The sequence below is a fragment of the Bacillus canaveralius genome (genome assembly GCF_002860125.1).
Taxonomy (GTDB): Bacteria; Bacillota; Bacilli; order Bacillales; family Cytobacillaceae; genus Bacillus_BJ; species Bacillus_BJ canaveralius.
In genome coordinates this window covers 1-56,068 of record NZ_PGVA01000034.1, presented here as the reverse complement: position 1 = coordinate 56,068, position 56,068 = coordinate 1, and the positions used below count along the sequence as shown (strand labels likewise).

The 56,068-nt window shown below is 43.9% G+C and carries 53 protein-coding genes and 3 other annotated features; of the genes, 4 read left to right on the top strand and 49 right to left on the bottom strand.

What is annotated here, in order from left to right; translation table 11 throughout:
- Positions 1 to 102: 102 nt before the first annotated feature.
- The 11 genes from trxA to zapA form a co-directional block, all read right to left on the bottom strand.
- A complete protein-coding gene (gene trxA / locus CU635_RS15015; protein ID WP_101578192.1) occupies positions 103 to 417 on the bottom strand; it encodes a thioredoxin in 315 nt (104 codons plus the stop codon).
- Between the two features lie 216 nt (positions 418 to 633).
- Positions 634 to 1,611 (bottom strand): electron transfer flavoprotein subunit alpha/FixB family protein, encoded by a 978-nt coding sequence (locus CU635_RS15010; RefSeq protein ID WP_101578191.1) that lies wholly within the window; start codon positions 1,609 to 1,611, stop codon positions 634 to 636.
- Positions 1,612 to 1,688: 77 nt separating this feature from the next.
- Positions 1,689 to 2,462 carry an electron transfer flavoprotein subunit beta/FixA family protein gene (locus CU635_RS15005; protein ID WP_101578190.1) on the bottom strand — a complete coding sequence of 258 codons (774 nt, stop codon included), beginning with the start codon at positions 2,460 to 2,462 and terminating at the stop codon, positions 1,689 to 1,691.
- Between the two features lie 39 nt (positions 2,463 to 2,501).
- A complete protein-coding gene (locus CU635_RS15000; protein WP_101578189.1) occupies positions 2,502 to 3,275 on the bottom strand; it encodes an enoyl-CoA hydratase in 774 nt (257 codons plus the stop codon).
- Positions 3,276 to 3,305: 30 nt separating this feature from the next.
- On the bottom strand, positions 3,306 to 3,896 hold the full coding sequence (locus CU635_RS14995) for a fatty acid metabolism transcriptional regulator FadR (protein WP_101578200.1): 591 nt from the start codon (positions 3,894 to 3,896) through the stop codon (positions 3,306 to 3,308).
- A gap of 274 nt (positions 3,897 to 4,170) precedes the next feature.
- Positions 4,171 to 5,874 carry an AMP-binding protein gene (locus tag CU635_RS14990; protein WP_101578188.1) on the bottom strand — a complete coding sequence of 568 codons (1,704 nt, stop codon included), beginning with the start codon at positions 5,872 to 5,874 and terminating at the stop codon, positions 4,171 to 4,173.
- A 285-nt stretch (positions 5,875 to 6,159) separates the two neighbouring features.
- Positions 6,160 to 6,564 (bottom strand): DUF350 domain-containing protein, encoded by a 405-nt coding sequence (locus CU635_RS14985; RefSeq protein WP_101578187.1) that lies wholly within the window; start codon positions 6,562 to 6,564, stop codon positions 6,160 to 6,162.
- Positions 6,565 to 6,582: 18 nt separating this feature from the next.
- Complete coding sequence (locus CU635_RS14980) at positions 6,583 to 8,940, bottom strand: endonuclease MutS2 (RefSeq protein WP_101578186.1); 2,358 nt, start codon at positions 8,938 to 8,940, stop codon at positions 6,583 to 6,585.
- 39 nt (positions 8,941 to 8,979) lie between these two features.
- On the bottom strand, positions 8,980 to 10,695 hold the full coding sequence (gene polX / locus CU635_RS14975; RefSeq protein ID WP_101578185.1) for a DNA polymerase/3'-5' exonuclease PolX: 1,716 nt from the start codon (positions 10,693 to 10,695) through the stop codon (positions 8,980 to 8,982).
- 160 nt (positions 10,696 to 10,855) lie between these two features.
- Entirely contained in the window at positions 10,856 to 11,398 is a 543-nt protein-coding gene (locus CU635_RS14970) for a CvpA family protein (RefSeq protein ID WP_101578184.1), read from the bottom strand.
- Positions 11,399 to 11,405: 7 nt separating this feature from the next.
- On the bottom strand, positions 11,406 to 11,669 hold the full coding sequence (gene zapA / locus CU635_RS14965; protein ID WP_373270895.1) for a cell division protein ZapA: 264 nt from the start codon (positions 11,667 to 11,669) through the stop codon (positions 11,406 to 11,408).
- A 168-nt stretch (positions 11,670 to 11,837) separates the two neighbouring features.
- On the opposite strand from zapA, the gene rnhC reads away from it, so the two are divergent.
- Positions 11,838 to 12,767, top strand: coding sequence for a ribonuclease HIII (gene rnhC / locus CU635_RS14960; protein ID WP_101578183.1), 930 nt, complete (start codon positions 11,838 to 11,840; stop codon positions 12,765 to 12,767).
- Between the two features lie 83 nt (positions 12,768 to 12,850).
- Here rnhC and pheT read toward each other — a convergent pair whose 3' ends face one another.
- The 3 genes from pheT to CU635_RS14945 all read right to left on the bottom strand — a co-directional run bounded on the left by pheT (position 12,851) and on the right by CU635_RS14945 (position 17,431).
- Positions 12,851 to 15,265, bottom strand: a complete 2,415-nt coding sequence (gene pheT / locus CU635_RS14955; RefSeq protein ID WP_101578182.1) for a phenylalanine--tRNA ligase subunit beta — start codon at positions 15,263 to 15,265, stop codon at positions 12,851 to 12,853.
- A gap of 14 nt (positions 15,266 to 15,279) precedes the next feature.
- On the bottom strand, positions 15,280 to 16,317 hold the full coding sequence (pheS, locus tag CU635_RS14950) for a phenylalanine--tRNA ligase subunit alpha (protein WP_101578181.1): 1,038 nt from the start codon (positions 16,315 to 16,317) through the stop codon (positions 15,280 to 15,282).
- A gap of 50 nt (positions 16,318 to 16,367) precedes the next feature.
- Positions 16,368 to 16,608: a binding site (T-box leader), on the bottom strand.
- Positions 16,609 to 16,675: 67 nt separating this feature from the next.
- Complete coding sequence (locus CU635_RS14945) at positions 16,676 to 17,431, bottom strand: TrmH family RNA methyltransferase (RefSeq protein ID WP_101578180.1); 756 nt, start codon at positions 17,429 to 17,431, stop codon at positions 16,676 to 16,678.
- 154 nt (positions 17,432 to 17,585) lie between these two features.
- On the opposite strand from CU635_RS14945, the gene sspI reads away from it, so the two are divergent.
- A complete protein-coding gene (sspI, locus tag CU635_RS14940) occupies positions 17,586 to 17,792 on the top strand; it encodes a small acid-soluble spore protein SspI (protein ID WP_101578179.1) in 207 nt (68 codons plus the stop codon).
- 163 nt (positions 17,793 to 17,955) lie between these two features.
- Here the strand turns inward: sspI and CU635_RS14935 are convergent, their stop codons facing one another.
- Together CU635_RS14935 and CU635_RS14930 are read right to left on the bottom strand one after the other, a co-directional pair.
- Positions 17,956 to 19,041 carry a M42 family metallopeptidase gene (locus CU635_RS14935; protein ID WP_101578178.1) on the bottom strand — a complete coding sequence of 362 codons (1,086 nt, stop codon included), beginning with the start codon at positions 19,039 to 19,041 and terminating at the stop codon, positions 17,956 to 17,958.
- A gap of 73 nt (positions 19,042 to 19,114) precedes the next feature.
- On the bottom strand, positions 19,115 to 19,642 hold the full coding sequence (locus tag CU635_RS14930; RefSeq protein WP_342751459.1) for a dUTP diphosphatase: 528 nt from the start codon (positions 19,640 to 19,642) through the stop codon (positions 19,115 to 19,117).
- Between the two features lie 99 nt (positions 19,643 to 19,741).
- Here CU635_RS14930 and CU635_RS14925 point away from each other — a divergent pair, with 99 nt between their 5' ends.
- Entirely contained in the window at positions 19,742 to 20,146 is a 405-nt protein-coding gene (locus CU635_RS14925; protein ID WP_101578198.1) for a sigma-w pathway protein ysdB, read from the top strand.
- A gap of 19 nt (positions 20,147 to 20,165) precedes the next feature.
- Here CU635_RS14925 and CU635_RS14920 read toward each other — a convergent pair whose 3' ends face one another.
- The 26 genes from CU635_RS14920 to CU635_RS14795 form a co-directional block, all read right to left on the bottom strand.
- Complete coding sequence (locus CU635_RS14920; RefSeq protein WP_101578176.1) at positions 20,166 to 20,756, bottom strand: TVP38/TMEM64 family protein; 591 nt, start codon at positions 20,754 to 20,756, stop codon at positions 20,166 to 20,168.
- Between the two features lie 187 nt (positions 20,757 to 20,943).
- The gene (locus tag CU635_RS14915) at positions 20,944 to 21,207 is read right to left on the bottom strand and encodes a DUF1294 domain-containing protein (protein WP_101578175.1); all 264 of its coding nucleotides are present in this window, start codon (positions 21,205 to 21,207) and stop codon (positions 20,944 to 20,946) included.
- A gap of 73 nt (positions 21,208 to 21,280) precedes the next feature.
- Entirely contained in the window at positions 21,281 to 21,640 is a 360-nt protein-coding gene (rplT, locus tag CU635_RS14910) for a 50S ribosomal protein L20 (RefSeq protein ID WP_101578174.1), read from the bottom strand.
- A gap of 25 nt (positions 21,641 to 21,665) precedes the next feature.
- Complete coding sequence (gene rpmI, locus CU635_RS14905) at positions 21,666 to 21,866, bottom strand: 50S ribosomal protein L35 (RefSeq protein ID WP_101578173.1); 201 nt, start codon at positions 21,864 to 21,866, stop codon at positions 21,666 to 21,668.
- A gap of 15 nt (positions 21,867 to 21,881) precedes the next feature.
- Positions 21,882 to 22,436: a translation initiation factor IF-3 gene (gene infC / locus CU635_RS14900; RefSeq protein WP_101578172.1), complete on the bottom strand. Its 555-nt coding sequence runs from the start codon at positions 22,434 to 22,436 to the stop codon at positions 21,882 to 21,884.
- A gap of 103 nt (positions 22,437 to 22,539) precedes the next feature.
- Positions 22,540 to 22,667: a sequence feature (ribosomal protein L20 leader region), on the bottom strand.
- Positions 22,668 to 22,904: 237 nt separating this feature from the next.
- Positions 22,905 to 24,836: a threonine--tRNA ligase gene (thrS, locus tag CU635_RS14895; RefSeq protein WP_101578171.1), complete on the bottom strand. Its 1,932-nt coding sequence runs from the start codon at positions 24,834 to 24,836 to the stop codon at positions 22,905 to 22,907.
- Between the two features lie 164 nt (positions 24,837 to 25,000).
- Positions 25,001 to 25,258: a binding site (T-box leader), on the bottom strand.
- 58 nt (positions 25,259 to 25,316) lie between these two features.
- Positions 25,317 to 26,186 (bottom strand): putative sporulation protein YtxC, encoded by an 870-nt coding sequence (ytxC, locus tag CU635_RS14890; RefSeq protein ID WP_101578170.1) that lies wholly within the window; start codon positions 26,184 to 26,186, stop codon positions 25,317 to 25,319.
- Between the two features lie 144 nt (positions 26,187 to 26,330).
- On the bottom strand, positions 26,331 to 27,269 hold the full coding sequence (gene dnaI / locus CU635_RS14885) for a primosomal protein DnaI (RefSeq protein ID WP_101578169.1): 939 nt from the start codon (positions 27,267 to 27,269) through the stop codon (positions 26,331 to 26,333).
- A 13-nt stretch (positions 27,270 to 27,282) separates the two neighbouring features.
- Complete coding sequence (locus CU635_RS14880; protein ID WP_101578197.1) at positions 27,283 to 28,689, bottom strand: replication initiation and membrane attachment family protein; 1,407 nt, start codon at positions 28,687 to 28,689, stop codon at positions 27,283 to 27,285.
- 138 nt (positions 28,690 to 28,827) lie between these two features.
- A complete protein-coding gene (gene nrdR / locus CU635_RS14875) occupies positions 28,828 to 29,289 on the bottom strand; it encodes a transcriptional regulator NrdR (RefSeq protein ID WP_101578168.1) in 462 nt (153 codons plus the stop codon).
- Between the two features lie 84 nt (positions 29,290 to 29,373).
- Positions 29,374 to 29,775, bottom strand: coding sequence for a hypothetical protein (locus CU635_RS14870; protein ID WP_101578167.1), 402 nt, complete (start codon positions 29,773 to 29,775; stop codon positions 29,374 to 29,376).
- 102 nt (positions 29,776 to 29,877) lie between these two features.
- The gene (speD, locus tag CU635_RS14865; RefSeq protein ID WP_101578166.1) at positions 29,878 to 30,258 is read right to left on the bottom strand and encodes an adenosylmethionine decarboxylase; all 381 of its coding nucleotides are present in this window, start codon (positions 30,256 to 30,258) and stop codon (positions 29,878 to 29,880) included.
- A 304-nt stretch (positions 30,259 to 30,562) separates the two neighbouring features.
- Positions 30,563 to 31,597, bottom strand: a complete 1,035-nt coding sequence (locus tag CU635_RS14860; protein WP_101578165.1) for a glyceraldehyde-3-phosphate dehydrogenase — start codon at positions 31,595 to 31,597, stop codon at positions 30,563 to 30,565.
- A 173-nt stretch (positions 31,598 to 31,770) separates the two neighbouring features.
- A complete protein-coding gene (gene coaE, locus CU635_RS14855) occupies positions 31,771 to 32,373 on the bottom strand; it encodes a dephospho-CoA kinase (RefSeq protein WP_101578164.1) in 603 nt (200 codons plus the stop codon).
- A gap of 21 nt (positions 32,374 to 32,394) precedes the next feature.
- On the bottom strand, positions 32,395 to 33,030 hold the full coding sequence (gene ytaF, locus CU635_RS14850; protein ID WP_101578163.1) for a sporulation membrane protein YtaF: 636 nt from the start codon (positions 33,028 to 33,030) through the stop codon (positions 32,395 to 32,397).
- Between the two features lie 106 nt (positions 33,031 to 33,136).
- Positions 33,137 to 33,961, bottom strand: a complete 825-nt coding sequence (gene mutM / locus CU635_RS14845; RefSeq protein ID WP_101578162.1) for a DNA-formamidopyrimidine glycosylase — start codon at positions 33,959 to 33,961, stop codon at positions 33,137 to 33,139.
- A gap of 23 nt (positions 33,962 to 33,984) precedes the next feature.
- Entirely contained in the window at positions 33,985 to 36,618 is a 2,634-nt protein-coding gene (gene polA, locus CU635_RS14840) for a DNA polymerase I (protein WP_101578161.1), read from the bottom strand.
- A gap of 190 nt (positions 36,619 to 36,808) precedes the next feature.
- On the bottom strand, positions 36,809 to 37,744 hold the full coding sequence (hflC, locus tag CU635_RS14835; protein WP_101578160.1) for a protease modulator HflC: 936 nt from the start codon (positions 37,742 to 37,744) through the stop codon (positions 36,809 to 36,811).
- Positions 37,737 to 38,714, bottom strand: a complete 978-nt coding sequence (hflK, locus tag CU635_RS14830; protein ID WP_101578196.1) for an FtsH protease activity modulator HflK — start codon at positions 38,712 to 38,714, stop codon at positions 37,737 to 37,739. Before hflK ends, hflC begins: the two co-directional genes overlap by 8 nt.
- 254 nt (positions 38,715 to 38,968) lie before the next feature.
- Positions 38,969 to 40,735, bottom strand: coding sequence for a two-component system histidine kinase PnpS (pnpS, locus tag CU635_RS14825; RefSeq protein WP_101578159.1), 1,767 nt, complete (start codon positions 40,733 to 40,735; stop codon positions 38,969 to 38,971).
- Positions 40,732 to 41,448, bottom strand: a complete 717-nt coding sequence (locus CU635_RS14820; RefSeq protein ID WP_101578158.1) for a response regulator transcription factor — start codon at positions 41,446 to 41,448, stop codon at positions 40,732 to 40,734. Before CU635_RS14820 ends, pnpS begins: the two co-directional genes overlap by 4 nt.
- A 215-nt stretch (positions 41,449 to 41,663) precedes the next feature.
- The gene (locus CU635_RS14815; protein ID WP_101578157.1) at positions 41,664 to 42,140 is read right to left on the bottom strand and encodes a MaoC/PaaZ C-terminal domain-containing protein; all 477 of its coding nucleotides are present in this window, start codon (positions 42,138 to 42,140) and stop codon (positions 41,664 to 41,666) included.
- A gap of 321 nt (positions 42,141 to 42,461) precedes the next feature.
- Complete coding sequence (gene mdh / locus CU635_RS14810) at positions 42,462 to 43,400, bottom strand: malate dehydrogenase (RefSeq protein WP_101578156.1); 939 nt, start codon at positions 43,398 to 43,400, stop codon at positions 42,462 to 42,464.
- 92 nt (positions 43,401 to 43,492) lie between these two features.
- Positions 43,493 to 44,761: an NADP-dependent isocitrate dehydrogenase gene (gene icd, locus CU635_RS14805; RefSeq protein ID WP_101578155.1), complete on the bottom strand. Its 1,269-nt coding sequence runs from the start codon at positions 44,759 to 44,761 to the stop codon at positions 43,493 to 43,495.
- Between the two features lie 195 nt (positions 44,762 to 44,956).
- Positions 44,957 to 46,078 carry a citrate synthase gene (citZ, locus tag CU635_RS14800; RefSeq protein ID WP_101578154.1) on the bottom strand — a complete coding sequence of 374 codons (1,122 nt, stop codon included), beginning with the start codon at positions 46,076 to 46,078 and terminating at the stop codon, positions 44,957 to 44,959.
- Positions 46,079 to 46,512: 434 nt separating this feature from the next.
- Positions 46,513 to 46,971 carry a DUF441 domain-containing protein gene (locus tag CU635_RS14795; protein WP_101578195.1) on the bottom strand — a complete coding sequence of 153 codons (459 nt, stop codon included), beginning with the start codon at positions 46,969 to 46,971 and terminating at the stop codon, positions 46,513 to 46,515.
- A gap of 216 nt (positions 46,972 to 47,187) precedes the next feature.
- On the opposite strand from CU635_RS14795, the gene ytvI reads away from it, so the two are divergent.
- A complete protein-coding gene (ytvI, locus tag CU635_RS14790; protein ID WP_101578153.1) occupies positions 47,188 to 48,315 on the top strand; it encodes a sporulation integral membrane protein YtvI in 1,128 nt (375 codons plus the stop codon).
- A gap of 137 nt (positions 48,316 to 48,452) precedes the next feature.
- Here the strand turns inward: ytvI and CU635_RS14785 are convergent, their stop codons facing one another.
- The 7 genes from CU635_RS14785 to ystJ form a co-directional block, all read right to left on the bottom strand.
- On the bottom strand, positions 48,453 to 48,839 hold the full coding sequence (locus tag CU635_RS14785) for an FxsA family protein (protein WP_101578152.1): 387 nt from the start codon (positions 48,837 to 48,839) through the stop codon (positions 48,453 to 48,455).
- Positions 48,840 to 48,958: 119 nt separating this feature from the next.
- Positions 48,959 to 50,719, bottom strand: a complete 1,761-nt coding sequence (gene pyk, locus CU635_RS14780) for a pyruvate kinase (RefSeq protein ID WP_101578151.1) — start codon at positions 50,717 to 50,719, stop codon at positions 48,959 to 48,961.
- Between the two features lie 33 nt (positions 50,720 to 50,752).
- Entirely contained in the window at positions 50,753 to 51,712 is a 960-nt protein-coding gene (gene pfkA, locus CU635_RS14775; protein WP_101578194.1) for a 6-phosphofructokinase, read from the bottom strand.
- Positions 51,713 to 52,078: 366 nt separating this feature from the next.
- On the bottom strand, positions 52,079 to 53,056 hold the full coding sequence (accA, locus tag CU635_RS14770; protein WP_101578150.1) for an acetyl-CoA carboxylase carboxyl transferase subunit alpha: 978 nt from the start codon (positions 53,054 to 53,056) through the stop codon (positions 52,079 to 52,081).
- On the bottom strand, positions 53,050 to 53,919 hold the full coding sequence (accD, locus tag CU635_RS14765; protein ID WP_101578149.1) for an acetyl-CoA carboxylase, carboxyltransferase subunit beta: 870 nt from the start codon (positions 53,917 to 53,919) through the stop codon (positions 53,050 to 53,052). Before accD ends, accA begins: the two co-directional genes overlap by 7 nt.
- A 192-nt stretch (positions 53,920 to 54,111) precedes the next feature.
- Positions 54,112 to 54,675 (bottom strand): FadR/GntR family transcriptional regulator, encoded by a 564-nt coding sequence (locus CU635_RS14760; protein ID WP_245917488.1) that lies wholly within the window; start codon positions 54,673 to 54,675, stop codon positions 54,112 to 54,114.
- Between the two features lie 68 nt (positions 54,676 to 54,743).
- Positions 54,744 to 55,982, bottom strand: coding sequence for an NADP-dependent malic enzyme (gene ystJ, locus CU635_RS14755; protein ID WP_101578148.1), 1,239 nt, complete (start codon positions 55,980 to 55,982; stop codon positions 54,744 to 54,746).
- Positions 55,983 to 56,068 lie beyond the last annotated feature (86 nt).

Here is a 56,068-nt window from a genome sequence, read left to right as displayed (position 1 = left end):
TCTTGACACTTACTCGGGTTGGACTTTCACCAACTAGCAATTAACGGCTTGCTGGGCACGCATTAAATGAAAAAGCAGCCCTGATATGGACTGCTTTCACTATTACAGGTGCTGATTCAGCTTTTCAGCAAGTGCTTCTTTCGGCTGAAAACCGATAACTTTGTCGACTGCTTCACCGTTTTTAAATACGATTAGAGTTGGGATACTCATTACACCAAATTTTGCTGCTGTTTCCTGATTTTCATCTACATCTAATTTCACGATTTTTACTTTATCGCCCAATTCAGAGTCAAGCTCTTCAAGAACCGGTGCAATCATTTTACAAGGTCCGCACCAAGGCGCCCAGAAATCCGCCAATACGATACCTTCGCTTGTGTCTTCAGTAAAACTTTGATCTGTTGCATGTATGATTGCCATAATGTCTTCCTCCTATTTTAGTAAGCCTTTAATGGTTTGAATTATAACATTGATAACTTTTGCTTGCGAATAATTTGCTTAGTGCTGACTCTTACTAGCGTTCCCTATCTTTAATTTGGACAAACATCTTTTATGAGCCGCTTTTAATGCGGTTTAAGATGTAATCCGGTAAAAAAACAAGACAGGTCTAATGACCTGCCCGACTTTTCCCGAAGATTAAGAATGAACTTTCAGCTTCTTGAATTCCTCTGTCAGCATTGGCACGACTTCAAACAAATCACCGACTATTCCATAATCGGCCACTTTGAAAATATTTGCTTCCGGATCTTTATTGATCGCGACAATGACCTTTGAATTGGACATTCCCGCTAAATGCTGGATTGCGCCCGATATTCCGCATGCAATGTAAAGGTCTGGAGTGACAACCTTTCCTGTTTGGCCAATCTGCAAGGAATAATCGCAATATTCCGCATCACAAGCACCGCGTGAAGCGCCGACAGCGCCTCCGAGCACTTGGGCCAGTTCCTTTAACGGTTCGAAGCCGTCTTCGCTTTTTACGCCGCGCCCGCCGGCGACCACTACTTTTGCTTCTGACAAATCAACGCCTTCACTTGCTTTGCGGACAACATCCTTAATAACTGTACGCAGATCGGTAATTTCAACAGCTAGAGCAGATACATCGCCTGCGCGTGCTTCATCCTTTGCAAGCGGGTCAATATTGTTAGGGCGGATCGTTGCAAAAATAATGCCCTCAGTAATGATTTTCTTTTCAAAAGCTTTTCCTGAATAAATCGGACGTGTGAATACGAGGTTGCCGCCTGCTGCCTCGACCGCCGTAACATCAGAGATAAGACCGGAATCAAGCTTGGCTGCAATTTTTGGAGACAAGTCTTTTCCAAGCGCAGTATGGCCAAAGATAAGTCCTTCCGGCTGTTCCGATTCAATAACAGCCATCAATGCCTGTGCATAACCATCTGACGTATATTGGCCCAATTTTTCATTTTCAACGATTACGACCCGGTCCGCACCGTACTGGATGAATTCTTCCCCTAAAGCGCTTACAGAACTGCCGACGAGAACACCAACTACCTCACCGCCTTCTGCTACTGATTTCCCTGCAGCAGCCGCCTCAAACGAAACGTTGCGCAATGATCCGTCACGGACTTCGCCTAACACTAATACTTTTCTGGCCATATATGTTTTACCCCCTGATTTTTATTTAAAAATTCCGATTTCTTGTTCTCCGGAAGTCCCAGCTTCGGATCGCCGTGTTAGACGACTTTTGCCTCAGTGTGAAGAAGGCTGACAAGCTCTTTTACCTGGTCTCCCAAGTCACCTTCAAGCACCTTTCCGGCATCTTTTTGAGGTGGAAGATAAATTTCAATTGTTTTCGTCTTCGCTTCGACGTCATCTTCGTCCAGATCAATATCATCGAGTTCAAGCTCGTCAAACGGTTTCTTTTTCGCCTTCATGATTCCCGGAAGAGAAGGATAGCGCGGTTCATTCAGTCCCTGCTGTGCCGTGACAAGCAGCGGAAGGCTTGTTTCTATTACTTCCGAATCTCCTTCGACATCACGGACAACGGTGACAGTGCCGCCATCAATGCTAAGCTTTGTAATCGTGGTTACATAGGAGATTCCCAATAGTTCGGCAACGCGTGGGCCAACCTGGCCGGAACCGCCATCGATCGCCACGTTCCCTCCCAAAATCAGGTCTGCTTCTTTATCCTTTAAGTATTCAGCTAAAATTTTTGCTGTTGTAAACTGGTCACCGTATTCAAGGTCATCCTCTGTATTGATGAGAACAGCCTTGTCTGCGCCCATTGCCAAGGCAGTGCGCAGCTGTTTTTCTGCTTCTTCATTACCTACCGAAATAACGGTTACTTCTCCGCCATGAGCATCACGAACCTGAATCGCTTCTTCTATCGCATATTCATCGTAAGGGTTGATAATATACTCTGCACCATCTTCATTGATTTTCCCGCCGGAAATCGTAATTTTCTCTTCAGTATCAAAAGTTCTTTTCATCAACACGTAAATGTTCATTGTGTCCCCTCCAAAATAAATTTATGGCAAATTGCAAGCTTACTTTCCCTTGAACTCCGGCTCGCGCTTCTCGATAAATGCCTTGATTCCTTCCTGTCCATCCTTGGACATAAAAACTTTGCCGAAAAGCTCTGCCTCCTTTTGGACGCCGCTGTAAAATTCACTTGTTTTTTCGTAATTTAAAAGCTCGATTGCTGCTTTGACGGAAACAGGGCTTTTTTTCGCAATTTTTTTAGCGATTTTATAAGCGTTTTCGAGCAACTCCCCTTCCGGATAGGCATGGTTGGCGAGTCCAAATTGGACGGCCTCAACACCGGTGATCGGGTCACTCGTCAACAGCATTTCCGCAGCCCTTGCCATACCGACATAGCGGGGCAGCCGTTGCGAGCCGGCAAAACCGGGAACCAATCCAAGCTGCAGCTCTGGGAGCCCTAGCTTTGCAGTCTCGGTGACAAGACGGAAGTGGCAGGCCATTGCAAGTTCAAGACCTCCGCCAAGAGCTGCACCATGAATCGCGGCAATAATCGGCTTTGGAAATTGCTCCATCCGCTCAAACAATTGCTGCCCATAGCCTGCCAACACGGCAAACTCTTCACCCGTTTCGATGGTTGTGAATTCCTTAATATCTGCCCCAGCCGAGAAAAAGCGTCCTTCTCCGTGAATAAGAACTACCCTGACATCATCATTGAACTCAATCTCGTCCAATACGGCCGAAAGCTCTTTCAAAACGCCTGAAGAAAGGGCATTGGCCGGCGGCCGTTCAAGCATAATCGTTGCGACTCGATCAGAGCTGGACCATTTTAAAAATTCCATTATCATTCCTCCTCGTATAAATCTTGCAGATTAATGCCCCGCGTTTCCGCAGCCATTGACGAGCAGACGGTGGACAGGGCCGGCCAATGCGGTAAGATCGTATTTTTGCTCGTTCATTACCCAGGTTGTCACCGTTTCGTCCATCGTTCCAAAAATCATTTGCCTGGCAAGCCGGACATCAAGATCGCTTGAAAACTCACCATTTTCCTTGCCCTCCAAGAGAATCTTATCTACTACTTGCAAGTAACCTTTTAACACTTCATTGATTTTTAAACGTAAATCTTTATTTGACTGCCTCAGCTCAAGCTGGGTGACAATCGCCAGATGGTGATCCTCTGACAGCATCCTGAAATGGTTTTCGACCATCACTAATAATTTCTCTGCAGCCTGTTCTTTTCCTGCAATCATTTGTTCGATTTTTTCCACAAAGTCACCCATTTTCTCTTGAAAGAGGGAAATTAAGATGTCTTCTTTGTTTTTGAAGTATAGATAAATCGTTCCGTCAGCCACGCCCGCCTGCTTGGCGATTTTAGATACCTGGGCTTGATGGTAGCCGTTTTCGGCAATGATGATGACCGCGGCATCGATGATCTGCATGTATTTCGGCTTACTTTTTTTCAAGCCGCTGCCCCCTTTCAAAAAATGCTGACTTTGTTTTTTCAAAACTGTCATATTGAAAAACCACTCTCCATAATTATCAATAAAAAAGTGCAACCTATAAAAATATGAATGAATAGTCATTCATATTTTTATAATAGTTGCACAAAAGTTTTCTGTCAAGAAAATATCTGTTTATTTCATTTGATCTTGTCTAGTTTATTATGACAGTCTGTGAACAGGCTGGCAAGCATTGCCTGTTTGAATTAAAGAGCCGTGATCATCACAGAAAAAAAAATTAAGCTTGTTTTTTCTCTTCTTCTTCAAACCGCTTTTTCTCTTCCTCTACAAGTGCTCTCCTTAAAATTTTCCCTACCGCTGTCTTTGGAAGCTCACTTCTGAATTCATACACTCTTGGAACTTTGTAAGCTGCCAAATGCTTGCGGGCAAATTCATCCAATTCTGCACTGGATAAAGAGGAACCTTCTTTTAAAACAACGTATGCTTTTACCGTTTCCCCGCGGTACGGATCAGGAATGCCTGCGGCAACGACTTCCTGGACATCAGGGTGCTCATAAAGGACTTCTTCAATTTCACGAGGATAAATATTAAAGCCTCCAGCAATAATCATGTCCTTCTTCCGGTCAACAACGTAAAAATATCCATCATCATCCATATAACCAAGATCTCCGGTCAACAGCCAGCCATCCTTCAATGTTTGTGCCGTATCTTCCGGACGGTTCCAGTAGCCCTTCATTACTTGAGGCCCTTTCACGGCAATTTCGCCGATTTCCCCTGGCGGAAGCGGTTCCCCGGTTTCCATTGAAAGAACTGTACTGTCCGTATCAGGCCACGGAACTCCAATACTGCCTTTAACCCGTGGACGGTCCCATAAGAAATTCGCATGCGTGACCGGGGAAGATTCCGTCAAGCCGTAGCCTTCGACCAGTTTTCCGCCGGTTGCTTGTTCAAAGTTTTGCTGAACCTCGACAGGTAGCGGGGCAGAGCCACTTATGCACGAATCAATTGAAGATAGATCGTATTTTTGTAAATCCGGATGGTTTAATAGGCCAATATAAACGGTTGGAGCACCTGGAAACAATGTTGGACGCTGCTTCTGGATTGTCTTTAAGGTGGTTTCCGCGTCAAACTTTGGAAGCAACACCATTTTGTAAGCCTGCATGACAGACAACAAAAGAACAGTAGTCATCCCATACACGTGGAAAAACGGTAAAATTCCGAGGACAATTTCCTCGCCACGCTTGCACTTATAAAGCCAGGCCTGGCACATTACCGCATTGGCGATAAGGTTTTTATGGGTCAACATCACCCCTTTTGGAAATCCGGTTGTTCCGCCGGTGTATTGAAGCAAAGCGAGATCTTCTTCATAATCAAATTCATGTTCTGCAATCGGCCTCAGCGGCTGTTTAAGTATTTCTGCCAGCAAATGATGGTTCCCTTCATGCTTCACGTTGACTACTATTCCGTATTGCTTTTTCTGAATAAACGGATAAACAAGATTTTTTGGAAACGGGAGATAATCTTTGATAGCGGTTACAATTATGTGCTCAAGATCAGTCTTCGGCATCACCTTCGTTACCCTCGGGAATAAGATATCAAGGGTAATAATTACTTTTGCTCCTGAATCCTTCATTTGGTATTCAAGCTCCCGCTCCATATAGAGCGGATTTGTTTGAACAACAATAGCTCCTGCCTGCAATATCCCGTAATAGACAATCACCGCCGAAGGGGTGTTTGGCAGCATAATTGCAACCCTGTCGCCCTTTTTGATGCCCAGGCTTTGCAAATATCCGGCAAACTTGCGTGCTGAGTCATAAACCTGTTGATAAGTCAGCTCTTTTCCCATGAAGTGAATGGCTGGTTTTTCGGGAAACTCCTCTGCAGCCCGTGTTAAATACTGATGGACTGGCTCATTACTGTAAGTAAGGGTCGAGGGGATTTCTTCTGGGTAATGTTTGATCCATGGTCTATTCTCTGACATACACTTCCTCCTGTTCTGAAGAATTTTTAGAACATTCAAACTGTTTCCACCTAATTATAATATAATGAAGATTCCATGACAAATAGAATAGTCCGAACGCATTTGTCACGAATTTGACTTCTGCGGCTATGGCCCAACGATTAATCGATAAAAATAAACCGGTACCTGCTCAGCAAGTCCCGGTTTCACTTATGCAAAAAACACCATATAAACAAGGCCGATCAATACGAACAGGCCGCATAATGCCAACAATACCTTTGCTAATGTTTCCAACTTCGTCTCCCCTTATATCCCCGCTCCGATTACGAATGACAAACCAACCGAAATAACGAGCGAAATAAAGCCGACGGCCCGGTTATCATTTTTTATTTCATCATCAATTTTAAATTTTGGAGTGAGAAATTCATAAATAAAGTAGCCGAGCAGCAGCAGGAAGAAGCCGAAAAGCCCCCAGCCAATCATCGTAAATAGTGTATCATGCTGCACGATTGAATGGCTGAAAACATTGGCGATCCCGAATATTTTCCCGCCTGTAGCCATTGCCACTGCCAAGTTGCCTTTCTTTATTTCTTCCCAATTATTATATTTTGTAACTAGTTCAAACATGGCCAAAAAGACAACAATACAAAGGATGACTACACTATAATTCGCTGCCGTCAATACATACTCGTTCTCCCAAAATTGGTTCATATCGATTCTCCCTGCCAACTATTTAAATTCGGCGATCGTCACACCCGACCCGCCTTCACCGGCTTCCCCGAAACGAATTTTTTTCACGGCACGATGATTTCTCAGATACTCCTGAACTCCCTGCCTCAATGCGCCGGTTCCTTTGCCGTGAATAATTGAAACTCGCGGATAGCCTGCCAGGAGGGCATCGTCGAGATACTTTTCGACCTTTGACAAAGCATCTTCATATCGTTCGCCCCGCAAATCAAGCTCAAGTCCAACATGGTAATCCCTGCCCTTGATGGTGGCAATCGGCTTCGTTTCAACAGGCTTCTCTCGGCCCACGTAGACGAGATCTTTTTCGTCAGCCTTCATTTTCAAAATGCCGATCTGAACTTGCCATTCTGTTTCAGACACGCGTTCAATGAGATGACCTTTTTGGTCAAAAGTCAGAACCTTTACTTCATCCCCAGGCTTAAAGTCATCCTTTTGCTCTTTCTGTTTTGCGGTGGTCTTGTTCATTTTTTTCTGCGGGGCAGCCGCGTCGAGACGCCTTCTAGCATCGATTAGCTCATGTTCCTTGACCTCGGCATTTTTCTCGATGCGCAGCTGCCTTAATTCACGAATAATACTTTCCGCTTCTTGCTTGGCTGTTTCGATAATATCGGCTGCCTTTTTCTCCGCTTTTTCTTGTAAGCTGTCTTTTTTGTCATAATAAGTGGCCATTTGCTTTTGCAAATCTTTTCGCAGCATTTCTGCTTCCGTTAAAAGCTGATGGGCTTCTTCAAGCTCGTTCTCAGCCTGCCTCCTGTTTGCTTCCAACGAGGCAATCATATTTTCAACCTGGTTGCTGTCTGCGCTTACATGCGAACGGGCAATGGCAATGACGTTATCACTAAGCCCGAGCCGCTTCGAAATTTCAAACGCATTACTTCGGCCGGGTATGCCAATTAACAGTTTATAGGTTGGGCTCAATGTCTCGACATCAAATTCGACACTTGCATTAACCACTCCCTCTCTATTATAACCATAAGCCTTTAATTCCGGGTAATGGGTCGTTGCGATTACCTTTGCCCCGCGTTTATAAACCTCGTCGAGAATCGAGATCGCCAGTGCTGCTCCCTCCTGTGGATCGGTTCCGGCCCCAAGTTCATCAAACAGGACAAGGCTGTTAAAATCAACCTTCGATAAAATATCAACAATGTTCACCATATGTGATGAGAAGGTACTGAGGCTTTGCTCGATCGATTGTTCATCACCGATATCTGCATAAATTGCATCAAATACTGCCAGCTCTGAACCGTCGAGCGCAGGAATTTGCAGACCTGCCTGGGCCATTAGCGTGCAAAGGCCGGCCGTTTTTAAAGTAACGGTTTTTCCGCCTGTATTGGGGCCGGTGATCACAATCGTTGAGAAATCCGTCCCAAGCGAAATATCGTTTGCGACAACCTCATCGATCGATATCAGCGGATGGCGGGCTTTTATCAAAAATAGTCGCCCTTCATTGTTCATTTTTGGCTTTGATGCTTTAATCCGGCTGCTGTACCTGGCTTTCGCGAACATAAAATCAAGTTCAGCCAGAACATCGACAATCCGGTCCAGTTCTTCTTTGCTTTCTCCAACTTGTAGCGACAAGTCGATCAAAATTCTTTCAATTTCCTGTTGCTCTTTGACACGGATGCTTTGCAGCTCATTATTTAATTGTACGATTGCCTGCGGTTCAATGAACAATGTCTGACCTGAGGAACTTTGATCATGGATAATCCCTCCGTAATGGCCCCGGTATTCCTGCTTGACAGGAATTACGAACCGGTCATTTCGAATCGTGACAATCGCATCCGACAACATTTTTTGGGCATTTGTTGAACGTATCATGCTCTCGAGGCGCTCGCGGACCCGCGCTTCTTTCGTTCTTAACTGATGCCGCAGTGACCTGAGCGCCTCACTGGCGCTGTCAAGGACTTCGCCGCTTTCATCGATGGCGATTTTTATATTTTGCTCCAAATCAGCAAGAACCGTAATTTTGCCTGTATAATCCGTTAAGATCGGGAGTTCCACTGTCTCTTCATGGATATCCTCGATAAACCTTTTCATCTGCCTGCTCGCATGAATCGTACTTGCTGCCTCGACAAGCTCATGCGGATTCAGCATTCCGCCAATAACGGCTCTTTTTGTATGGGGACGGATATCAAAAATACCCCCGAGCGGAACATTACCTTTTAATCGAAGTACTTTTACAGCTTCATCGGTTTCCTCATGAAGCTTTACTACTTCAGCAAAATCGCTCGATGGCAGCAGTTGTTTTGCCTTATCCCTGCCGAGCGAAGAAGAAGCATGCTCAAGCAGCTGCTCCTTCACTTTATCAAATTCGAGAACCTTTAATACTCTTTCCTGCATGGAGACTCTCTCCTTTCGCGCTGTAATTGGCGTCCAGTTCTAGCGGCGGTGCAGAAAGTCCAAAAATTCATCTGTGCTTAAAGCATTTAGAACAGAAGACTTTGGTGTCCAGCCTTTCCGTGCCGCCGACACGCCGATTTCCATATCTGCTAACGTATCTATTTTATGGGCGTCCGTGTTGATTACGATTTTAACACCGGCTTCGTGGGCCTTCTGAATATTCGCCGCTGCCAGATCAAGACGGTTCGGATTGGCATTTAGCTCAAGCGCGGTATTTGTTTCTTTTGCGAGCTTGATCAGCATATCCATATCGACTTCATATCCTTTCCTGCGCCCAATCACCCGGCCGGTTGGATGGGCAATAATGTCGACATGGGGATTTGACAGCGCCGTTTTGAGCCTTTCCATAATTTTCTCTTTTGGTTGCGAGAAAGCGGAATGAATCGAAGCGATGACAATATCCATTTCCGCAAGCAAATCATCATCAAAATCAAGCGACCCGTCAGGCAAAATATCCATTTCAACTCCGGCAAGAATCTCAATATCATCGTATCTATCGTTTAATTGTCTGATCAGTTCTTTTTGCTTGCGAAGCCGTTCTGGCGTTAAGCCGCTTGCGATCTTTAAATACTGGGAGTGGTCCGTGATTGCCATATATTTATAGCCTCTCTGCCTGCACGCGTCAATCATTTCTTCGATCGTGTGGGCACCGTCACTCCAGGTCGAGTGCATATGAAGATCACCGTTTATCGCATCGAGCTTGATCAGCTCCAGTTCCTCGGAATATTCCTCCACCTCACGGCCATCTTCACGGATTTCCGGAGGAAAGAACGGCAATCCAAAATGCTTGTAAAAATTATGTTCCGAATCGAAGGTGAGCACTTCACCAGTTTCAATCACTTCAACACCGTATTCACTGATTTTTTCGCCCCGCTCCTTGGCAAGCTGCCTCATTCTGACATTATGGTCTTTCGAGCCTGTAAAATGATGAAGGGTAGTCGCAAACTCTTCAGGTTTGACAAGACGAAAGTCCGCGGAAACATCGTAACTGTAATCGAACGTCACTGATACCTTTGTTTCTCCTGCTGCGATCGTTTCCTTAATATCGGGAAGCTCAAGCAGCTGCTGCTTCACTGCAAGCGGGTTTTCGGTCGCAATGATAAAATCTAAATCCCTGACCGTTTCCCGCAATCTGCGGAGGCTTCCGGCGCGGGAAAACTTTACAACCCCGGGCATCTTTGAAACCTCCGCTTCTATCGATTCGGCAATTTTAAGCATGTAAGCTACCGGAAGCCGGTCAGGACGCGTGCCGGCATTTTTGATGGCAGCGATGATCTTCTCTTCCGTCTTTTTCCCAAATCCGGGAAGCTCCTTAACTTTTCCTGCCGTACATGCTTCCAAAAGGTCGGAAACATCTTCAATCCCAAGTTCTTGATGGAGCTTGGCAATTTTCTTTCCGCCCAATCCCGGCAGTTGTAATAACGGAATTAACCCGGGCGGAACTTCCTCCTGCAGTTCTTTTAACACAGTTGAGCTTCCTGTTTCGATATATTCTTCGATAACAGCCGTTGTTCCTTTTCCAATACCGGACAGTTTTGTCAAGTCGTCATACTCTGAAAGGCTGCGGTCATCCATTTCAAGCGCAGTAGCTGCTTTTCGGAATGCGACAACTTTGAACGGATTTTCTCCTTTAAGTTCCAAATAGATAGCGATCGTTTCCAGCAAACGAATAACATCTTTCTTATTAACAGTCATAAATGGTCCCTGCCTTTTCGATTGCATTTTGTTAGCGCCATTCTTTTCAGTTGGTCAACAGTCCTTGCATGATACAACACAAACCAGGAAAAGCTTACTTAAATCTAGCTTGAGCAGCAGCCGTCGGTACGAAAAGAAAAACTTCTCCATGAAAGAGAAGTTATGCAGCCATATATTCAATCCACAATTCTTTGATCTGCTGCGATAAAAACGGAGTATGCTCAACTATGTATTGTGCCATTAGCGAATCGTTTAATGGCCTTTGAATATTTTCAACTGGAAGAAGCGCAGCTATGTATAATAGAATAAAAATGATAAGATAAACTTCTACAAACCCGAGTATTCCGCCCGCCCAGACGTTAAGCTGTTTTAAAATTGGTAAATGAGCAACAAAATCAAGCATCGAACCGATAATTTGCAGCAGTATTTTCACAGCAAAGAAAATCGCAGCGAACGCGATCGCCCGGTAATAGGCACTTTCCAAATCCGCGTTCCCAAGCAGCATATCAAAGGTTGCATCGCTGTTAAAGGAAGGATACGGTACCCAAAGCGTCAGCTTGGGAGCCAGCTGATCATAATACATATGTGCGATAATGAAGGCAATAATGAAACCTGTCAAATGGATCAGCTGTAATATAAATCCTCTTCTTAAACCTATCAAAAAGCCAAAAATTAAAATAATAATAATTGCGAGATCCAGCATGACCTTTTCAGTCCTTTACTCTTTTTAATTCGTTTTCAAGCCGTTCTAACCGATCCTTTATATTTAAATAATCATTCACGGCATTCACAGCCGTTAAAACGGCCAGCTTGTTCGTGTCGAGTGAAGGATTCTTCGAGCTGATTTCGCGCATTTTATCGTCGACCATTGTGGCGACCAGCCGTATATGGCTATTGCTTTCCGGACCGACAATGACATATTGCTGTCCGTATATATCTACAATAGTGCGAGTGTTTTGTCGATCTGACAACATTTATGCCCCCAATCTAAGAATCCTAATCTATACTATAACATGAACGTAAAATCAGGGAAAGTCAAAGGGTCATTACAGATTAAGAACGTGGCCATCAACATTTTATATTATATAAACGATAATATTTTTTGAGATAAATATGAGCAAAAATAGTCAGGAGTGTAAGAAATGAGCAATGTAGTTTTAAACAAAAAGGAAGCGGAGATCTATGAAATGAAGATCCATTATAACCGCTCAATCAGTGATAAAACTCCGCCAGGCAGTATTTTTTCTGCTAAAATTCCCGGGTGCACGATTACTGCATATAAATCTGGTAAAGTCCTTTTTCAAGGTCCCGAAAGTGAAAGAGAAGCATCGAAATGGGGCGAAGCAGCTCCAAAGAAAGAGCAGAAAACGGTAAAAGCGGCGGGAAGCCACTTGCCTGCGAACTTTGCCAATCTATCCGTGATTGGATCAGATGAAGTCGGTACCGGAGATTATTTTGGGCCGATTACCGTTGTCGCTGCTTATGTGAGAAAGGAAGATATGCCGGCTTTAAAAGACCTTGGCGTCCGCGATTCAAAAAATTTAAACGACGCGAAAATTTCCATGATCGCCAAAGAACTGATTAAACTAATCCCTTACAGGCTATTAGTGTTGAAAAATGACAAATATAACAAGTATCAGCAATCAGGCATGTCACAGGGAAAAATCAAAGCGCTGCTACATAATCAGGCAATCGGCCAGCTTTTGGAAAAAATCGCACCAGAGCAGCCCGAAGCCATTTTAATTGACCAGTTTGCCGAGGAAAAGGTCTATTATCAACACTTAAAAGGACAGCAAAAGGTCCAAAAGGAACGCGTCTTTTTTAGCACAAAGGCTGAGGGAATCCACCTTTCAGTTGCGGCAGCGTCAATTATTGCCCGTTATGCATTTGTCCGCTGCTTTGAGGAATTAAGCGACGCGGCCGGATTTACGCTCCCAAAAGGGGCTGGCGCACTTGTTGACCAGGCTGGCGCACGGCTGATCAATGAAAAGGGAATCGAATCTCTCCCGCAATTCGCCAAGATGCACTTTGCCAACACGGAAAAAGCGATCAGAATTAGAAAACAGAATTAAAAAACACAAGCGAAGCCGGTGAATGGCGTTTCGCTTGTGTTTTTTTAGCTTCATTAAAAAGCATTCTCCACTGTTTAATGCTATTATCCTCTAAGCGTTGCTCCTGCTTTCTCTTTTACGGCTGCGAGGACTTTATCATGGGTTTTTGCGACATCTTCGTCTGCTAAAGTCCGCTCCGGATCGAAATATTTTAAGGAAAAGGCGAGCGACTTCTTGCCCGCTTCCATCCGTTCTCCTTCATACAGGTCAAAGACGTGAACCTCTTTCAGCAGCTTGCCGCCTGCTTCCTTAATAATCGCTCCGAGCTCGCCTGCCGTTTTTTCTGTATCAACGACAAGGGCAATGTCTCTGGTAATTGACGGGAAGCGGGGAATGGCCTCATATTGTAAAGGAGCAACTTCTGCTTCCAAAATTGTGTTTAGTGAAAGTTCGCATACATATGTTTCCTTCAAATCCATCGCCTTTTGCACGGCGGGGTGAACCTGGCCGATGAAGCCGACTTTTTCACCTGATAAATAAACTTCTGCCGTGCGCCCCGGATGGAGGCCATCTAGCGAAGCCTGGCGAAATTCGACCTGATTCTCAAGGCTCAGCCTTGCAAAAAGCCCCTCTAAAATTCCTTTTATAACATAGAAATCGACTGGCTTCTTTTCGCCCTGCCAAGGATGAGATTGCCATAAACCCGTAATCGCGGCAGCGAGGTGCTCACGCTCTTCCGGGAGCTCTTGCCCTGCTCTGGCAAGAAAGACAGATCCTGTTTCATAAACAGCCACACTGTCAAGCTGGCGGGCAACATTATGTTTTAATACTTCAAGCAGCTGGGGAACTATGCTTAACCGCAGAATGCTTCGCTCCTCACTCATCGGCATTGCCAGCCGAATCGGTTCGCGCTTTTCAAGGGCGTACTGTTCTGCCTTTTCAGCACTTGTTAGCGAATACGTAACTGCCTGGAACAAGCCGGCACCCTCTAAATAACGGCGGACAGCACGTCGTTTCTTTTGATAATCCGTTAGAGCTCCCGGTGTGGAAGCGACGACCGGCAAAGTTGTCGGAAGATTATCATAACCGAATAATCGTCCGGCCTCTTCGATTAAATCTTCTTCGATTGTAATATCCCCGCGCCTCGTCGGAACCGTTACTGTGAACAGATCATTATCCACACTGACTCCAAATTGCAGTCGTTCGAAAATATCTTTAACTTTGTTAACTGTCAAATCTGTGCCAAGCACGCGGTTGATCTTCTCTAGGCTTATTGAAATAACAGCAGGCTCAATATCAAGCTCATCTACCTCTGCAGACCCTTCGAGCACTTCGCCGCCGGCATATTCTGCAAGCAGAGCTGCTGCCCGTTCGGCCGCCGCACGAACCCTGTTTGGATCAACACCCTTTTCAAACCGGGCGCTCGCCTCACTGCGCAATCCGTGATCCTTGGAAGCTTTTCGTACCGTTCGTCCAGCAAAATACGCTGACTCCAATAACACAGTTGTCGTATCGCGACCAACCTCGGAATTTGCTCCACCCATGACCCCGGCAATTGCGACCGGCTCCGTGCCATTTGTGATCACAAGATGGTCTTCCGTTAATTCACGCTTCACATCATCGAGCGTTTCAATGATTTCACCGTTTTTGGCACGCCGTACGACAATTTCTTTTGATCCGAACCGGTCATAATCGAAAGCATGAAGCGGCTGGCCATACTCTAGCAAAATATAGTTCGTGATATCAACGACATTGTTATGCGGGCGAATACCGGCGGCCATCAGCCTGCCCTGCATCCAGAGTGGAGCTGGCCCGATCTTTACAGTCTTGATGACCTTCGCAACGTACAAAGGATTGTCCTCTATTGCTTCAACGGTTATTTTTATATAATCAGCCGCTTTTTCGGCAACCTCCGATACTGCTGTCACAGGAAGGTTTACTCCCCTGCCAAGGATGGCTGCCACTTCATAGGCAACACCAAGCATGCTTAAGCAATCGGAACGGTTTGGTGTTAAGCCAAGCTCCAAGACATGATCATCCCTGCCTAACTCGGCAATTGCATCTGCACCAACTTCTGTATCCTCCGGGAATACAAAAATCCCTTCGGAATATTCCTTGGCAACAAGCTTGCTTTCAATGCCAAGCTCCTGGAGGGAACAAATCATCCCGTTTGATTCTTCTCCGCGCAGCTTCGCCTTTTTGATTTTAAAATTCCCAGGCAGGACGGCGCCTACTTTAGCTACCGCAACCTTCTGCCCTTTACCAACATTAGCGGCACCGCAAATAATTTGCACGGGCTCCTCTTCTCCGATATCTACTAAACATTTGTTCAGCTTATCGGCATTCGGATGCTGTTCGCATTCGAGCACATGCCCGATGACAACGTCACGTATTCCTTCGTTTAAAATGGTAACGCCTTCAACCTCAATCCCGCTTTTAGTAATTTTTTCGGCCAGTTCAACCGGGCTTACGCCTGATAGATCAACGTAATCCTGGAGCCATCTATAAGAAACGAACATTTCGGAATCCTCCTTTATTCATGCACAGAAAATTGTTTTAAGAAACGGTTGTCATTTGTATAGAAATGGCGGATATCGTCAACGCCATATTTTAGCATCGCAATTCTCTCAATCCCCAATCCAAATGCAAAGCCCGTATATTTCTTTGAATCGTAGCCGGCCATTTCGAGAACATTTGGGTGAACCATTCCGGCACCGAGAATTTCGATCCAGCCTGTATCTTTACAAACACCGCAGCCTGTGCCTCCGCAAAATTTGCAGGATATATCCATTTCGACGGATGGTTCTGTAAACGGGAAAAAGCTCGGGCGCAACCGAATTTCGCGGTCTTCGCCAAACATTTTCTTCGCAAATAGATCCAGTGTCCCTTTCAGGTCACTCAAGCGAATGTTTTCATCAACGACAAGTCCTTCAATTTGCATAAATTGATGAGAATGGGTGGCATCATCATTATCACGCCGGTATACTTTTCCGGGACAGATAATTTTAACCGGGCCTTTCCCGTGATTTTTTTCCATCGTCCTTGCTTGTACACCCGATGTGTGAGTACGAAGCAAAATATCATCCGAAATATAGTAGGAATCCTGCATATCCCTTGCCGGATGTCCTTTAGGAAAGTTTAAAGCTTCAAAGTTGTAATAATCCTGCTCGACTTCCGGGCCTTCAGCGACTGCATAACCCATCCCCATAAACAAATCCTCAATTTCCTCAATGATCCTTGTCAACGGATGGTGGTTGCCTACCTTGACGGGGCGGCCTGGCAATGTCACATCGATCGTTTCTGAAGCAAGCTGCTCAACAACAGCTGCTTCTTCCAACAGTTGTTGTTTTGATTCAATCGCAGCTGTAATCGCATCACGCACTTCGTTTGCAAGTGCCCCCATTTTCGGTCGTTCTTCTGCCGATAATTTCCCCATTCCTTTCAACACTTCGGTGATCGGGCCTTTCTTGCCCAAATAAGCAGCACGGATGTCGTTCAGTTCTTTCAAACCTGATGCATTGTCCACTTTGTGCAAAGCTTCTGCTTGCAGTTGTTGTAAACGCTCTTGCATGTCGTTTCCTCCTATTCGTTTCATGGAAAAATAAAAAACCTCAATCCCTGAAAAGGGACGAGGTTTTGAATTCGCGGTACCACCCTTGTTAACATGCATGCGAAAAAAACGTGCACATTCACTTCATTGGAATAACGGCTCGCGCCGATGCACCTTTACAATCGGGCGACTGGTCCCGGTGCCAACTTCGGAGGTGAACTTCACTTACATGTCCATAAAAATGCTTCCAGTCTGCGGCATTTTCTTCCTAAATGGTTTATGCAAGCTACTTTTCTCCATCATCGTTTTTCATTTTTACAATTTTGCTGTTTATTATAATATATTATTCTCCCCGTTTCAAACGGTTTTCATAAAAAGTTTACTTTTTCAAATAGTATAGAAGAATTCCTGCTGCAACTGCGACGTTTAATGATTCACTTTTCCCATGGATCGGAATAAATAAATTTTTCGTCGTTTTCTCAAGAAGATCACGATTGACGCCGCTTCCTTCATTTCCTACCAACAACGCAAACGATTCACGAGGAGTCACCTCGGAGAAATTCACACCGTTTTCCAGCGCTGTACCGTAAACCGGTATGTTCTGACCCTGCAATTTGTCCAGCCACTCAAACAGGCTGGCCCTGATAACCGGCAGGTGAAAATGGCTGCCCTGTGCGGAGCGCAGCACCTTTGGATTATACATATCAACACTTCCATCCCCAACGACAACCACATCCACCCCGGCAGCATCGGCTGTCCTGATCATCGTGCCCAAATTCCCGGGATCCTGGACAGCATCGATTAGCAGGAATGTCCTGCCGTTGAAATCAGGCTGTACTGCTTGTTCCTGCTGGCAAACCGCCAGAACTCCTTGTGGAGCCTCTGTATCGGAAATGGCCTTAATAATTTCAGCAGTGACGGTTGTAATCGGTGTTTCACCGTAATTCCATCGGGTCGGAATATCGGTATCTTCACTGACAATCAGCTCGAGCACCCGGCCATCTGATGCCAATGCCTCTTCCACAAGGTGGAAGCCTTCTACAAGGAAGGTTCTTGTTTTATCACGTTCTTTTTTCGTCAGCAGCTTTTTCCACTGCTTCACTTGTGGATTACTTAAAGAGTGAATGTGTTTCAAGACGCTCTCACCTCCGGCCCTGTTAAATAAAGCTCGCTTCGAGTCCGCTCAGCGGTAACTCCGGGTCAATTCCCTAATTATAGCTTATCTCTTGTACATAATAAATCCTAAAGTTGAAAAGATAATAACGATACAATTTGAAAGGAGTGTTAATGTGGATATAAATATACGCCATGCGGTTATTCACAATGTAACCGGTAATTCCCAGGAAGAACTGGAGGATACAATCATTGATGCGATTGAAAGCGGGGAAGAAAAGATGCTCCCCGGCCTCGGCGTCCTCTTTGAGGTCATCTGGAATCATTCTTCTGATCAAGATAAACGCGAAATGCTCCAGGCACTTGAAAGCGGCTTAAAATAATATGACAAAACAGCCTCCTGAAATGGCAAGGCTGTTTTATTTATATAAGCCTCTGACCCTGAGAACTTTTATTCACTCTTCAAACCAAATCTTATTATCGAAAATAAGTCATTATTCTCTATTGAAAAATCCCCGGCTCATTTAAGCCGGGGTAATGATAGTTCTATGCAAATGTAATTTTATCTACTGTATCTTTGTCCAGCCTTTTGATCACTTCGACTATCAGTCTGACGGCGTTTTCGTAATCATCGCGGTGGAGCACTGCCGCATGCGAGTGAATATAACGTGTTGCAATCGTGATTGCCAGAGATGGTACTCCATTATGGCTGACATGAATGGCACCTGAATCTGTACCGCCGCCTGAAATGGCATCAAATTGGTATGGAATATTCAGTTCGTCAGCTGTGTCGGTCACAAGGTCGCGCAATCCTTTGTGGGAAACCATTGAGGCATCATACAAGATAATTTGCGGGCCTTTCCCCATTTTGCTGAGTGCTTCTTTCTCAGAAACTCCCGGAGTGTCCCCGGCGATACCGACATCGACTGCAAAGCCAATATCCGGTTCAATCGTTTCGGCAGAAGTACGGGCACCGCGCAAGCCAACTTCCTCTTGAACGGTTCCGACGCCATAGACAACGTTCGGATGTTGCTGCCCCTGTAATTGCCTTAAAACATCGATTGCTATCGCACAGCCGATCCGGTTATCCCAGGCTTTCGCCAAAAGCATTTTTTCATTCTTCATGACAGTGAATTCAAAGTACGGGACAGCCATATCACCAGGCTTGACTCCCCATTCCAAAGCTTCTTCACGGCTTGATGCTCCGATATCAATAAACATGTCTTTAATTTCGACCGGTTTCTTCCTTGCTTCTGCAGTTAGAATATGAGGTGGTTTAGAGCCGATGATACCGGTAACATCGCCTTTACTTGTCACGATCGTGACACGCTGGGCCAGCATAACCTGTGACCACCAGCCCCCGACAGTCTGAAACCTCAAGAACCCTTTGTCATCAATACTTGTAATCATAAAACCAACTTCATCAAGGTGACCGGCAACCATAATTTTCGGCCCGCCTTCCTGGCCGACTTTCTTGGCAATTAAGCTGCCCAATCCATCACTTGTTAATTCATCAGCAAACGGAGCTATGTATTTTTTCATTACTTCGCGAACTTCTCGTTCGTTTCCGGGAATGCCTCTTGCATCGGTTAAATCTTTTAACATCGTCAAAGTTTCATCCAAATTAGCCATCATATCGACTCCCTTAATATGTAGTTTCCAACTTCATTATACTTGAACCTGTTTTAATTATACAAAAATTCCGTTAATAACCTTGCCGCTGCCTCTCATAGTTTACTTCATTTTTTGCGAAGTACGCCCCTTCAATCTCGTCCCCTGAAAAACCGAGCAGTCCGGCCAACTGGAGATAGTTTTCGAGCAACTGCTGATAATCTTGTAAGCTGCGGTTTTTTTGAAAATGAAGGGCATTTTTATACACCTTTAAAAATTGCTCACTTAATGTGCTTTCAGCTTCAGTGCGCAGTTGGGCCACTTCTATGCTTTCAAAACCGCTCTCAATGCCGATTGATAAAATAAAATGGATGCCATCCACATACTCCTCCAGGATGACGTGTTCGGGAGACGGCCCTTTTTTGCTCCAAAATTTAAAGCAGCGCGTTTCGTTGGCTAATTCGCCAATCTCAACGAGGAGAGCAAGCACCTTATGGTTAAACAGGTCTGTACCATGAAGCTGGTGTTCCGATTCAATGTGATTGTCAAGATTTTTTTGCATTTGAAACAGCTTTTGCCAATTCATAGCTCGTGATTTCCCTTCCTTCTTATAATTCCCCAAAACGGGTATCCTAAAAAAATTATATCAAAACAAAAAAAGGATGAAACTTTTTTTATGTTCATCCGTAAATAAGAAAAATAATCATGGAGGGGCTTTATGATGATGTGGCTTCTGCGCTTCATATTATTTGCACTCATTATCTTCATTATTTACAGGTCCATTAAGTATTTGTTGAATCCAAAGCGGAAGCTTGAGCTTGCTCACGAGCAGAAACGCTATTTTTTACTGGATGATGCCAATAATGTCCGTAAAAATTTCCTGATCACCTATAAAGGTGTCTTATTCGAAGGTGAAAAATATTTGGGAACGACCGACAATGCTTTTGAGATTGTATCCATTTTCATTTGGCCAAAAAGTACAGCTGCCTTAAAGGGAATGACGCGGGATGATTTTCTTTTTATTGAGGAAGACATTCATGAGATTTATCCAAACAGCCAGATCGATTGGAAAAGCCCCATAAAGGAATTTTTGAAAAAAAGCCAGTCCCCTGGCGAAACGATTTAATATTTGTTAAAACCAACGTTCACTCCGGACGTTGTTTTTTTACAGCGATATTGAAAAATTCCTTCCACTTAATCACCGTTACTTTTTCCCGCAAAATATAGACGAGAATCGCAAGCGAAAAGAGAATGATCGCAACCAGCACCGGAGTAAAGCGGCTGATGAATTCACCAAAAATAGTATAAAACAATGCGAGCGGTAAATTGCTTAAGAATGAGCCTTTTATATATTCTTGAAACGTTTTTGTTCGCTCAAGCAGGCAAAAGCTTAACAGATGATAATGAACAAAGGGAATGACCCGCAATACGGCAACTTGGCCAACCGTCAAATTGCGGTATTCGCCAAACCATTTACGCTTGACATTGGTCAACTTCCGATGGGTTCCCGGCATTTTCCCGATGAAAAAATAGAAAAATAAACTGACAAGCATCAGGCCCATCAACGAAAAGATCGTGCCCCACACAGTCCCGAAAAGAACCCCGCCAGCCGCACAGACAACGACAACCGGAATAAACAGGAACGGTCGCAATAAATGAAAAGCAACAAAGGCAAGCGGTGCAAAAATCCCTCCTGTTTCAACGAGAACGAAAAGAAAAGACCATTTATCTTCCATGCTTTCACCCGCTTCTGCTGTTTGTCTTGATGATAATAAAGCTTATGGGAAGGACAGGAACGATATTACCGAAAAGATTGGCAGGTAATGCTTCGGAGAATTAAATGCTGAATTTTTCCACGGTAGTTGAAAATAGCCTGATTCCAAATTGGAATCAGGCTATTTTCACACTGACAAATTACAAGAGTTACATAGCGGCTTGAACCAGAAGAAACATCTCGATAAGTGCCAGCAGCGGCAAGCCGAGCTTAAACTGCCAATGCTTCGTCTTATGCCTGAACGCATACATGCCGACTGTCATACCGAAAGCTCCACCGAGAACAGCGCAAGTCCATAAAGTTTTTTCACTGATTCGATACTCACCTTTTTGGGCCCGCCTTTTATCATATCCCATTAAAAATAACCCGATCAGGCTAACTCCTAACAAAGCAACTAACCAAAAATTTTCCATCCGATATACTCCTATAAAAAATTAAAAGCCATCCTCCTTAGAGAATGGCTTGAAACTGAATCGATGTCAATAATTATTTACTGAATTGCTGCTTTGCAGTGTTTGCTAATTCAGCAAATGCTTTGTCATCGCTAACAGCCAGTTCAGCAAGCATTTTGCGGTTTACATCGATACCAGCAAGCTTTAATCCGTGCATTAAACGGCTGTAAGAAAGGCCGTTAATACGAGCAGCTGCATTGATACGAGTAATCCATAGTTTGCGGAAGTCGCGCTTTTTCTGGCGACGATCGCGGAATGCATACATCAGAGATTTCATTACTTGTTGGTTAGCTACTTTATATAATGTATGTTTTGAACCATAATAACCTTTGGCTAATTTAAGAACTTTTTTACGACGTTTGCGGGTAACTGTACCGCCTTTTACACGTGGCATTTATTTTCCCTCCTATTATCGGAAATTACTTAATGTTGTCTAATAAATGACGAATGCGTTTGAAATCGCCTTTAGAAACAAGAGTTGCTTTGCGAAGTTTACGCTTTGCTTTTGTAGATTTGTTAGCGAATAAGTGGCTTGTATAAGCGTGCGAACGTTTTAGTTTACCAGATCCAGTCTTCTTGAAACGCTTAGCAGCGCCGCGGTGTGTTTTCATTTTTGGCATTTGGGATTCCTCCTCTTACTTGTCGTTTTTAGGTGCAAGGACCATGAACATGCTTCGGCCGTCCATTTTTGGATGCGATTCAACCGTTGCAACTTCAGTGCAAGCTTGTGCGAAACGAATTAGGACTCGCTGGCCAATTTCCTTATGAGTAATCGCGCGTCCTTTGAATCGGATCGACGCTTTTACTTTATCGCCTTTTTCAAGGAATTTTATAGCATTGCGAAGCTTTGTATTAAAATCATGTTCATCAATGGTCGGGCTTAAACGAACTTCTTTGATATTAATAATTTTTTGATTTTTGCGAGCTTCTTTGTCTTTCTTCTGCTGCTCGAACTTAAACTTTCCATAGTCCATGATGCGGGCTACAGGAGGCTTTGCATTCGGTGCAACAAGAACTACATCAAGATTTACGCGCGTAGCAATTTCGAGTGCTTCATTCTTTGATTTAATTCCCAATTGCTCGCCATTTTGGTCAATGAGACGAACTTCACGGGCGCGAATGCCCTCGTTTAACAACATGTCTTTGCTAATAGTTAGACACCTCCAGGGTTTAATAACGAATACAAACATTTGGGTCAAGAATTATCCATGATCTCACTTCACCGAATCCCGGGTGTTTGGGACAGGTTGAATCGGTAAGTTGCTGCAGCACGGGCTGCTGCTTCGTGTTTTTACAAATAAAAAAGTGCAGGTGAACACACCCACACTTACGAATTCAGTAAGAAACAAAAAGTTTCACGTAAGACCTGCCAACTGCATAAGCGTCAATCAGGTGAGAAGCGGGTGCTTCTTCTTTTCCACAAAGTCGTATTCAATTTACCTAAATAACTATAACAAATTCATCTATGAATGTCAAATGAGCTACTTTTTTTTGCAACAAAGAGAATCTTACCAAAATTAAAGTGAGCTTGCAAGCTATTTTTAATATATACATCTCTCTTTTAATTCAGCGGACATCGCCATTCATTAAGCGAAACGCCTGAAACGCTCACAGTGAAAGAGAGGCTGTGGTTCCAGCCTCCCTGTTTGACAGCACTTTTACAGCTTCACTTCATCCTTCAAACCTTCAATAAAGCTTTCAAATTCAACTGTTTCAGACTTTTGCTCGCCATACTTGCGGACGTTGACCGCCTTTTCTTCGACTTCTTTATCGCCAACTACGAGCATATATGGGATTTTTTGCATTTGCGCTTCGCGGATTTTGTAGCCGATTTTTTCATTGCGTTCGTCAAGCTCAACGCGAAAGCCTTCTGCCCGCAGCTGCTCCTGTACCTGCTGGGCATAATCGAAATGAATATCCGGGGACACAGGAATGACCTGGACTTGGACAGGCGCGAGCCATGTTGGGAAAGCTCCTTTATATTCTTCGATTAAGAAGGCAACAAAGCGTTCCATTGTCGAAACGACCCCGCGGTGGATCACAACTGGGCGGTGCTGCTTTCCATCCTCGCCAATATAAGAAAGATCAAAGCGCTCAGGCAGCAAGAAATCCAACTGGACAGTCGATAAAGTTTCATCCTTACCGAGCGCTGTTTTTACTTGAACGTCCAATTTAGGTCCGTAGAATGCTGCTTCGCCTTCAGCTTCGAAGTAATCGACACCCAGCTCATCCATCGCTTCTTTCAGCATTGCCTGAGCTTTTTCCCACATTTCATCGTCATCAAAATATTTTTCAGTGTCCGCTGGATCCCGGTACGATAGCCGAAACGAATAATCATCGATATTAAAGTCTTTGTAAACCTCCAGCACTAACCGGACAACCCGTTTAAATTCCTCTTTAATTTGGTCAGGGCGGACAAAGATATGAGCATCATTTAAGGTCATCCCCCGAACACGCTGCAGACCGGACAATGCTCCGGACATCTCGTAACGGTGCATCATGCCGAGCTCGGCAATCCGAATTGGCAGCTCACGGTAGCTGTGGATGGCATTTTTATAAATCATCATATGGTGCGGACAGTTCATCGGCCGCAGCACAAGCTGCTCATTGTCCATATCCATGACAGGGAACATATCTTCTTGATAATGATCCCAGTGGCCGGAAGTCTTATAAAGGTCGACGCTGCCCATGATCGGAGTGTACACATGATCATAGCCTAGACGTTGTTCCTTATCGACAATATAGCGCTCGATAATCCGGCGGATGGTTGCGCCTTTTGGCAGCCATAGCGGCAGGCCCTGGCCGACCAGCTGTGAGTTTGTAAATAAACTTAACTCTTTGCCGAGCTTGCGGTGATCGCGCTCTTTTGCTTCTTCCAACAAGCGCAAATGCTCTTGAAGGTCTTCCTTTTTAAAGAAAGCAGTTCCGTAAATGCGCTGGAGCATCTTATTATCGCTGTTTCCGCGCCAGTACGCCCCGGCAATGCTCAACAGTTTGAACTCCTTCAATTTGCCGGTCGATGGCATATGCACGCCGCGGCATAGATCGAAAAATTCGCCCTGTTCATAAATAGTCACAGTTTCATGTTGAGGGATCGCCTCAATTAGCTCCAGCTTATATTCATCATCGATTTCTTTAAAGAGTTGTACAGCCTCATTGCGGCTTACTTCCTTGCGGACAATCTCAATGTTCTCATTGACGATCTTGGCCATTTCTTTTTCAATCAACGGGAGATCCTCCGGTGTTAACGATTCCTCCATATCAATATCATAGTAAAAGCCGCCGTCAATAACCGGGCCGACGCCGAGTTTGACATCTTTATAAAGGCGCTTGATCGCCTGGGCCATTAAATGGGCAGTGCTGTGCCGAAGAATTTCAAGCGCGTCTTCACTGTCCGCTGTAACAATTTCGATTGCCCCATCTTCCTCGATTGGACGGCGAAGATCATACAATTGGCCATCTAATTTACCGGCAATCGCTTTTTTCTTCAGTCCCGGACTGATTGAGGCAGCAACTTCTTCGGTTGTCGTTCCTTTGGAAAACTCCTTTACGGCTCCATCAGGAAAGGTTAATTTCACAACATCTGACATGACTCTTCCTCCTTTTCTAAACTGCGTAAGCGCCTGTTCAGACTATCGCCCGGTCAAGTCGCTTTTTCGCAAACTTAATGGACGCAGTGAAACAACGCTGGAACCGGGATTTATGCCAGTTCCCAAAACGCTATCTGTGTAAAAATAAAAAAACCCATCCCTGTAACAGGGACGAGTTTTATACACGCGGTTCCACCCAATTTCATATTTTCAGCAATTGAAAATATATCTCTGGAAAAATAACGGTTTTAGCCGTCAGCCAATACTTTTTGGATCAAGGAAACAGACGTGCTCTTCCCGATCATGTTCATGGCCGAAGTTCAGAGGCGGTAAGCATCAGGTCCGTGTTGGGAAAATTGCAGCCGTGTCTTCCCTCTCTGGTAACCGTAACCGAATACCCTTGTCCTCATCATTACTTTTACGAATGATTTTATGTACGTAATTATAGAGGGTATTTTTTTCAAAAGCAAGAGGTTCTTATTACATTTTTTCTTCAGCCGTATAGGGCAGGAAGCTTTTTCGATCATTAAAGTCGGCGACTGCCTGAATCGTAACCCTTTCCTCAAATATGTTGCAGATCGTGCGGACTAGCGGCTCATCACGATCTTCCGTGTAAAGAAAGATCATGGCCGGGGCAATCGAAAGCAATGGCGCAATCGTGACTGAATCCACATAAACTGGATGATTAAAGAGCAGCTTTCGATCGATCATTCTAACCAGGTCGGCCCGTTTGATTTCGTAAAAATGCTCGTCAAAAAAAGCAGATCCATCGTTAATGAGCAGGTGAAGCCGTCGAATTTTCATCTCCCGTTCTGCCAAAAAATCTCTTAATGTCTGAATAAATATTTGGTACTCCTGCTCCATTTTGTATTCGTCGATGGAGATTTCCACATACTTCTCAAGACAATCCAGATAGGGCCTGAGCCGAAATTTCACAAAAGAATCGAATGAAAAGGATAGATTTTTTTGAAAAAGGTCATCCATAGCTTCCTTCAATATATTCTCCTCGTTCGTATCCTGAAGCAGGACCGCTAGTTCCTCACGATTCCCGTCCAAAATCGAATAAATAATTTCCATGATTTGCGACTGTTCCTCGGTGTCATTAAAAAAATAGTTTTCTGCTAAAATCGTCCGGAACCATTGCTCCCGTTTCCAATAAATAATAAATTCATAGAAAGCCTGTTTCACATCCGCTAAAATAATGTCCGCATTCGCTTCTGCCGTAAGCTTAATTATATGTGGATCTTCAAAAAGAAGATTTATTTTTCCGGACTCGGAGGATAAATGCCGCTGTAAATATTTAATAAGTCCTTTTGCATCCTCTTGTTTTTGGAAGATGATCTCAAACAACCAAATCCCCCCTATATCAAAATCTCTAATTTTATGTATATGGGGAACAGGGACAAAATAGAAGCAAGCACGCCGAAAGTCCTTAGTGATTTTCTGATCCGTTTAGATAAAAAAACCACCTTAAGTAACAGGTGGTTGAATACATTATTTTCTTCGGTTCTCACCGTCAAGCATGATAGGCTCAGCCAAAAATCTGATGCGTTCCATAATCCGGCGCGCTTTCATTTTTTCTTCCTCACCGCGCTGGCTGTATGTTAAATGATGCTCAAGCCCCTTGAAGTCGAAATTGGATGTAAAGAAAGTTGGCAGGTTTTCGGACATGCGATATTGCAGGATCGGACCAAGCACCTCGTCCCTGACCCAGCTCGACATCGTTTCAGCGCCAATATCATCGAGCATTAAAATCGGCTGCTTCTTGATCGTTTCAATTTTCCCATTTAATGTCGAGTCAGCAATCGAATTTTTCATTTCTCTGAGCAGTTCAGGCACAAACACGATCATCGAGGAGATTTTTTTTGCGGCCAGTTCATTGGCAATTGCCCCTAACAGGAATGATTTTCCGACTCCAAATTCTCCAAATAAATATAAACCTTTTACTTTCTCTCCAGATTGATAGGCTGCGATAAAGTCTCCCGCTTTTTCAAGAGCTGTATAGCGGCCTGGATTATCGGCTTTCAGATCAAAATCACTAAAGGAAACTTGTAAAATATCTTTTGGAAAATACATGCTTTTAATCAGCTTTTCGTTCTTGCGCTTTTCATCCTCCATCACCTTTCTCGGGCAGCGATCATAGTGGATATCGATCGCATTTCTCCCGATTACCAGTTTGGGATGATACCCCTGCATATAATTAATACAGCCGCCAAGGCTTGGACACCGATTACATTCTTTGCTTTGATCGGTGTATTCAAGCAGCTTTCCCATGCTTCTTTCGACCATTCCATCGTTCACTTCATCCCTATGCTCGCTCAGAAAAGCGTTAATCTCGGGACTTTTCATAATTTTATCCCGCATTAAGGCATAGCGTTTTTGAAAGTCTTCATTTCCGGCAAGCCTTTTTATCGTCTGGTTAATTTTCTCCACATTTGTTCACCACCTATGTCCTCAGCTTTTTCAGCTTCTCTTCAAGTGCACGTTTTTTTTCTTCAAAGTTCGGAATAATTGCCGGTTCTTCTTTTGCTGCAGACGGACTATCATTTTCCTTAAACCAATCAGGCAATTGTTCCGTCCGGATTGGCTTGCGCCTTGTCTGGGTTCCCTGGCCGGCGGTTTTTTTACCATCAGCCCATTCCAGATACTGACGGTGTTCGCTGATTGCCAGCTCCATTGCTTCTTTTACGGTCTTTATTTTCTTCCTTGCCCAGTGGCTGGCAATTTTCTCGATGTAACCCTTTGTCAGCTTCATATTTGTTTTAAGAAGCACATATTGAATGAGCACATTCGTGACACCGGGAAGAAGTTTTTGTTGAAACATTACTTCTTCAATAATTTGCAAGTCGGTTTTCGTTGGTTCAGCCCCGCCGGAAATATCCTTTAACAACTTGCGGGGGGAAGTCGTTTCAAGATAGTGGACGAGCTGCTCCTCTTGCGTTTTCGGTTCAGCACTTGCTGTCATATGAACAACAGGCTGGTGGCGGTCAACAAGTGACGGCAGCTTGTCCTGATGTTCAAACTGGTACCAATCCCGCGCTGCCTTGCGCAATTCTTCAATATCAATTTCATCTTCCGCCGTTACAGCGCTGAGAATAATGCTTTTCATTTGAATCGGATCGATTCCATACAGAAACGACAGGTTGCTGATCGCTTCTTTCACTTTTTTGTTCAAAGCTTTTTTAGGTACTAACGATTCCTGCAATCCAGCAGTCAACAATTCAAAATTGAAAGACTCTGTATCTATTTGAATCCCGGTTTGTTCTGCTCTGCCTATAAAAGCCTGGCCATTGTCGGCGCTGAGGCTCCTCGCAGTTTCCTCATCAAGCTGCAGGGAAGCTATTGATGCAGAGGCATAGACATCCTGAAAAGCCCTTGTAATATTCTTATATTCTTCATGGGCAGGAAGCTTTTGGTCACTGAAAACCCTTTTTAAACGCGCAAACTGATTTTTGCCGATTTTTCTATATAAATAGATATTGAGCATGCCATCGAGGAAGAATTGTTCCGGATTCAAAGGGGGCTGAAGCTCGTATATAAATTCCCGGCTGTCATTTGCAGACCGTATATAGCTTTTGAGCAAGCCGATCCCTTCAAGCTTCAGCCTCGCTTCATAAATGTCCTTGAGGCCCATCCCCATAATCGTCATTAATCCATGATGGGACTGGGACTCTGACCAGATCCGATTTTCTTCGAGCTCACCCCAAAAAGTCAGGTACAGACTGAAGCACGCAGAACCGATGAGCGGCTGGTATAAAAATGTTAACACTTTTCGGTCGAAGTCATGAAGCAGGCCATTTGCCCTTACAACATAACGGTCAACCGGTAAAAGCTCTTGCCAATGCTGGACCATAACCTTCAACCCTTCAAAAATAATATCAAAGTAGATTCCAAGAATCCCGGCTAAAAGAAAGCTGGAGACCGGATCCAATCAATTTCAATGTCTTGAACTTATAAGCTTAAAAAAGAGCTAAAGGGTTCCTTCAGCTCCTTATGACTGCTCGCGTTTGATCAATTCTTTTAATTCATCAATAAATACATTAATATCTTTAAATTGCCGATAAACTGAAGCAAACCGGACATAGGCCACCTCATCGACATCTGCAAGCCTGTCCATCACCATTTCACCGATCACTTCGCTCTTTATTTCCGAAACGCCCTGGCTTCGCAGCTCTTTTTCGACATCGTGGGCAATCTCCTCAAGCTGCTGGAGCTCGACCGGCCGCTTCTCACATGCCTTGATAAGCCCGCGCAGCATCTTTTCACGGCTGAATTCTTCTCGTGTTCCTTCTTTTTTTACAACAACAAGCGGAATTTCTTCCACTTTTTCAAATGTGGTAAACCGATAACCGCAAGCCTCACACTCCCGCCTTCTACGAATCGAGCGGCTGTCATCAACGGGCCGGGAATCCAAAACACGCGTGCTGTTATTTTGGCAGGAAGGACATTTCATAAAATCAGCTCCGAATTCTCCAATAATTTAATAATGGCTCTTACTAATATCTTATATAAAAGGAGTGGTCAGAACAAGTGCCACTTACTCGGCATGCTTTCCTGATCCGATATATGTAAACCTTTCGTCAAACTTTTTATAAAAAGAAAGCAGCTCGTTTTTTAGAGACCTGTGGAACCCGGCCAATGAGAATTTTTCGGTTGAAATATTCATATCAATCGCTGTTTCGTAAGGCTTTACCGTTATGATCGTCACGATCAAAAAGGCCGGGACATTCCCTTTCACTTCAACAGCGATTTCCCCATGTTCTTTGGCGACGCTTGTAACTCTGCAGTTGCTGTCATTTTTGAATATTTCTTCAGCTGCCTGGAACACTTGATTAAAGCTGCCCTTATAATATCGGGTCTTCAAGTCACTGTCGGGATGGTTCTCCTTCGTTTCGCATTGCTTGCTGTATCTCGTTCTGAGCGCGCGAAAAACTGACATCGTCATTCCCACCTTTAATTCGTTTTCTACTAGTTTACAATATTATTTCCGAAATTAAAAAAGAGGTGTATAAATTACACCCCTTGCCTGCAAATTTCCAGTTTATAGAGCTTTCGCTTGTGCTTGTTTTACTTGTACAGGACCCATCCCGCGAGGAATCTCGATATTCTCACGTGTTTGAGCACCTAACGCTTCTGCAATATAATCTGCAGCAATGTTAGGATCTAAATCACCACATGTATACACATCAATGCTGGCATATCCGTGTTCAGGGAAGCTGTGTATCGTTAAATGTGATTCAGAAATAATAACGACTCCGCTAACGCCCTGTGGTGCAAACTTATGAAATGCAACTTCGCGAATTTCAGCACCTGATTTTAATGCTGCGTCCACAAAAGTTTGCTCAATTAATTCCATATCATTCAATTTTTCAAAATCGCAACCCCATAGTTCTGAAATCACGTGACGACCCATTGTTTCCATATTCAATTTCCCCCTTAAGCTTTTTCGCTTCATTCATGAAATGACATTTACAGCGGCATCTTTTAACTACCACGGGGGAAAGTTAGTCCAAAGAGGTCCTAACCCTTTAAGTAGCTATCCGTACCATATTTCAAGAAGTTCACGAGGAATAGTATACTTTGTTTATATTTTTTTTGCAACATATCAATTTAAAAAATTCTCGATCGATATTTGCGAAACGATTGTCGCATTTTATGATACTTTGGGTAAAAAAAATTCTATTAAAAAAGCTTGCCGCATAAACGGCAAGCTTTTTCCTTCTACTTTAATTGGCGACCTTGACCGCAGCTGTACTCATCATCTCCCGGGCCACAAATGTTGCAAGATCTACAACACGGCACGAATAGCCCCACTCATTATCATACCAGGCAAGAACCTTCACCTTGTTAGCACCGATTACAATCGTTGATAGGCCATCTATAATCGCTGAATGGGTATTCGTATTAAAGTCGATCGAGACAAGCGGTTCCTCAGTAAAGTCGAGAATTCCCTTTAAAGAACCGGTTGAAGCAGTAATGAAAGCATCATTTACCTCGTCCACCGTTACTTCCCGTTTTAAATCGACCACTAAATCAACGAGGGATACATTTGGTGTTGGAACGCGAAGCGCCATTCCATGCAGCTTTCCTTTTAATTGCGGCAGCACGAGTGATAAGGCTTTGGCTGCACCAGTTGATGTCGGGATGATCGATTGACCGCATGCCCGGGCACGGCGTAAATCTTTATGTGGATTATCGATATTTTTTTGATCGTTTGTATAAGCATGCACGGTTGTCATTAACCCGTTATCAATTCCAAACTTTTCATCGAGAACTTTAGCAACAGGCGCCAAACAGTTAGTCGTGCACGAGGCATTAGAAATGATATCGTGCTTATCAATATTTAATGCGCTTTCATTTACACCCATCACTATCGTGATATCTTCATTTTTCCCCGGAGCTGTTAAAATCACTTTCTTGGCACCTGCTTCAAGGTGCAGGGCGGCTTTGTCCCGTGAATTGAACTTACCTGTCGCCTCAATAACAATATCGATGTCCATTTCTTTCCATGGCAACTCAATTGGATCCCTGCTGCTCAATAATTTGACACGTTTTCCATTGACGTTTAGTGCATTTTCTTCCGGGAAAACATCGCCTTCAAATTTCCCATGATTCGTATCATATTTTATTAAATGGGCCAACGTTTCCGGCGGATAACTGGCATTGATGGCCACAATCTCAATGTTTTTTTCAAGAATGGCTTTTCTAAATACCATTCTTCCAATTCTTCCAAAACCGTTGATCGCAACTCTTGCCTTCATTTGACGGCTCCTTCCGCATTAGTGTTATACTTATTAAGCGATTTAACTGCTAATAGTATAACATATTGGATTGGATTTGTGATCTTTTTAATGCGGAATTTTAAAATGTTTTCCAACTGACAATCGTAATAACCTTTATTACACAACAAAGGAGAGGGAACATGCCCTCTCCTTTACTTTTTAAATCCCCAGCTTTTTAAAATTTGCATAAGCTGTTTTCTTGTTTCTTCAATTGTTCCATTATTATTGATGACTGCATCGGCAAGCTTCACTTTTTCTTTTAATGGCATTTGCGCATTGATTCTTGCGAGCGCTTCTTGTTCCGAAAAAGAGTTTCGGTTCATCAGCCTCGCTAATTGGACATCCGGATCAGTATAGACGAGGAGCACCTTGTCAACGATGCTCGTTAATTTACTTTCTAATAAAAGCGGGATATCCATGACGATCAGCTGTTCCCCATTTTCGAGCGCTGTTTCCCTTTTCAAAGCCATCCGTTCGCGGACTGCCGGGTGAACGATACGATTTAAAACGAGGCGCTTTTCTTCATCATTAAAAATAATCTCTCCGAGCTTGCTGCGATTAATTTCGAGATCGGCAGCGAGGATATCAGCCCCAAAGTAATCGACAATTTCCTGATGAGCACGCTCGCCCCTTTTGACAGCCGCACGCGCTTCTGCATCCGCATCAATTACGGTTAATCCCATTTCTTTCAGCATGTTCGCAACCGTGCTTTTTCCGCTCGCAATACCGCCTGTTAATCCTGCAACAAGTGCCATGGCGTATTCCTTTCTATCGGTTCACATTTTCCAGATTCCGATCATAATAAGAAGAATTCCGGGAACAAACGAAAATTTTTGCAACCAACCGTAAGTTGAAAACATCGAACCTGTTCTCATGCCGATAAAAACAAACAAAGAACTCATAACCGCGACCGTAACGGCGAGGTATAGCGGCGAAAAACCTAGCATTGCCGCCCCCACCCCTGCCCCGAATGCATCAAAAGACAGTGCAAGCCCGAGCAGCACAGCTTCAATTCCGGTGATCGTTCCCGATTTGTCAAGATCAGCCGCCATCGGCTTACGCAAAATATTTACAGCCAGTCCCAACGATTTGATTTCAAAATTGACAATTGTTTTTTCTTCGAACGAACCATCCTTTGTTTTTGCCGGGCGGAATACTTGAAATAAAATCCACGCCCCCAATAATACAAAGATTAATCCTCCAATGCGATCCGCCGCAGCTGTCGATAGAAAAGCTACTAATATACGCCCTACAGCCATAGCAGCCATTAACGAAGCGGCCGAGCAACAGGCAATGATGATGATGGATTTAAACGGAATCCGCATTTTTCTGAGCCCATACGTAAAGCCAACACTAAAACTGTCAAGACTGACAGCAAACGCCAATAATAGAAGTGAGATCATCTGCGTCATTAGTAGAGCCCCTTCCTGTCAATCGCTACATTAGTATATGGAAGGAGCCCATCCAATGTGAAACGGCGGGCAGTGTCTTTAGTATTTGCTTTTTAATGGAGCACAGTTATTTTTGGCATTGCGGGCAATAATGCGTACCCCTGCCGCCAACAACAGTTTTCTCGAGAGGCAGGCCGCAATGTTTGCATGGTTCATCTTTTCGTCCATAGACAAACAGCTCTAATTGAAACATCCCCATTTCTCCCTGCGAATTCACATAAGAGCGAACCGTGCTTCCGCCTTTTTCAACGGCTTCTGTTAATGTCGCGATAATTTCTTTGTATAAGCTCTTGAGCTCTTCGTTTGTAAGTGAATTGGCAATCCGTTCCGGATAAATTCCGGCTCTGAACAATGCTTCATCGACATAAATATTCCCGAGACCAACGACGATCGATTGGTCAAGAAGGGCTGTTTTAATTTTTCTGTTTGTTTTCGCCAGCTTCTCACGCAAATGCTCGATTGTAAAAGCTTCATCAAAAGGCTCCGGGCCGAGCTGAAGAAGCGGCAGTGATAGGAATTCTTCGCCTTTTTTGAATAAATGCATCGTTCCAAACTTGCGGACATCCCTATATCGAAGTTCTGTGCCATCGGTAAAATGAAAAATGACATGGGTATGCTTATCCACATCGTCTCCTTTATTAAAAAGGGCGTAGCGTCCCTCCATTCGCAAATGGGAAACAAGTGCATAATCATTCGTATAAAAAATTAAAAATTTCCCCCGTCTGCCAATTTCGATGATACGCTGACCCTGAAGAGCATCCGCAAATTGCGCTGCCTCTTCAGGAAGTTTAATGATCTTTGGCCAAAACACTGACACGTATTCAATCTCTTTCTCCAGCACTAAATTTTTTAATGTTCTTCTGACTGTTTCAACCTCTGGAAGCTCCGGCATATTCTCTCTCCTTTGTCCGGACGTTATTTTGCATCAAACCAGGTTGGTCCATAAGAATAATCGACCTTAAGCGGAACCTTTAAATCTACCGCGTTTTCCATTACTTCCGGGACAATCTTCTTCAGCCGCTCGATTTCATCTTTTGGTGCTTCAAAAATTAATTCGTCATGGACCTGGAGAAGCAATCTCGTTTTCAGCCCCTCTTCTTTTAACCTGGCGGCCATGTCAATCATTGCTTTTTTAATAATGTCCGCCGCACTTCCCTGGATCGGGGTGTTCATCGCTGTCCGTTCCGCAAAGCTGCGCAAATTAAAGTTGCGGCTCGTAATTTCCGGAATATACCTTCTGCGCTGAAGCAAGGTTGAGACATACCCTTTTTGCTTTGCTTCCTTGACGATATCTTCCATATATTCTTTAACACCGGGGTAGCTATCAAGGTAGCGTTCAATAAACAGCCCTGCTTCTTTCCGGCTAATCCCCAGACTTTGCGATAGACCGTAATCGCTGATTCCATAAACGATCCCGAAGTTGACTGCCTTTGCATGGCGGCGCATATTTCCTGTTACTTCGTCGGCGCTGACATGGAAAACCTGCATCGCGGTATTGGTATGAATATCAAGATCTTCCTGAAAGGCTTCGATCAATTTTTCATCACCGGAAATATGGGCAAGCACCCGCAGTTCGATTTGTGAATAATCTGCAGCGAATATAACCCAATCGGACTCCGATGGCACGAAAGCCTGCCTGATTTTCCTGCCTTCTTCAAGTCGGATCGGAATATTTTGCAGGTTAGGATCCGTTGAACTGAGCCTGCCTGTTTGCGTAAGCGCCTGGTTGAAGCGGGTATGAACCTTCTCTGTCCGCTGATCGACAACCTTTAACAACCCTTCAATATATGTAGACTGAAGTTTGCCAAGCTGGCGGTAGTGGAGAATATCCCTGACGATACTATGCTGATGCTCCAGTTTCTCCAGCACATCGGCCGAAGTTGAATAACCCGTTTTTGTTTTCTTAATCGCAGGCAGTCCAAGCTTTTCAAATAGAATGACACCGAGCTGCTTTGGTGAGTTTATGTTAAAAGCCTCGCCCGCATGTTCGTGGATACGTTCTTCTACTTCTTTTAGCCTGATCGTTAGTTCGTTGCCCATCGAGCGGAGTCTCTCAAGGTCAACCTTTACACCTTGCGACTCCATATCTGCAAGAATTAACGACAATGGCAGTTCCAAATCGGTGAACAGCTCATATTGCTGGTTATCCTTTAATTCCCCGGTTAATCTTTTTCCAAGAGCTGCCATCGCCACGGCTTTGCGAACCAAATGTTCGCCGAGTTTCTCTTCGGCTGGAATTTTCCGTTTGGCGCCTTTGCCGTAGAATGATTCGTCAGATTGGACATTTTTTATTCCGTAGCGATGAGCGATCGTGGCAATATCATCGATAGGCTCAGCCGGATTAATAATGTATGAGCCAAGCAAAATATCAAACGTAACACCCTTCAGGTGAATGTTATGATGGCGAAGCGAGACTTCAGAGCGTTTTGTATCATAGACCGTTTTCCGTTTGCTCTCATCTTCAGCCCATTTTTTAAAAGCTTCCGAGCGTAAAGCTGTTTCAGTCGAAAAAAAGTAGTTCCCTTTTTCACTGGCAACAGAAAAGCCGATGATGTCTGCATAATGATAATTGTCCTCGAGAACCTCTACATAAAAAGAGGTTTCATCTGCGAACATTCCGTCTGTCACTTCTTCAACTATGGTATATTCAATCTCCTCAAGCTTTGGATCGTCCGTTGCTTCCGTATCTGCACCGAGCTTGTCCAGCAACGAATTAAAACCAAGCTCTTTAAAGATTTTAATCACTTTTTCGCGCTGGTAGCCTTCATATTCAGCTTCAGAAGGCTTGATCGCAACTGGCGCTTCGGTCGTGATCGTAGCCAGTTCTTTACTCATTAATGCCTGGTCTTTGAATTCCTCGAGCTTTTCCTTCAACTTCTTCCCATTTACTTGGTCAATCGAGTTGAGCAGATTTTCAAGCGTCTCAAATTCCGCAAGAAGCTTGATCGCTGTTTTTTCGCCAATACCGGGCACGCCCGGAATATTATCGGAGCTATCACCCATTAACCCTTTCATATCAATGATTTGCGCTGGGGTAAGCCCGTATTTCTCTTTGATATGATCAGGGGTGTACGCTTCTATATCGGTGATTCCTTTGCGGGTAATGTTCACGGTCGTCCGTTCCGAGCTCAGCTGGGTCAAGTCTTTATCCCCGGATATGACTTTAACGGAATAGCCCTCTTTCTCAGCTTCCTTTGAAAGCGTGCCAATAATGTCATCGGCTTCATAGTTCTCAAGCTCATACGTTTTGATACTATACGCATCAAGCAGCTCGCGGATAAACGGAAACTGTTCCGATAGTTCCGGCGGCGTTTTCTGCCGTCCGCCTTTATATTCACTGAATGTTTGATGCCTGAACGTCGTTTTTCCCGCATCAAAGGCAACAAGGATATGTGAAGGTTTTTCATCCTCTAGAATTCTCATCAGCATCATCGTGAAGCCGTATACCGCATTCGTATGGATCCCTTTATCATTATTCAACAATGGCAATGCAAAAAATGCCCTGTAGGCAATGCTGTTCCCATCAATTAACACAAGTTTTTTTTCCACCGGAATTCCTCCTTATACCACCTAATCATCTATATTAAAAAAAGTGTCCCTGCACACAGGTCATCTTGTCAGGCGAGCTTCATTTCTATATGAAAAACCGCTATTTCCCTTCTTTATTCTATCATGAGTAGAATCAGAAAGGGAAATAACGGTCATGTGTGCATGATCCTAAAACAGACAATTACATTGTTTATTGTGTATTGCCAGTTAACAAGCTGGTATATGGAGAATCAGACGGGAGCACAACCACGGTTTCGCCGTTAATCGTTTTCTTGTACGATTCAAGTGTTCTAAACAATGAATAAAATTCCGGATCTTTTGAGAAGGATTGATTATACACCCTTGCCGCTTCCGACTCTCCTTCTGCACGAATCGTTTCTGCATCGGCCTGGGCTTTGGCAAGCATTTCTTTCACTTTCCTGTCTGTTTCTGCCTCAATCCGATTTTTTTCGGCGTCCCCCATTGAGAGATATTCCTGGGCAGTTGACTGGCGTTCGGAAATCATCCGGGTGTAAACTGATTGTTCATTCTCGCCCGGTAAATCCGTTCTCTTTATTCTTACGTCTGTAACGGTAATTCCATAATTCACATTGGCAAGCAGCTCATTGACTTTGTCGGTGACCCGGTCATTTAATGAACCGCGTGACGATTTTTCATCGTTAATGATCTCATCATAATTGAGCTGGCCAAGCTCTGTGCGAACAACTGAGTAGATGAACTCTTCCATCCTTGATTCCGCATTGATAACCGACCTGGCATTGGCAATCATTTTTTTCGGATCGCTAATTCTCCAGACCGCATAATTATCGATGAGCATTCTCTTTTTGTCTTTCGTATTGATTTCAGCCTCAGAGACATCGTATGTCATTTGGTGTTTTGGCAGGGTTGTAACACTTTGGACAAACGGGATTTTATAGTTTAAGCCCGGCTCGCTTTCAATCCTGACAACCTCACCAAACTGGCGGACAACCTTAAATTCGCCTTCCTTCACGATAAACAGGTTTGTAAAAATAAAGACTAAAACAAAGATAACAATGATCAAGAATATACCGGCTTTAATATAATTTCGCAATTGAAACCCGTTCGCAATCCTTTCCTTCATGCTAATCACTTTTTGATCAGTCATTATTCCCGCCCCCTTCCTGTTTCTTCTCGGCTTGAACCTTTGGCTGCTCTGTTTCAAGCGGTCGGATTGGGAAATACTTCATCGTGTTGCCATCATCATTCATAATATAGATCTCCGCTCCAGGCAAGACTTGCTCAAGCGTTTCGAGAACGAGGCGTTGTCTCGTGATATCCTGGTTATTTTGATATTGATCGTATAGCTTATCAAATACGGCTATTTCGCCGCGGGCCCGTTCAATCCGTTCAGTTTTATCGCCTGCAGCTCTTGAAAGCAAGGCATCTTTCTCACCTTCGGCTTCGTTCGTGCGCTGATTCTCATACTTTTTAGCTTCATTGATTTTTGTATTCATTGTTTCACGGGCACTTGTCACATCCGTAAACGCAGTGCGGACCTCTTTGTTTGGCAGTTCCACATCCTGCAGCTTCACACCTAAAACAGATATGCCAATATCATATTTTTCGATTAATGTCGCCAGCAGTTCCCTGACTTGCCCCTCAATTTCAGCTTTTCCCGATGTTAAGGCATCATCAATTTTCGAGCTTCCAATAATGCTTCTTAACGATGCAGACGTAGCATCATAGAGGATTTCTTGCGGATCTTCGGCATTATATAGATACTTGGAAGGGTCCGTAATTTTCCAATTGACAACCATGTCTGCCAATACGATATTTTCATCCCCTGTAATCATCTTTGTTTCATCCGGAAATTCTTTTATCTCTCCGTCTTTTTCTTCATAGCCAAATTGAAGGCTGAATGTTTCTTTCGATAGTTTTTCGACGCTTTGAATCGGCCATGGCATCTTAAAATGCAGGCCTGGTTCGTCAATTCCTTCCTCAACTTTGCCAAATGTAAGAATAACCGCCTGGTCAGACTCATCAACTGTATACCAGGTAGTAAATGCAACAATACTTAACACAATGACAAGCAGAACAATGCCGGAAATCGTGTAAATTCTCTTCAGGCTCATCATTTTCCCCTGCTCCCTTCCAAATCTTTTCTCTTTTCTTTGTATTACGCGGAAAAAGACGAAAGGTTTCAAAAATAATTGGGAGCTGCGGATTTGTAAAGTATCCATAAATAGAAAAAGACGAAAGCGGGGTCTGCTTTCGTCTCTCTCACTTGGCTCCTTGGATGAAGGGGTTTTTCAAATATGATTGTAACAACCCAATGTTAAGAAAAATTAAACACTATGTTAAAGTACTGTAAACTTCATCCAATTGGCAATTATTTATTTAGGCTTTTTAAAAGTTCGATAGTGAATTCTGTCCCTTTTCCGACATTGCTCCTGACAAAGATGCTGCCTTTATGCGCTTCGATAAGGTGCTTAACAATCGCAAGACCGAGGCCAGTTCCCCCTGAATTTCGGCTTCTTGCTTTGTCAACCCGATAAAAGCGTTCAAAGATGCGCGGAATTTCTTCTTTCTTGATTCCAATTCCAGTATCCTTTATCTGCACCGTGACCGTTTCCTCTGCCTCCTTGACAGAAACGGTCACCGTACCACCCTCAGGAGTGTACGTGATCGAGTTATTGATAACATTGATAAACACTTGTTTCAATCGGTATTGATCCCCTTCAATCTCGAGCTCACCTTGATCAGCTTCGAGGTGCAAGTCAATATTCTTTTCCTTCGCTTCCCCCTCTAAAATCGCAAAGACTTCATGTAAAGTTGAGATAAGATCGAGCGGCTGAACATTTAAAACAAATCCCTCTTTCTCCGTTTTCGATAAGTCGAGTAGATCCTGAATCAGCGACTGGAGTCTGTCACTTTCTTTTAAAATAATATTCAAAAACGCTTCAAGCGTATCTCTTTCGTTCATGGCTCCGTCCAATAGCGTTTCTGAAAAACCCTTGATCGAAGTAATCGGTGTTTTTAGTTCATGCGAAACGTTGGCGACGAAATCCTTTCTCATTTGCTCGAGCTTTTTCAATTCAGTAATATCATGAAAAACAAGCAAAATCCCCTTCCAAACGTCATTCGTTCCGATGATCGGCGCTCCATACACCTCAAAGTGGCGCCTTTCAATTGACAGGGGAATGAGCATTTGCTTTTTCACTCTTTGCTCTGTCATAAAAATCTCTTCAACCAGCTTTGAAATTTCTTTATGTTCAATCACTTCGTAATAGAGCTGGTATAGATATTTGGAAGGATCCACATTAAATATCTCTTTGTACGTACGGTTAATCATGTTGACATAGCCGCGGCTGTCAATCAGAACCATGCCGCTGCCCATATTTTCAATTAATGTTGTCAGCCTGTCCTGCTGCATCTCCTGCGCTTTCATCATATCCTGAAGATTTCGGGCCAGCACATTAATGGAAGCACTGAGCATGCCGGTTTCATCAATATGGTCTTCATATGTGCGGGCTCGATAATTACCTTTCGCCAGCTCAATCGCAACATTGGTTGCCGCTTCGACCGGCTTCGTGTAGCGGGTTGTAATTCTCGTCCCGAGCAAAATAATCACAAAAAGGGATATCCCAAGACTGACGATTAACAGCCACCATATTTGCGTATATGCGTTTTTCAGCTCACCCATTTTTGTGCTTAAAAACAGATAACCCATCTTTTCCCCATCTTGCATGATTGGCTTCCAATAATAATGGACGTCATACTCCCGGCCCAATTCATAGCCTGCTTCTTCATCTGCGCTGTCCTCGACAATTTGGCGAATAATTTCGTCATGCCTTATCACTTTAGCATCATTTAGTTCTCCGCTGTCAAAAAGAATATCGCCTTGTAAATCAGCAAACGTCACGCGCGCATCAAGCATATCGGCAATTGACAGGAATCTTTCCTGATTGATTGCGGCAATTCCCCCAATATCCTCAATGTACATTGAGACAAGCTTGCTTTCTTTTTCGAGTCTTTCATTAAATGAGTTCAAGTAATAGTTTTTAAATAATTGTCCAAGCAAAAGACCCAGTCCAAGCAAAACAGCCATAATTAACGTAATAAGCGCAAAAAGGAGCCTCGTCCGAAATCTTGTCATTCTCCTTTAGGCTCCTCCAGTTTATACCCGAGTCCGCGTATCGTCTTGATATAGACGGGCTTTTTTGTATTTGGTTCAATTTTTTCGCGGAGATGGCTAATATGAACATCGACAATTCTTGTATCGCCGGCAAAATCATAATTCCAGACTGCGCTTAATAGCTGGTCCCGGGTTAACACTCTTCCCTTATGCCTGGCCAGGTACAACAGCAGTTCAAATTCCTTCGGTGTCAGTTCTATTTGCTCTTCGCCAAAAAACGCTTCATAATGCTCTGGATATATTTTGATTTCCGCTATTTTAAGTGCGTCCGATTCTTCATGCTCGGTTTCTTTTGCTTCTAATTGGAACTGCGATCTTCTTAAAATCGCTTTAACCCTGGCGATCACTTCGCGCGGGCTGAAAGGCTTAGTCATATAATCATCTGCCCCTAATTCGAGGCCGAGGACTTTATCAAATTCATCATCCTTTGCCGTCAGCATTAAAATGGGCGTCAGCACCTTTTGCTGCCTTAGCTGTTTGCAAACTTCAATGCCATCCAGCTTCGGAAGCATTAAATCAAGAATAATCAGGTCGGGTTCTTCAAGCAGGGCAAGGTTTTTCCCTTCCTCACCATCCATAGCCGTAACAACCTTGAATCCAGACTGCTCCAAATTATATTGAAGCAATGTTACAATCGATTGTTCATCATCGACAACCAGCACTTTTTTGTCCATAAAAGCCTCCGATATAATTAAATTCCCCCATCAAGCCGTGAATCCAAGATCCATAAACTTATTATAATATATTTTCAGCATGTAAGAGCAATTGATGTATCAAACTCAAATAAGTTACGATAAACTCGCCGGGGAATCGTGATTCAAGGGCGAGCAATCGAGCCCATTCTCCGGATATAAAAAATGAGATATGCGTTTGCATATCCCAGAGAAGATTAAAAATTATCAAGTGCCTGTCCGTCCATCGCTGCCGGTTCGTAGGGAGGGCACACGGAAACGGAACCATTAATAACGGTTTCTCCGTGTTCATCCGTGGCATGGATGGTGATCTGAACAGTTTTGTTTTCTTTGTTAACGTTTGTCACTTCAAACAGAAATTGAACGGTTCCATAATGGTAAACCGGATTTGTAAATTCAATCTCAGTTTTTAAAATATGGCTGCCGGGACCGGGTAAATATTTCGACACAGCTGATGTTATAATACCCGTTAGCATAATGCTCGGAACAATCGGCTTTTTATAAGGCGTTTGCGATGCATAATCATGTTGGATATAAAGTGGATTTGCATCATTCGTTAACCCTAAAAAGAGCAGCAAATCTTTATCCTCAATTTTTTCTGTTAATGTCAGCTTTTCACCGACCGAAATCTCTTCGATTCTCCTGCCGAGCTTTCGCTTTTTTCCGAGTAACATTCGCCTGCGCACCCCTCTTTACATATGATACTGAAACGACAAAAGCAGACCTGGTCTTCTTATTATATTACCTCAGTCTATTTCTATTATTCTTATTTTATAACATGCTTGAATAAATTTCATAAAGCATTTCTTAATTGAAAAAACGAACAATTATTTTAAAGTAAATTAGTATTATATTGAATCATCCTGGTTTGTTGAGACAATTTAATTCGTTTTCGGTTTAGCTTATTACATTGTGAAATTACTCGCTTAAAAAAAATTCGGGGAAAGCCCCCGAATTTAGTAACCCTTTTTCAGAAAGAACCGGCACAGCGTCCCTTAAGCAAGAACAGTCATTACATTGCGAACCGCTTCAGCTGATTTATCAAGAGCTGCCTTTTCATCTGCGGTTAATTCAAGTTCGATTACTTTTTCAATGCCATTACCGCCCAGAATCGTCGGTACTCCAAGATAAATTCCGTCATAACCATATTCTCCTTCAAGATAAGCAATCGAAGGAAGAACACGGCGCTGATCTTTAAGAATAGCTTCGCACATTTCGACGAGAGAAGCAGCCGGAGCATAGTAGGCGCTGCCATTGCCGAGCAGGTTGACAATTTCACCGCCGCCTTTGCGCGTGCGCTCAACAATTGCTTCAAGGCGCTCTTTCGGAATAAGCGCTTCCAAAGGAATGCCTCCTGCATAGGAATAGCGGACAAGCGGTACCATCTCATCTCCGTGTCCGCCCAAGACGAAACCAGTGATGTCTTTAACGGAAACATTTAATTCCTGGGCGACAAATGTCCGGAACCGTGCTGAATCAAGAACGCCCGATTGGCCTATGACCCTGTTTTTAGGGAAACCGGATTCTGTAAAAACAGTGTACGTCATCGCATCGACCGGATTTGTCAGGACAACTATAAAGCTGTCAGGTGAATGTTTAACAATCTCGCTGGCAACGCTTTTCATAATTTTTTGGTTTGTCTGTACTAAATCATCGCGGCTCATACCAGGCTTCCGGGCAATCCCTGCAGTAATCACGACAATATCAGAATCCTTTGTGTCCTCATAGCTGGAAGTGCCGGTAATGTTTGCATCAAATCCCTGCACAGGGCTGGCCTCAAGCATGTCTAAAGCCTTCCCCTTAGTCGGATTTTCCATTTGCGGAATATCAACGAGCACAACATCGCCCAGCTCCTTTTGCGCAAGTAAAAAGGCCGTTGTTGCACCAGTAAATCCCCCACCAATTACTGAAATCTTTTTGCGTTTCAATGACATTGCAATTTCCCCCTTTGTTTTGTCCCATTCCAATTGTTCGTTATGTAAGCGGCCGTTCGTTTAAGAACAACCGCCCGGTTAACTTGTTGATGTTACTCCATATTCTTGATTAATTCGTCGCCGAATTCAGAACATTTTACCTCTGTGGCACCGTCCATCAGACGGGCAAAATCGTAAGTGACTACTTTTGAAGCAATTGATTTTTCCATGGATTTGACGATCATATTCGCTGCTTCCGTCCACCCTAAATGTTCAAGCAGCAATACTCCGGAAAGAATAACGGATGAAGGATTCACCTTGTCCAATCCGGCATACTTTGGTGCTGTTCCATGTGTCGCTTCAAAAATGGCATGTCCGGTTTCATAATTTATGTTGGCGCCCGGGGCAATCCCAATTCCGCCAACCTGTGCAGCAAGTGCATCAGAAATATAGTCGCCATTCAGGTTCATCGTCGCAACAACATCAAATTCTTTCGGACGAGTGAGAATCTGCTGCAGGAAGATATCTGCAATCGCATCCTTGATAATGATTTTGCCGGCTGCATCAGCTTCGGACTGAGCTTTATTGGCAGCTTCTGTACCTTGCTCGTCTTTAATACGGTCATACTGGGCCCACGTAAAGACTTTATCCGCGTATTCTCTCTCCGCCAGCTCGTAGCCCCAATTTTTAAAGGCACCCTCAGTAAATTTCATAATATTCCCTTTATGTACGAGTGTGACAGACTTGCGCCCTTCCTTAATCGCATAGTCAATCGCAGCACGGACTAAACGGCTTGTACCTTCCTCTGAAACAGGTTTGATCCCGATTCCCGAAGTTTCAGGGAAACGGATTTTGTTTACGCCCATTTCAGTTTGCAGGAAATCAATTAATTTCTTCACTTCATCCGAGCCTTTTGCATATTCAATGCCGGCATAAATATCTTCCGTGTTTTCACGGAAAATAACCATGTCCGTATCTTGTGGGCGCTTAACCGGTGATGGTACCCCTTCAAACCACCGGACAGGACGCAGGCAGACAAATAAATCAAGTTCCTGGCGCAGTGCCACGTTTAATGAGCGGATGCCGCCACCGATTGGTGTTGTTAACGGTCCTTTTATCGCGATTAAATATTCATTAATCTCTGCCAAAGTTTCTGCTGGCAGCCATTCACCAGTTTGGTTGAAGGCCTTTTCGCCGGCCAATACTTCTTTCCATACAAGCTTGCGCTCACCTTTATAAGCTTTTTCTACTGCTGCATCCAAAACTCGTGAAGATGCGGCCCAAATGTCCGGTCCTGTACCGTCTCCCTCAATAAAAGGTACAATTGGATTATTAGGCACGTTTAATGCCCCGTTTTTCACCGTAATCTTTTCACCCTGCATTCTTTTTTCCCTCCAAGTTCGTTGAAAAGCCCCGGGCCATGTGTCGTTTGCGCAGTCCTTTAGTTGGACAGCTAAACCAGATGTCAGCCGGGCCTTTCTATACTGAATCGAAGGTTAGAAGGGCTTTAAACTTCTAACCTTGGTCCCTCTTATTCTACTACAGCCCTTTTTGACAAAAAAGTAAAAAGAGATTCTTTATGACTGCCTTTGCTCGATAGGAACATAATTTTGCATGCCTGGTCCTGTATAATCAGCGCGAGGGCGGATTAATCGGTTGTTTTCATATTGCTCCAGAATATGGGCAAGCCAGCCGGACACACGGCTCACAGCAAAGATCGGTGTAAAAAGATCATGATCAATACCAAGGCTGTGATAGACAGATGCAGAATAGAAATCGACATTAGGCGGCAGATTCTTTTCCCCGGTTACAATCGCTTCAATTTTTGTCGACATTTCGTACCAGTGCGGCTCGCCCGTAAGATGCGTAAGTTTTTCCGACATCTCTCTCAAATGTTTCGCACGTGGATCCCCCTGCCGGTAGACTCGATGCCCGAAGCCCATGATTTTCTCTTTCTTTTCAAGCTTACCCCGGACGTACGATTCAACATTATCCAACGTTCCAATTTCAGTAAGCATCTTCATCACCGCTTCATTTGCCCCGCCATGCAAAGGACCCTTTAACGCGCCAATGGCCGCGGTTACGCCGGAATAAACATCAGACAATGTTGCCACACAAACGCGCGCAGTGAATGTAGATGCATTCAATTCGTGGTCGGCATGAAGAACTAAAGCTTTGTTAACCGCCTCGACCGCAATATCTTCAGGTTCGTTTCCTGAAAGCATGTACAGGAAGTTAGCTGCAAAACTCAAATCCGTTCTTGGTGCAATAGGCTCAAGCCCTTTTCGAACGCGGGCAAACGCTGTAACAATTGCCGGCATTTTTGCCTGTAAACGGATTGCTTTTGTATAGTTTGATGCTTCATCCATGGAATCAGCTTCTTCATCATACAAACCCAATAACGACACTGCAGTGCGAAGCGCAGCCATTGGGTGGACTTTATTGATCGGATACATTTTGAAATGGTCCAGTACTTCCTTTGGCAATGCAGCATTTTCAGCGAGCTGTGTTTTCAGTTCCTTAAGCTCGGCACTGGTTGGCAGCTTGCGATGCCATAAAAGGTAAATAACTTCTTCAAAGCTGGCATTTACTGCCAGATCATCAATGTCATAACCAACATAGGTTAAAGTGTCATCGATGATGGAACTAATTGAGGAAGTTGTAGCAACTACCCCTTCAAGACCTCTTGTTACTGTCATAAGAATCTCTCCTTTACGTATTAAAAATTCCCCATTCCCATTCGTCTGTAAACATTATAATAGAGCTGGAAACCAACCATTTCCAGCAGATCAGAAATTAAGCTTTTCTGATATTGTAATATAAGGCCAGGAATATGGCCCAATAAGCCGGCTTTATGGGCCGATCGACAGACCAAATTTTGCATCTATTACGCTATTATTTGCCAAATCGAGCGCTTGCTCAGAAAACGGCTAAAAAGAAAATGCTTACATTTCCAGATAGTTAAAAAATAAACAAAACAATAAATTGATAGCATGCGCTTACAAGTCCTATTATAAACAATTATCAGATTTTTGTGAACGAAAAGAATCTAAAATGTGAAAAAATTATTATTTTATAAAAAAAATAAAGGCTAAAATTGCCGAATGAGAAAAGACTGAATGCATCCCTGCTTTCATTTGAATAGCTCAAATATTTTCATTGCTATATAAGCAATACCTGCTCCAATCAGCGGACCTACCGCTATGCCTTTGAAAAGAGAAACCGCCAAAATCGTTCCAAGCACAAGGGCCGTCGTAATATGAGGGTCTTCCGCCAGCAGGGTTATTCCTCCTTTTGCAATCAAAGCAACGGCCATTCCAGAAAGCAGGGCGATCCAGGCGTATGGCGATTTAAAAGCAGCAGTTAAATCCTTCAGGCCAATTTCCCCGGCTGCAATCGGGGCCAGAACGGCAATCGTAATGATGGTAACTCCCCAGTTGATTCCCTTTGACTGAATATAAGTGAAAATTTTCGAGTCAACACCAACCAGTTTTAACGCTAACAGAACCGCTACAGCAAACATTAACGATTGGTTTTTTGCTATAAACCCTATGACCAATAGAATAATCATAAATATTAAAGGCCCTGACATATGGATCACCCTTCCGCTGTTAATATTATTGCAACATAACAAGGGATTTTCAACTTCCGCTGCCATAACTATTTCACACACCATCGACGCTTAGCCTTCACAATTGGAAGGAAAAAAATGCGGTTGTTGAGAATAAATGTTAAAATGATAAATACGAATATTAAAATTGCACCAGTTGTTGTTTACATACAATCAGCTCATATAGGGGGGGTATTTTTGAATCCGTTATACATACAAAGATCATTAAGATTTATTTTTGTTGTCGCAATCATCGTTTTATCCGTGATTGCTGTTTATCACGTATCAAAAGTTACTTATCCTTTTTTGATTGCCATTCTGATTGCGCTCTTCATTAATCCGCTCGTTGGATTTTTTGAAAAAAAAGGACGTATCCCGAGAGGACTTGCTGTTATTCTCGCTTTAACGATAATTATTGCCATTTTTGCCGGTCTCATCACTTTGCTTGTTGCCGAAATCGTCTCCGGAGCAGATTATCTTGCAAACATGGTACCGACACATCTGGACAAGCTAATTGATTACATTGAAGAATTTTTCGTTGCTCAACTCATCCCTTTATACAACCAGCTGACAGGCTTATTCAACAACCTGGGGGCAGGTCAACAGGATACGATCATCAGCAATATCGAGAATGCCGGCAGAACAATCGGGACAACCGTAGGAACTTTTATCAAAAGCTTTTTCGAAAACATTCCCGCGGTTATCTCGTGGATTCCCAATGCGGCAACCGTAATAATTTTTTCCTTGCTTGCAACTTTCTTTATCAGCAAAGACTGGGACCGGCTTTCTGCATGGTTCGGAAAACTTATTCCGACACGCGCCAAAACAAGCGGCAAAACAGTTTTTGCAGACCTGAGAAAGGCTTTATTTGGCTTTGCCAAAGCCCAGGCCACCTTGATCGCGATTACAACCATTATTATTCTAATCGGCCTGCTTATCCTTCGTGTGGACTATGCAATCACCATTGCCCTTGTCACCGGGCTAGTTGATATCATCCCATATCTCGGTACAGGAGCTGTATTTGTTCCATGGATTATCTACTCGATCATCTCGGGAGATGTCAGTCTTGCAATAGGCCTTGGCGTCCTTTATCTGATCGTCATCGTTCAAAGACAGATAATGGAACCCAAAGTTCTCTCATCAAGCATAGGAATAGATCCGCTCGCAACACTCGTTGCTTTATTCGTCGGCTTCAAGCTGATCGGCTTTCTTGGCCTGATCATCGGTCCCGTAACCCTTGTCATATTAACTACTCTGCATAAAGCCAATGTTTTTCGCGACCTCTGGGCTTTTATAAAGGGTGATGACGAGCATCGGCCTGCATAATTTTTAAATAAACTTTTTGGGGAGCTCAGCCTTTAATAGGAGACTCCCCTTTCTTTATGACCAGTTGATGCACTGTTAATCTCAAAAATAAGAAACTCGCCGATTGGCGAGTTGAAGGCTCAAGCAAATAGCGATCGTTATCTGATAATGGTGACATGCCCTTTGTCAATCCACTTTTTAAAAGCTTTCAACAAGTAGATTTTTAAAACCTTTCTTGTTGGCGGGGCCAGCAACAGCAACCCTGCCACATCTGTAATAAAACCAGGAGTCAACAGCAGGGTGCCGCCGATTAACACACAGCCCCCGTCCAAAAGGGCATCTCCGGGAAGTTGACCATAGCGAAGCTGCTCCTGGATTCTGCGAATTGTTTGCAGTCCCTGCTTCTTTGCCAGGTAAGCTCCAAGAACTCCGGTAAACAAGATTAAAAATATCGTCGGCCAAACGCCCAAAATTTGGCCTGACAGCATTAAAACAGCGATTTCCGCTGCAGGTATAATGATCACTAATAAGAGAATAAAACGCATATTTTTTTACCTCCAGCAATCTGCATAAACACAAGTCCGTTTCATTTATTATACGATCTCTTTGTAAAAAACAACAAACAAAAAGAGAGGCGGGGCTTCCTCCGCCTCTCCCATATTTATTAAAGAACGCTTGCGTGACCGTTATAAATGACTCCCCTGGCAGAATCAACGGTGATGTCCTGGCCGTCTGTGAATATCTTTGTGGCGTCCTGGACACCGACAATGACAGGTATGCCAATGCTTAATCCCACGACAGCGGCATGGCTTGTTAAGCCGCCTTCTTCAGTAATTAACGCACTGCATTTTTCAATCGCAGGCACCATTTCCCGATCCGATCCGATTGTCACCAATATTGAACCGTCTTTCACCTTTGCAAGTGCTTCCTGGGCATTGTGGGCAACAACAACCTTGCCGAATGCTGACTTCCGGCCGATACCCTGCGCTTTTACGAGAACATCACCGACTACATGAATTTTCATTAAATTCGTAGTACCAGCCTCGCCGACCGGTACGCCGGCTGTAATGACAACTAAGTCCCCAGCTTTAACAATTCCGCTGTTCAAGCTTTCTGCTACGGCTCGGTCAAGCATTTCATCTGTCGTTGTTGACTCTTTACCCAATTGAGGATACACACCCCAAACAAGTGCCAGGCGCCTGCAGACAAAATCATTCGAGGTAACCGCAACAATCGGAACCTTCGGGCGATACTTGGAAATCATTCTTGCCGTATGACCGCTTTCAGTTGGGGTAATGATCGCATGCACATCCAGATTAAGAGCCGTATGGGCAACCGATTCTCCAATTGCATCGGTAATATTATGCTCGTTATCCTTGCTTCGTTTCGACAGGATCTCTTTATGATTTAAAGCCGTTTCCGCACGGCGGGCAATATTATTCATTGTTTGGACCGCTTCAACCGGATATGAGCCTGCCGCCGTTTCACCGGAAAGCATAATCGCATCAGTTCCGTCAAAAATGGCATTCGCCACGTCGCTCGCTTCCGCCCGGGTTGGCCGCGGATTGCGCTGCATGGAATCAAGCATTTGTGTTGCCGTAATAACCGGTTTTCCCTGAGCATTACATTTTTTGATCAACTGCTTTTGGACAAGCGGCACTTCTTCGGCCGGAATTTCCACTCCAAGATCACCACGGGCAACCATTAGGCCGTCAGAAACCTCGAGGATTTCATGAATATTATCGACGCCCTCCTGGTTCTCAATTTTCGGGATGATATGGATGTGCGAAGCATTATTATCCTGAAGAAGCTGGCGAATTTCCAAAACATCGGTCGCCCTGCGCACAAAAGAAGCCGCAATGAAGTCAACACCCTGCTCAATGCCAAATAGGATATCGTTCGCGTCTTTTTCTGTAATACCCGGGAGCTTAACTGCTACGCCAGGAACATTCACACCTTTTTTGTTTTTCAATACTCCGCCGTTTAACACCTTTGTCCGGATTTCATTATTTGCTTTATCAATTCTGATAACATCCAAAGCGATCAGGCCGTCATCAAGCAGAATTTTTGAACCCGTATGAACATCGTCAATCAACCCTTGATATGTAACCGAAAATTTCTGTGTTGTTCCGAGAACCTCGTTCATTGATACCGTGATCTCCTGGCCGGCCGTTAATTCAACTGCACCATTTTCCATATCATTGGTCCGAATTTCAGGACCTTTTGTATCAAGCAAAATCGCCACGGTATTCCCGCTGCGTTCTGCTGCTTCACGAATATTTTTGATCCGCTGGCCATGTTCCTCGAAATTGCCGTGTGAAAAATTCAACCGGGCTACATTCATCCCCGCTTCTATTAATTGAGAGAGCTTTTCGACCGATTCACTTGCAGGGCCAATCGTACAAACGATTTTAGTTCTTCGCATCTTCATTAAACCTCCTGTAAAATGAGGGACTTATTATATTGAAAGTTCCTTTGATAATTTATATAAGTCAAGATCCAGCGTATGTTCCTTTGCCAATGCCTCAATGAGATCATAATCTACAAGCCGGTTATTTTCTATTCCGACAGCACGTCCGCCTTTACCATCTATTAAAAGCTCTACGGCACGCGCTCCAAGACGGCTTGCCAGGACCCGGTCAAAAGCGGTCGGTGAGCCGCCGCGCTGCACATGTCCAAGCACGGTAACGCGCGTATCAAAGTCAATTGCTTCTTTTATTTGTCTTCCAAATTCTTCTCCACTCATCACGCCTTCGGCGACCACGATAATACTGTGCTTTTTGCCACGTTCCTGGCCTTTTTTGAGGCGACTTGCGATTTCACTTATATCATAATCTTCCTCAGGAATCAGGATCGTTTCCGCACCGCCCGCCAAGCCTGACCATAAAGCGAGGTCCCCGGCATTTCGTCCCATCACTTCAATGACAAATGTTCTTTCATGGGAGGAAGCAGTATCACGGATTTTATCAATCGCGTCAATGATCGTATTTAAAGCTGTATCAAAGCCAATCGTGTATTCAGTTCCCGGAATATCATTATCGATCGTGCCGGGAACACCGACGCATGGGAAGCCCTGCTCTGTTAACGCTTTTGCCCCCCTGTACGAACCGTCTCCGCCAATGACAACAAGCCCGTCAATGGAAAGCTTTTTTAATTGCTCAATTCCTTTTTGCTGGCCTTCCTTCGTTTTAAACTCCTCGCAGCGCGCTGAATAAAGAGCTGTACCGCCGCGGTGAATAATGTCCCCGACTGAACCAAGTTCAAGCTTTTTAATATTGCCGCTGATAAGCCCTGCATATCCTCCATAAACACCGTAAACTTCAATATTATGGTATATAGCTTTCCGGACAACCGCGCGAACAGCTGCATTCATTCCCGGCGAATCACCGCCGCTTGTCAATACTCCGATTCTCTTCACTGTCATCACCCCGATATTAATTAAAAAATATGTAAAAGTAATTACCCACATCAGATGCCAGGCAACTGCAGGCTCTTCATCCCAAGCCTGACGAGTCCCAAATATGCAGGGTGCTTTGACCGATTATTAGTGGTCCACAGCCTCTTTTCCATTATCTACAGAACACCCTTGAATATTTCTAAAATAACATGAAGATTCCCTTATCTCAACAGAATCCTCAACATAACTGATATAGACGGAATTATCGGTTAACTGGAAGCGTTTTCTCGAGAAAATTTCACTGAAAAGTCCCTGTTACCTACATATTCCTAGTGAAAATAATACATTTTTACTAAAAAAGAAAACGTGCTATAAAAGAGCACGTTTTTAGTTTACCCCGGCCATTTCATTTAAAAACGAATAATCACCAATTGCTTTATACTTTTCATAACGATGGGCGACAAGTTTTTCACCACTGAGTCCGGATAATTCTTTTAATGATTTTTTTAGGATAGAATTGATTTCCGCTGCCTGCTGCTTGACGTCATTATGGGCTCCCCCTCTGACTTCGGAAATAATCTGATCAATGATCCCAAGTTCCTTTAAATCAGGGGCGGTTATTTTCATGCTTTCAGCTGCCCGTTTTGCCTGGGATGCATCTTTCCATAATAAGGCGGCAGCTCCTTCAGGGGAAATCACTGAATAGGTCGAGTTCTCAAGCATGTGGATATGGTTGCCGACACCGAGTGCAAGCGCGCCGCCGCTTCCTCCTTCACCGATGACAATGCATACGATCGGCACTGACAAACTTGCCATTTCAAAAAGATTGCGGGCAATTGCCTCGCTCTGACCCCGTTCTTCAGCGGCTTTGCCGGGATAAGCTCCCTTCGTATCAATAAAGCATACAATTGCCCGGTTGAACTTCTCGGCCTGCTTCATTAGCCTTAATGCTTTGCGGTAGCCTTCAGGATGGGGCATGCCAAAATTGCGGCGAATATTTTCCTTCGTATCTTTTCCGCGCTGGTGGCCAATAACCGTGACCGGCATTCCATGGAACCTTGCAATCCCGCCAACGATGGCTTGATCATCACCAAAGGTACGGTCTCCATGGCTTTCAAAGAAATCGCTGAACAAAAGCTGAATATAGTCAAGTGTTGTTGGCCTGTTTGGGTGTCTGGCAATTTGAACCCTGTCCCAAGGTTTTATATTTTCGTATATATCCTTCTCAAGCTTTTCAAGCCTTTTTTCAAGCTTGTCTATTTCCGAAGACAAATCTACATCAGTGCTTTGCGTAAATTCCTTTAGCTCGGTTATTTTTTTCCTTAATTCTATAACCGGCCGCTCGAATTCGAGCTCTCCTACCACTTCAGGTCACCTCCAGGTGTATGGATATCAAGGATTACCCCGATTTGGTCCTTTAAATCTGCCCTTGGGATGACAGCATCAAGCTGACCATGCTTCAATAAAAATTCTGCGGTTTGAAAGTCCTCAGGCAATTCTTCGCGAATCGTTTGTTCAATAATTCTCCGGCCGGCAAAACCAATCAGTGCACCAGGCTCAGCAATATTATAGTCACCAAGGGACGCAAAGCTCGCTGAGACGCCGCCAGTTGTTGGATGGGTCATGATCGAAATCATTAAACCGCCGTTATCGCTGAATTTTTTTAGAGCGACACTCGTTTTCGCCATTTGCATTAAACTGAGCACCCCTTCTTGCATTCGGGCACCGCCTGAAGCCGTAAAGATAATAAACGGCAGCGAAAGTTCATCTGCTTGCTCAATCGCCCGGGTAATCTTTTCCCCGACGACCGAACCCATGCTTCCCATTCGAAAGGTCGCATCCATGACAGCGACAACGGTCTTAATCCCGTTAACAGTACCGGTCCCTGTAATGACAGCCTCATTTATATTCGTCTTTTGGCGGTCTTTTTCAAGTTTTTCTATATAATCGGGAAAGCCAAGCGGATTATTCGAGACCATGTCTTTATTTGATTCCTGAAAGCTTCCTTCATCGAGAAAGCTTTCGATCCGTTCCTGAGAATTCATTTGGTGGTGGTGACCACAGTGTGTGCACACCTTTAAATTTTTCACAAGCTCTTTCGTATACATGATTTTCTTGCATTTCGGACATTTCGTCATGATTCCTTCCGGAACATCCTGCTTTGCTGTTTCCGATGGTATAGTCGCATATTTTTTCTTCTTTGATTTTGTGAAAATCTCTTTGAGCAAAATGAAACCTCCCTTGTTCGTAACGCTCAAGCAATCCGGTCAAAGCGCGGAGTAAAATAAACGATGAATAAAAAAATATTTAAAATGAGCAATAAAAAATGATTAAGTGGCCAGACCACTAAAGCCTTAAGTATCCCCAAGGTTGTCTACAATATATATAAATAGCTGTTTGAATCGTGTAGGAACTTGTCATTAGTCATTCGACAAGTTTCTTAACTGCCTGTATACAGCAACAGATTGGTTCTGTTCTTTATTCATCATTGCTTTAACTAATGAAAGATAATCACTTTTGCTAAGATGATCATGCGATAAATTTAAAGAATTATAATAATCCTTCAAGATTGTCCACATTCGCCAAAACAAATGATTATCAGAAAGCTTAACAACTTTTGAAAAAAAATCGTCGTCCGTAACATCTGAGCTCTTTACCCATGCTTCAAGCTCATGAAGTTGTTCAAGCGGATTTCTTTGCTGGATCAGCCGCAGGCAATCCATTTCGATTAGATGCTTCGTTTCAGTAATATCCCGCTTAGCTTTATCGTCCTGAAGAATAAATGTGCTGAGCAATTCGACAAGCTGATGGCCGCGGAAATCGCGCAAAAATGTGCCTTCCCCGCGCCGTGTTTCGATCAAGCCTAACAGTTCGATTGCCCGCAATGCTTCCCTGACGGAAGAGCGCCCGACGTTCAGGCGCTCCGAAAGCTCGCGTTCAGAAGGAATTTTGTCACCAGGCTTAAGCCCGTCTTCTTCAATCATTTTTCTAAGCTGCTTCACGATTTCAATGTAAATCTTTGAATGGCGTTCTGAGGGATTCACTTTTTCCCTCACTCGCTTTTCCCGATAATGGCAAGGTGTCGGGTCTTCTCTTTTATTTCTTCAGGATCGACTTTAATTCGCGCAACACCCGTTTCCATTGCCGCTTTGGCTACAGCCGCTGCCACTTCGGGTGCTACCCTTGCGTCAAATGGGCCGGGAATTACATAGTCGGCATGAAGCTCATCCCCGGTTATCAGGCCGGCAATCGCTTCGACGGCAGCCACCTTCATTTTTTCATTGATATGTGTAGCCCGGACGTCAAGCGCACCCCTAAAAATACCCGGAAAGGCAAGGACATTGTTCACCTGGTTAGGAAAATCGGATCGGCCGGTTCCGATTACCCTTGCCCCGGCTTCTTTTGCATCTGCGGGCATAATCTCCGGATTCGGGTTGGCCATGGCAAAGATGATTGGATCGGCATTCATCTGTTTGATCATTTCGATCGTTAAAGCACCCTCAACGGAAACACCAATGAACACATCGGCACCGCTTAACACATCGGCAAGAGTTCCTTCTAATTTTGCCCGATTGGTATATTTGGCAACACCTTCTTTAATGCTGTTCATTCCTTGAGGGCGGCCTTCATATATGGCGCCTTTTGTATCACACATGATAATATCTCTGACCCCATAGCTGTATAACAGCTTAATAATCGCAATGCCAGCGGCTCCGGCACCGTTTGCGACCACTTTGATCTCGTTCATTTTTTTGCCGACAATCTTCAGGGCATTCACAAGGCCGGCAACGGTAACGATTGCAGTGCCGTGCTGATCATCATGAAAGACGGGAATATTCGTTTCTTTTTTCAAGCGTTCTTCGATCACAAAGCAATTTGGCGCGGCTATATCTTCAAGATTCACCCCGCCAAAGGTCGGTTCAAGAAGCTTGACGGTTTCAATAATCTTTTCAACATCTGTTGTCCCAAGACAAATCGGAAAAGCATCAACCCCTGCAAAGCTTTTAAACAGAACGGCCTTCCCTTCCATTACTGGCAAAGCAGCTTCAGGGCCGATATTTCCGAGTCCCAAAACTGCAGTCCCATCGGAAACAACCGCTACCATGTTGCCTTTCATCGTATAGTCATAGACCGTTTCCGGTTTGTCGTAGATTTCCTTACAAGGTTCGGCTACGCCCGGTGAATACGCAAGACTAAGGTCTCTTGCATTCTTAACTTCAACTTTGGATTTCGATTCTAGTTTACCTTTATTAACGCGATGCATGTGCAATGCTTCTTCACGTAAACTCAAATTTCCCCACCCCTTCATTCTTCAACGTATTGTCAAAAATTAAATATATAAATCAAGCAAATACATTGATATCAGAGGGTTTATAA

Coding starts and splice junctions, on each gene's coding strand:
- trxA (WP_101578192.1), bottom strand. CDS start 417: ATGGCAATCATACATGCAACAGATCAAAGTTTTACTGAAGACACAAGC.
- CU635_RS15010 (WP_101578191.1), bottom strand. CDS start 1,611: ATGGCCAGAAAAGTATTAGTGTTAGGCGAAGTCCGTGACGGATCATTG.
- CU635_RS15005 (WP_101578190.1), bottom strand. CDS start 2,462: ATGAACATTTACGTGTTGATGAAAAGAACTTTTGATACTGAAGAGAAA.
- CU635_RS15000 (WP_101578189.1), bottom strand. CDS start 3,275: ATGGAATTTTTAAAATGGTCCAGCTCTGATCGAGTCGCAACGATTATG.
- CU635_RS14990 (WP_101578188.1), bottom strand. CDS start 5,874: ATGTCAGAGAATAGACCATGGATCAAACATTACCCAGAAGAAATCCCC.
- CU635_RS14985 (WP_101578187.1), bottom strand. CDS start 6,564: ATGAACCAATTTTGGGAGAACGAGTATGTATTGACGGCAGCGAATTAT.
- CU635_RS14980 (WP_101578186.1), bottom strand. CDS start 8,940: ATGCAGGAAAGAGTATTAAAGGTTCTCGAATTTGATAAAGTGAAGGAG.
- polX (WP_101578185.1), bottom strand. CDS start 10,695: ATGACTGTTAATAAGAAAGATGTTATTCGTTTGCTGGAAACGATCGCT.
- CU635_RS14970 (WP_101578184.1), bottom strand. CDS start 11,398: ATGCTGGATCTCGCAATTATTATTATTTTAATTTTTGGCTTTTTGATA.
- zapA (WP_373270895.1), bottom strand. CDS start 11,669: ATGTTGTCAGATCGACAAAACACTCGCACTATTGTAGATATATACGGA.
- rnhC (WP_101578183.1), top strand. CDS start 11,838: ATGAGCAATGTAGTTTTAAACAAAAAGGAAGCGGAGATCTATGAAATG.
- pheT (WP_101578182.1), bottom strand. CDS start 15,265: ATGTTCGTTTCTTATAGATGGCTCCAGGATTACGTTGATCTATCAGGC.
- pheS (WP_101578181.1), bottom strand. CDS start 16,317: ATGCAAGAGCGTTTACAACAACTGCAAGCAGAAGCTTTGCACAAAGTG.
- CU635_RS14935 (WP_101578178.1), bottom strand. CDS start 19,041: ATGGCTAATTTGGATGAAACTTTGACGATGTTAAAAGATTTAACCGAT.
- CU635_RS14925 (WP_101578198.1), top strand. CDS start 19,742: ATGATGTGGCTTCTGCGCTTCATATTATTTGCACTCATTATCTTCATT.
- CU635_RS14920 (WP_101578176.1), bottom strand. CDS start 20,756: ATGGAAGATAAATGGTCTTTTCTTTTCGTTCTCGTTGAAACAGGAGGG.
- CU635_RS14915 (WP_101578175.1), bottom strand. CDS start 21,207: ATGGAAAATTTTTGGTTAGTTGCTTTGTTAGGAGTTAGCCTGATCGGG.
- rplT (WP_101578174.1), bottom strand. CDS start 21,640: ATGCCACGTGTAAAAGGCGGTACAGTTACCCGCAAACGTCGTAAAAAA.
- rpmI (WP_101578173.1), bottom strand. CDS start 21,866: ATGCCAAAAATGAAAACACACCGCGGCGCTGCTAAGCGTTTCAAGAAG.
- infC (WP_101578172.1), bottom strand. CDS start 22,436: ATGTTTGTATTCGTTATTAAACCCTGGAGGTGTCTAACTATTAGCAAA.
- thrS (WP_101578171.1), bottom strand. CDS start 24,836: ATGTCAGATGTTGTGAAATTAACCTTTCCTGATGGAGCCGTAAAGGAG.
- CU635_RS14880 (WP_101578197.1), bottom strand. CDS start 28,689: ATGGTCCAGCATTGGCAAGAGCTTTTACCGGTTGACCGTTATGTTGTA.
- nrdR (WP_101578168.1), bottom strand. CDS start 29,289: ATGAAATGTCCTTCCTGCCAAAATAACAGCACGCGTGTTTTGGATTCC.
- CU635_RS14870 (WP_101578167.1), bottom strand. CDS start 29,775: ATGTCAGTTTTTCGCGCGCTCAGAACGAGATACAGCAAGCAATGCGAA.
- speD (WP_101578166.1), bottom strand. CDS start 30,258: ATGGAAACAATGGGTCGTCACGTGATTTCAGAACTATGGGGTTGCGAT.
- CU635_RS14860 (WP_101578165.1), bottom strand. CDS start 31,597: ATGAAGGCAAGAGTTGCGATCAACGGTTTTGGAAGAATTGGAAGAATG.
- coaE (WP_101578164.1), bottom strand. CDS start 32,373: ATGGCACTTGTTGCAGGATTAACAGGCGGTATTGCGAGCGGAAAAAGC.
- ytaF (WP_101578163.1), bottom strand. CDS start 33,030: ATGACGCAGATGATCTCACTTCTATTATTGGCGTTTGCTGTCAGTCTT.
- mutM (WP_101578162.1), bottom strand. CDS start 33,961: ATGCCGGAGCTTCCAGAGGTTGAAACAGTCAGAAGAACATTAAAAAAT.
- hflC (WP_101578160.1), bottom strand. CDS start 37,744: ATGACTGATCAAAAAGTGATTAGCATGAAGGAAAGGATTGCGAACGGG.
- hflK (WP_101578196.1), bottom strand. CDS start 38,714: ATGATGAGCCTGAAGAGAATTTACACGATTTCCGGCATTGTTCTGCTT.
- pnpS (WP_101578159.1), bottom strand. CDS start 40,735: ATGACAAGATTTCGGACGAGGCTCCTTTTTGCGCTTATTACGTTAATT.
- CU635_RS14820 (WP_101578158.1), bottom strand. CDS start 41,448: ATGGACAAAAAAGTGCTGGTTGTCGATGATGAACAATCGATTGTAACA.
- CU635_RS14815 (WP_101578157.1), bottom strand. CDS start 42,140: ATGTTACTCGGAAAAAAGCGAAAGCTCGGCAGGAGAATCGAAGAGATT.
- mdh (WP_101578156.1), bottom strand. CDS start 43,400: ATGTCATTGAAACGCAAAAAGATTTCAGTAATTGGTGGGGGATTTACT.
- icd (WP_101578155.1), bottom strand. CDS start 44,761: ATGCAGGGTGAAAAGATTACGGTGAAAAACGGGGCATTAAACGTGCCT.
- citZ (WP_101578154.1), bottom strand. CDS start 46,078: ATGACAGTAACAAGAGGTCTTGAAGGGGTAGTTGCTACAACTTCCTCA.
- CU635_RS14795 (WP_101578195.1), bottom strand. CDS start 46,971: ATGTCAGGGCCTTTAATATTTATGATTATTCTATTGGTCATAGGGTTT.
- CU635_RS14785 (WP_101578152.1), bottom strand. CDS start 48,839: ATGCGTTTTATTCTCTTATTAGTGATCATTATACCTGCAGCGGAAATC.
- pyk (WP_101578151.1), bottom strand. CDS start 50,719: ATGCGAAGAACTAAAATCGTTTGTACGATTGGCCCTGCAAGTGAATCG.
- CU635_RS14760 (WP_245917488.1), bottom strand. CDS start 54,675: ATGATTGAAGAAGACGGGCTTAAGCCTGGTGACAAAATTCCTTCTGAA.